Raw genomic sequence first — 41,082 nt, forward strand, 5'->3', positions numbered from 1 at the left:
TTCCTTCACAGGTTCCTCTCTGAGCGGCGCAGTATTCTGCCCATATTTATAAGTGTCTGTCTCTCCATACTGCTGGCCGTCTACCATGTAAGTTACTGTGTGTTCATCTCTTGAATAAAACAGCTTCAGGACGAGCTTTCCGTCTCCTGTGATGGTTCCTGACTCAATTGTTCCCGCTACTTCAGGGTTAAAGGTAAACCCTGTATACGTCTTCCGTGTAGCAGTTGCCGTTGCGCCGGTAGTTCCGGTGAGGTTTTCAGTCTCTGTCTCTGTGTAGTTTCCGTTCAGCTGCTCCTGATAATGTTCTACCGTATACGCCGTGTTGGTATTTGCCGTCCACTGTGCCGTATATTGTGCATTATCTGTCACATTCTCAGCTACTTCGCCCCATCCGGCAAATGTATAGCCCGGGTTCCCTGTCGGCTGCGCTCCAAATGCCGGAGTCTTAACGCCGTAGTCTAAATCGTCATAGACCTTTTCCTGGAATGTTCCCTGCGTTCCCGGTTTATATACTACACTGAACTGCTGCTTAAAGTATACCTTCAATACAAGGGATCCGTCTCCATTTATTGTTCCTTCTGTGACATTGCCCTCATATTCAGAATCGTATACATAACCGGCCCTTGCTGTCAGAGTATCATCGGCTGCCAGCTTCGCTGTGTCTCCTGTTGTTCCGTATGCATCCCTTTTGTTTTCGGTTGTTTCCGGATATGTTCCTTCGTTTTGATAGTAATATTCTACCGTATATTTTGTATTATCCGCAGCTTTCCACTGTGCCACGTACTCCACAGAAGAAGTCACCTTATCGGAATAATCCGGCGCCCAGCCTGCGAATTCATAGCCGGCTTCACCCTCCGCAGTAAATGCCGGTGTGTCCGCATTGTAACTCAGTCCGCTAAATGTCTTGTCGTCAAACGTTCCGTGTGTCCCGGGCTTATATGTGACACTGAACTGCTGCTTAAAGTATACCTTCAGCACAAGACTGCCATCGCCCTGAATGACTCCTGATTCGATAGTTCCGGGGGCGTCCTTATCATACACATACCCTGGTCTGTCTGTACTTCTGTACTCTATTGTGTCTGCGAGCTGTCCTGTTGTGCCTTCACCGGGGAGTATCTCATCCGGCTCTGCTTTGTAGCTTCCGTCCGTCTCATAAAAGCGCTGGACAGTATAGGCGGTATCTGTATTCGCAGCATAATATACTTTTACAGTGGCTCCGTTCTTTACAGTCTCTCCGATTTCTTTCGGGTCTGTCCCTGTAAAGTGATACCCCGGATATTTCCCATCCGATGTGTCGATATCATTCGGAAGTACAGGTATCTCATCATCATTGATCCAGACATTTCTCTTTATCTCTTTCGTATCGCCGGTTACAATGACGCCGTCTTTATAATACTCTACCGTATATTTAAGCTCATGGACACTCAGATCATCTTTTACGCATACGGCCTTAAGCTCAGTATCTTTGTCTCCCATTGTATAGCTTCCGCTTACCGTCTCTCCGGCTGCGTTCTCCCAATGGTCAAACTTATAACCCGTATCTGCCGCAAGACCTGTGTCATTAAAAGACTTGACCGCCGCAGAATCTCCTTTGAAATAGTAAGCGTCAAAGTATGCATCACCGCTGCTGTGATCTCCTGCAACATAAGTCAGCTTATGGGCGGCTTCCGCTGTCACGTGATATCTTATATCATCGCCGTCCTGTATTGCATACGCATCGAGATCATCGATCGTCTCCCATTCCTTGGTTTTACTGTGAAGCACCTGAATCTCATAACTGTCGTACCGGTCTGTTTCTTCCGTTATACCGTATGCCTCATCCGCATATGCCTTGATCTGTTCCGCACTGTAGCCTTCTTTGTTGTCGGAATCGATCTCTTTGGAATACTTGTTTAATGAACCGTCCGTTGACAACTTACCGTCACTCGTAATTACGTATGCGGCGCTGTTTTGCTCTGCTTTGTAAAACCATACGGATACCGTCGCTTTATTTGCAGTCCACTCAGCTGTGTACGTTATGTTGCCGCTTACCTTTTCCTTTACTTCCGGATTCCAGCCTTTGAACGTATACCCATCTTCTGCTGCCGTTTCGCCGTCAAACTTCGGTGTCGCTTCACCATAATATTGTTTGTCATATACCTGGGCTTCAAATGCTCCGTGGGTCCCCGGGTCGTAAGTAACGGTAAACTGCTTCTTATAATATCTTTTCAGAACAAGGCTGCCGTCCGCTTTTACTTCGCCTGTAGAAACATTTAACTTATGCTCTTCATCATATGTGTAGCCATCGATTCCGATCTCACCGGAATTGACGATTGCTCCTGTCGTTCCTTCCCGGATATCTGTTCTGGAAGCGCTGTCCGGATAAGTTCCGTCATCGTTCTGCAGATAATATTCAATCACATATTTCGTATCGCCTTTCGGCAGCCACTGTGCATAGAGTGTCGTATCCTCACTGATAGTAAAGGTTTCACCGCCTGCGTAGGTCGTTCCGCTGCCATCTGCTTTTGTATTCCAGGAATCAAAGTTATATCCTTCACGCACTGGTATTTTTGTGCTTACTGTTGCAGATGAGTCTTTTATATACTGTTTTCCGTCCGGCATATTATCCCACCCTGCCGGTGCGTTGGCATTGTAGGACAGACTTACTTTGCTCTTCTCCAAAAGTACGCCGTCTACATGCCAGTTATCCTGGTGCTTGATCACATACCACAGTACAAACTGGGTAGACGGATCATATTTATTGTAAACCTTCTTTATCTGCGCGTCTGTCGGAGTTTTGCTTAACATATCCGCAACTCCCGGCGGCGTAGTGTTGGCATAGAACGCTCCTACTTTAATCGCATTATTCATAGATATGGCACTGGTATATTCAGCTGCCGCATGACCCTGAGGTTCTGTAGGAATGACCCCGTCTTTACGTATATAAAAATCTGCATTTAAGTTTTGAGCTGCCCATATTGCATACAGTGTAACATTTTTGGCCGGCATAAGATAACTGCTTCCTGCCGGGTAGACCGGAACGGTATAATGGTCGTTTCCTGCAGCGACAGCATTCTTATCGGTACTCCAACCGACAAATAATCTTCCATCCACGCTCCCTTTGTAGTTCGGAAGAGTTATCTGGGAGCCTGCCGTCGTATTTACTTCCTCCGGTGCTGCCTCCCCTTTTCCGCCATTGACATTAAAGGTCAATTTATACGCGTCTGCAACGTTAACTACATAAGGCTCTGAAGACACAGTTCCCGCACTTGCCGTGATCTTCGTAGCACCAGCCTTTAACGCCGTAACCTTTCCATCCTTAGAAACCTTTGCGACTTCCGGGTTGCTTGACGCCCATGTCACTTCATATCCGGCAGGATCTGTGACCGCCGTCAGCTGGAGCGGCTCATCTGCTTTCGTCATCGTCTGTGATTCCCCGGTAACTTTGACAGATGAAACTTGCTGTCTGTCCTTGATCTTAATATAAAAATGTTCCTCTCTCTCACTCAAAGACTGACTTGAATCATAATTGTATTCGTATCTATGGGTTATCTTTATTATCGAGTCACTTGCCTTTAATGCTTTTACATCCGCCGAATAGTCTTTTTTATCTGTTATCTTTATTTTATCAGCATCTGTATCTGAAATTTCCCATTCATGACCTTTCGCCTCGTTATGCCATTCACCGCCACGGGTACTCTTGAGAGTGATCTCATCATTTACATACATTTCATATGCCTGGGAAGGATCATTTGCATAGATCCAATTAGTACCTACTATCGTATAGATCGAAAAATGCTCTGCTTCACATCCTACGGCATAACTGCCGACCGCCTGCCCGACAAGCTCCGCTTTCTTCTTAGAATCATTAACATGATAAACTTCGAGGACTTCGCCCTTCACACCAACGTTGCTGAATGTAACATTGACGCTTCCATCCGGCTGGAGCTCCCGGCCGTCTTTATCAAGGATCGTTATGTCAAATGCCTTGATGCCGGAAATCTCTTTTTCTTCCTCCAAGGCTTTCTCGATGGCAGATTCCACAGATTTCCTGGATACAGATTTTACAGATAACGTCCATCCTTCTTCCAGTACGCCTTCCGGAGCCTCGACAGTTATTACTGTGCCGTCCACAGTTTCACTCAATGTCTTTGCCGGTCTGGCGGCTGTTTCTTCCGCTTTCGGACTTTCATCTGTACTGCCCGCCCCGTCATTGTCTTTTATTTCAGATTCTTTTACTTCCTTATATAATATAGAAACTTCTTCATTCGCAGCGATATTAGAAAGAGAATATGTGTAAACTTTTCCGCCTGTATTCACCGGGGCAATCGCATTCCCGTTCTTATCAGCCACCTTCTCAACTTCATAGCCGTCATTTGCCGTTATCTCTATATTGTATGTAGTACCTTCCGCTACCTCTTCTTTAAATACATTATTGCCGTCATATGTGACCGTGCGTTTATCTCCTGCCGTCCATACTTTTACGACACCGCCGTCTGCTTCCGGCTTGTGGATCACAACATCGTATTTTGTCTCTTCCTGCTCAGTATCCTGAGGCTGCTGCGGCTCACCTGTCTGGGGCTCCGTTACAGATGCCCCCTGTTCCGTGCCCTGTCCGGTCTGCTGCTGTGGTTCGGACTGCTGAGGTTCCTGCGTCTGTCCGGATTTCCCGTCGTTAACTACACTGACGTCGACCCCTTCATTATTACTCTCCGGCACCTGTGGCTCCGGTTCGCTGTCCGCCTGGGCCGATGCCTCCTGTGCGGCATCAATTTCATTTGCTTTCAATGCACTGCTCATCGAATAGATTGCATTGGAGCCGACCAATACAACCGCAAGCATCAATGCCAGCCATCTTTTAAACTTTTTCATATAAGCTTCTCCTTCCCGTTACTGATTCCCAATCTCTCATTCAGATCCATACTTTTATTTTCTATATGTGTAATGTTAAATTAGACAATATTGCTCCTATATTAATTAAGAGCGTTCTGGTATCAAAAAGGGCTCACATTTTGCCGTTTTTTTGAAAAAATAATTATCTGTAACATTTTATATGATTATGATATAATAGATTATAATTATATGTTCTTGCAACATTAAGGGGAAAAGGAGTCTTGCGCTATGCAAATGAAAAAATTAAGCCTTTTAAAAATGGTTCAGTTGACTGTATTGGTCATTCTGAGCCTTGTCAGTATCTGCCTGCTGCTGAACAAGGATATCAAACAGTACATTTTTTCCAATATGGCCGCTACTATTCTATTTGTGGTCGTCTGGATAATCTTAATAACAGGTTTTGTATTTCTTCTGATGGATTTCAATGTTATTTCCGAAATGAAACTGAATTATCACAACCTGTATCAGGTCGCGTATTCCGATCCGCTGTCCGGCATTCCGAACCGGTTCAGCTGTGATGTTCTGATCGAAAAGTATATTGACAAGGATCTGCCGGAAAGTGTTGGCTGTGTCGTTCTGGATCTTACGAATCTGCCGGAAATCAATTCAGAGTACAACCACGCCACCGGTAATAAATTATTATCTGAATTCTCCACACTTCTTTCTTCTGCATCGGCAAATCATGGATTTGTAGGAAGAAACGGAGGAAATAAATTCCTTGCTATTTTTGAAGACTGTGACAGGGAAAAGCTTAATAATTTCCTGAAAAGCGTCGAAAGGAAAGTAGAAAGACACAATGCCGCGCCAAAAGCACTGCCTATCGAATATAAAGCTGGATTTGCTTTAAACAGCGAAGAAGAATTCCTGCAGATTACGAGGCTTATTGCTCTTGCTAATCAACGTGTTTACGAATAAAGAAAAGGAAATTAAGCTTATGGCAGAATTAGATTATGAGTATATTGCCGGACTGGTCAAAAAGGCCCAAAAAGGAAACAGCGATGCTTTTGCGGAAATTTACGCGGCTACTTACCAGAAGCAGTATAAATTCACATATCAGTATGTTAAGGATGCTTACCTTGCTCAGGATATACTGCAGGAGGTATACATACTGGTGCTTAAGAACATCACAAAGATAAAGAATCCCCGGCTTTTTATATCCTGGCTGAACCAGATCAATTTCCGTATATGCCTGAATGCGTGCAAGAAACGCAGCCAACAGGTCCAGGAGCTCGGACAGACGGCGGACGGCAAGTCCCTGGCGGATGTACAGGCCGGTGAATCGTTGAATCCCGAGCAGGAGTTCGCCCGGAAAAATGCCAATGAAGAACTGATGGAAAAGATCCTTTCTCTCCCTCCTCATGAGTCTCAGGTGATCATTATGAAATATTATAATGAGATGAAACTCGAGGAGATCGCAAGTGCCATGGACATCAGCCGCAGCACTGTTAAGCGGTATCTTGCCCACGGCCGCGCGAGCTTGGAAAAAATACTGGGAGAACAGAAAGGAGGAATCAACATTGGATAATACAAACACCAATCCTGAAAGAATACCGGAACTGGATCCTGAAACAGCCAACCAGCTTCTTAACAATATCTTTGCGGAATGTGAAGTTGTACCTAATGCTATTCCTCTTGAAACACTGGAATCATGGGGTAATTATAAAAAGACAGAATTTCGTCTCGGCAGGATCATTTCTTATATCGTACTTGTAGTTCTCGTACTGCTGCCTCTTCTCTTTTTCAGGCCGACGATCATAGCCCAGAGAACGAATGTGGATTCCACGGACAACGCAGTCTATGAGATACAGGTCAAGACGCTGCTTCCCGTAGACGGAGTCTCAGCAACGATCGACGGCATCCCCGTCACTTTGGAAAGGGTAAATTCCAGGAACTATATGGTAGCCATTCCACAGAACGGGACGCTGCAGATCAAAGCCACTTCTGTGAACGGCCAGTATTCCGTGAAAAAATACGAGGTGACTCATCTTGATATGGACAAACCGGAACTGATACGTTCGTATACAGAAAACGGCTATATAAATATTGTAGTGCGCGATACTTATTCCGGTATTGATTACGACGGTATAGCCGGGACAGATTCAGAGGGCAATACAATTGAGCCTGACGCAGTCGATAAAGAAAACGAAACCATTACATTTAAAATACCGAGCCAGCCGGTCAACGTTATTGTTCCTGACAATTCAGGCAATGAGCTGGAAATTCTAATTTCGCCTACGGAATAGTTTAAAGGAGGATACAGCACATGAATAAGAAGACAATATTTAAATCTGTATTGTTGGTCATTCTGTGCTGTATCCTTTTCTGCAGCTGCGCAGGAAAGAAAAGCGCGCCGTCCAAGTCAGGACCGGTACGCGACAATACTCCGAAAGTCTATGTACCTGAGGCAAGCGGCACGGCAACATACGGCAATGACACGGTAACGTTCGATGCGTCCCATACAGACCAGGGCTATATGATGGTACAGTACCGGGGCACAAACGAAAAAGTGAAGCTTCAGTTTGCGGCGCCCGACGGCTCAACCTACACATATCTTCTTTCACTGAGCGGTGAATACGAAACATTTCCTTTCTCTGCCGGCAGCGGAACTTATTCTGCCAGCCTTCTTGAAAATGTACAGGGCGACATGTACAGTATCGCTTTTGCACAGGATATTGAAGTGAATATCGCGGACGAATTTACCCCTTTTCTCTACCCGAACCAGTACGTCAACTTCACACCTGACTCTAATGCCGTCAAAGAGGGCGAGAAACTGGCCAAAGGAGCGCATTCTGATCTGGAAGTTGTGGAGAACATATATCACTATGTGATCAAAAATGTTTCTTATGACGATGATAAAGCTTCTTCCGTAACATATGGATATCTCCCCGTAGTGGATGAGACCTTAAAAACAGGCAAGGGGATCTGTTTTGATTATGCTTCCCTTATGGCCGCCATGCTCCGGTCCCAGGGTATTCCTACCAAGCTTGACATCGGATATGCCGGAGACGCCTACCATTCCTGGATCAGTACGTATGTGGACGACAAAGGATGGATAGACAATATTATAGAATTTGACGGGACTTCCTGGGAACTGATGGACCCTACTTTTGCCGCAAACAGTGACAACAAATCGTTGAAAGAAGCTATTGGAGACGGCTCCAATTATGTATTAAAATATACGTATTAACAGAATAGACTTACAGTTATCATAAGCAAGAAAGGAGTTCTTATGGCACAGCAAACATTTACCCCTCTTTCCAATATGGAAATATCAGCCTTTTGTTCACAGATGGCAATGATCTTACAATCCGGCATCTCTTCGGTAGAGGGGGTCACCCTCATGCTGGAAGAAAGCAAAAGTCCTGATGAACAGGAACTTCTTACAAATATGCAGAAAACGCTTTTTGAAACAGGCAGCTTTTATGAAGCGCTTGTCTCAACCTGCTCTTTTCCGGATTATATGCTCCAGATGGTCAATATCGGGGAACAGACGGGAAAGCTCGACGACGTTATGAAATCACTGTCAGAACATTATGACCGCGAGGCTGCGATCGCACAGTCGGTAAAAAATGCCGTCACATATCCGCTCATCATGATATGTATGATGCTGCTCGTGATCGTGGTACTTATCACAAAAGTGATGCCTATCTTCAATCAGGTATTCCGCCAGCTCGGAAGCGAGATGACAGGATTTTCCAAAGCCATACTGAACCTCGGAACTGCACTGAACCGTTATTCTGTCATATTCATAGCCGCGCTCGTTATTCTCATTATTTTTGTCATTCTTATCACGCGCACAAAGAGCGGACGCGCCGCATTCGGGCGGTTTACCGGAAGGTTCGCGTGGACGCGCTCTGTATCTGAAAAGATGGCTGCCTGCAGATTTGCCAGCGGGATGGCACTGACACTGAGCAGCGGAATGACTCAGTCTGAGTGCCTGGAACTTACGTCAAAACTTACGGATAATGAAAATTTCCGTCAGAAGCTGGAACAATGCCAGATCAAAATGCAGGAAGGTGAGGATCTGTCACAGGTACTGCTTGAAATGGAAGTCTTTTCCGGGATATATGCCCGCATGGCTTCTATCGGCTCAAAGGCCGGTGTCCTGGATGAAGTCATGAGCGACATCGCCGACCGGTATCAGGAGGAGATCGACCAGAGATTTACGAACATTATCGCTACACTTGAACCGACGCTTGTCATTATACTTTCACTGATCGTGGGAATGATCCTGCTGTCTGTAATGCTTCCGTTAATGGGAATCATGTCCAGCATATAAGAGATTGGGGTAATCTGCATGAAACAACGTTTTGTATCCAATAAGACCGGGTCAAACAACAGAAACTTTATTGTTTCCATCATAGTGTTTTTCATCATCTTCGGGTGTTTTTCGTTTGGCATATCAACCTTTTCAGACAAAGCATCTGAGCAGGAAAAGCAGACGCTTGAAACGGCGGTAAACCGCGGTATTGCCCACTGCTATGCCATTGAGGGGGCTTACCCGGAAAGTCTGCGGTATCTGGAGGAACATTATGGACTTATCTATGATGAGGACCGGTTTTTTATAGACTATCAGATACTCGGTTCCAATATTATGCCTGATGTAACGATTATTGATAAGGAGGACCGGCAATGAAATTCCAGACCCGCCAGAGACATGTGATCGACCTTATATTTCCAATAGCGCTTTTCTTTGTCTTCGCGGCATCTTCTCTTGCCGTTCTGCTTCTGGCTGCCAATTTATATGGTTCCACAACAGGACAGATCCAGGCCAATGACCAGAACCGGACGTGCCTTTCCTATATCGCTGAAAAAATAAGACAGAACGACAGCGACAGGGCCGTTTCGATACAGAGTATAGATGACACGGAATGTCTGGCGCTGCGCGGCAATTATAACGGCGTTGCCTGCACTACGTATATATACGAACTGGACGGTTCCTTAAAAGAACTGTTCATAAATGATGGTGTAGATATATCTCTGAAAAACGGAAAAACGATAATGGAGATCGAGCGTCTCCGTATGGATGAGACGGGGGACGGGATCTTTCACTTTGCGTCAACTGACAAGAAAGGGAATGAGGATTCCCTTATCATCTCAGAAAGGAGCGAGTTATGAAAAAACAGGCTTCCAACCGCTCCGGGCTGCTTCTGATGGAAATTATCATAGCGATACTGTTCTTCTCCGTGATCAGCGCCATATGTCTGCAGCTCTTCGTCAAGTCACATACGCTCAGCCGGGATACTGAGGTGCTGGACAGCGCGGTAAATGAGACGAGCTCCGCAGCCGAGCTGCTCCACAGTACAGAAGATGCAGAGTCAGCGCTCCGAGAGTATTATCCGGCCTTGAAGAAAGAAGACAGCAGGTTGTATATTTATTATGACGAGGCATTTAAGGCATGCGCTGAGACAGATGCGGTCTATTATATGGAAATAAAAAAAGAGTCGGCGGAAAACGGGATCTTTGAATATAAACTTACTGTGAACAAATCCGGCTCCTCCTCACATATATATGAAATGGAATATGTAACATACGAGCCGTTAAAACCATAGGAAAGGAGCCGCTATGAAAAAAAAGACATATCCTGTGACAAATATAGGCTCCGTATCTCTGCTTATGGTGTTTATCATACTCTGCCTCGTTACGTTTGCCACCTTGTCCTTATCGAGCGCCGCCGGAGATTACCAGTACAGCAGGGATACTGCCCGGCACAATACAGAATATTATAATGCCTGTAATAAGGCAACGCTGAGACTCAAAGAGATCGACAAGCTTCTTGACGCGGCTTACACAGGACGTCCGGATGATTATTATGCAGAAGCTGCCAAAGCCTTAGACACAATGGACGGGATCACTTCGGATTTTTCTTCGGAGGAACCGTACTTGTCCTTTGAAGAAAAGATAGATGACAAGAAAGCACTCAAAGTCGTGATTATATTGAACGGAACCGACCGCATTTCCGGCGGTTTTTACCGTATCAGATCCTGGCAGGAAATTTCAACTGCCGGCTGGGAAGGAAATGACCGTCTTAAATTAATTGAATAGGAGATCTTTATCATGAATGCAACTGATTTTTTTGAAAATGCCATAGAGAAAAAAGCATCCGACCTTTTTATAATCGCAGGTCTTCCTGCTTCTATGAGAGTCAATAACACGATCGTGCGCATCAACAGTGACAGACTGCTGCCTGGCGACACAGAAGAGCTTCTGTGCCAAATATACAAGCTTGCCGGGGAACGTTCCATGAATAAGCTCCTGGAGACAGGAGACGACGATTTTTCGTTCGCCATTGCGGGGCTGTCGCGTTTTCGTGTCAGCGCGTACAAGCAGAGGGGCGCCCTGTCGGCTGTTATCCGTATTATCACATTTACTCTGCCGGATCCTGCCTCTCTTGGCATTACGGACAGTATCATGAAACTGGACCGTTTTCCAAAAGGTCTCGTGCTCGTAACCGGTCCGGCAGGCAGTGGAAAATCAACCACCCTTGCCTGTATGATCGATGATATCAACCATAATTTTGAAAAACATATCATCACGCTGGAGGATCCTCTGGAATATCTACACCGCCATGATAAAAGCATTGTAAGCCAGAGAGAGATCAATGTGGATACCGACAGCTATGTAGCTGCCTTAAGGGCCGCGCTCCGTCAGAGCCCTGATGTCATACTTCTTGGAGAAATGCGCGATTATGAGACTACACAGGTCGCCATGACGGCGGCGGAGACAGGACACCTTATTTTCTCCACTCTGCATACGATCGGAAGCGCCAATACGATAGACCGTATAATCGACGTATTTCCGCCTAACCAGCAGCGCCAGATAGCCGTCCAGCTTTCCATGGTCCTTCAGGCGGTCGTGTCACAGCAGCTTGTACCTGCCGTGGACGGCAGAATGGTCCCTGCCTTTGAGATCATGACTGTCACACCTGCCATACGGAATATGATACGGGATAACAAGATCCCTCAAATAGACGGTATTATATACTCTTCCGCAAACGATGATATGATAGCGATGGATACAAGCCTTCTCCGCCTCTTTAAGGCCGGTACGATCACAGAGGAGACTGCTCTCACCTTTGCTACAAATCCGGACATGCTCAGCAAGAAATTAAAATAGTTTACAAAGAAAGGCTTGGATGTATCATTGCATCCAAGCCTGTACTTTTAAGTTAATGATTTACTTTGTGCATTGGATAAGAATCTATATTCAGCTTCAGCTCAAACTGATACGATACTACTTTGTTAAAGCCCTGTCTGATACGTTCCCCTATCTTTACCGCATTCTCCCCGGAAGTGCTCAGGACCATGAGCAGATACTGGCTGCTGCTGTACTGTGTAAATGCGTCCCCGCTTCTGAGTTCACTTTTAATAACCTGATATAAAAGTTCCATGAGCTCCTCTTTGTCCTCAGGCAGCACAGGGCTTCCGTTTTCCTGATCATCCAATGTCAGAAGAAGTATATATGCACTGTCCTTCGAGCGCTCCAGCCCTCTTGCGACAAACCGGTAGATCTGTCTGAAGCTCATATAATCCTGGAGATAAGCCCCCTTTATCTCGCCTTCCTCGGCCAGCTCCCGGCTGATGATCTCCATATCACTGCAGACATATGCATCATCTTCACATTCACCTCTGCGCAGTTCAGGTGTCTTTGTGATTCTGTCTTTCTCCATAACGTATACTCCTTTCGGGCTTTCTCTTTTCGTGCCAGTGCGGCAGAATACAATGAAACATTATTTTTATCCTCATACAGATTATACACTATATTTCTCATCCGGTGTGGTATAACCGTGTCGTTTAATGAATTTGATATGTCATTGCGCGTCCTTCCAACTATTCATAGGACTTAATTATTGAATAATAGAGCATTACTAAACTTGTACTCAGTAATACGCCGCCAATAATATCCGTAAACCAATGCACGCCTGATATCGATCTTGCAATCACCATAAGTAAGGTAAATAACAAAATAGTATACTTAACAACTTTTCTTACCTTCTCATTCTTAATACGCCTATTCATTTGCAAAATAGCTGTTGGCATAACACTCATGACTAATAGTGTTGTTGATGAAGGATAAGACGCTTCAAGATAACCATTAATTAAGACTGGTCTGTAATTGATTGCATACACCTCGAACAAAATATACGCAATGAATACTATGATGTAGAAACCTCCAAGAGCCAAAATGTCACAATCCACTTTTAACAAGTTTTTTCTTTTTATCAACTGCACAAGTCCAAGTATTGCAAATCCTAGTACAACAAACACTGGTATTAATCCCAGCCAGTCAGTAATGGTATAAATAAGCATATGCGTTCCCGTAAGATTATGAAAGAATCCATTAAACGTTGCAAACCCTACTTCCGAATCCTTTGGCCCCACTGCTTGTACATCTACATACTGCACTGCCACTGTCCATAACAGAAAAAAGAGAAATAAACCTCCTGCTATAATAAAATTTTTTTTATTACTTTTTTTCATACTTTATCCATCCTTTCATGTTTGGCTTATGTCTAAACACAATATAGTGGATGGTATAAAAAAATGTAAGAATTAATATGTCACATATCTGATACGATTCGTGTCATGCCCATTTTATAAGTAATAAAGCCTTTATACTCATAAAAATTAATATGAACATTCCAGCATACGGTTGAAGGCTAAGCATAAAAGATAACGTCGCCAATACACTCAAGCCTAAAGATAATTTGCTTTTTGTTGCTATCCATAAGGGTGTTGTACAATTTTGAAGTGCCAACGTCAATACCCCACATAATATAATTCCAATCACAATAACCATGTAAGGAATGATTATATAACTTTCAGCTTTTGTAAAAGATAACAACGAAACTGACTCTATTACATTTCCAACATTCTGTCCGAATATTGGAAGGAAAAAAAATGACGCTACAGAACAATCCAGTAATCCAAAAGTCAAATCTATAAAGTGATGAATTTTTCGGTCAGTATCCTCTTGTGCAGCGTTTAGGATTTCTTCACTTGAGAGCAAATCATCAAGTGATATTGTAAAAAACTTAGATATTTCTTTTAATGAATCAATGCTTGGATATCCTCTACCTGATTCCCATTTAGAAATTGCTGTTCTTGATACAGACAAAATTTCAGCAAGTTGTTCTTGTGTCAAATTTTTACTCTTTCGGAGTTTCTGTAACTTTTCATTAAATTCCAATTTTGCCATCCCTTCTTCACCAAATGTTAATTTATCTGCCCCGGGCTCTAATGTTCCAGGGGAGGCTCCTTGCTGTTCATCCGCAGGGTACGGCGGATCCTGTTTAAAGATTCTTTTTTGAAGGCTGTATTCACGGCGCATTTTATAAATAACCGTCTGTTGCAGCATTTCGGTATAAAACATATTGCTGCGCCGGCTGCCTGATTATGGATCTCGGAGGGGCAGATATCCCCTCCGGCACAAATATGGCTTCATATGAAAAAATCTCCATTCAAAGGCTTTTTCCAGTCTAAGAAACTGAAAATCATCGTATCTTACCTATATAGCGGCACACCTTCTTTTTATATTGCACATACTCGTCTCCAAATGTGGTAAGTAAAAACTCTTCCTCCACATTAACGATTTGTAAGTGGTACATGAGAATGGCAAATACGGACACAACAAACAAAACCCAGTTGAAAAACATCAGTAATATGCCTATATACAAAAGGTCGAAGCCTAAAAAAGCGGGATTTCTGCTGAATTGATAGATTCCGCCTGTCACAAGATCTGTTTTGTCAGTTTGAGCCACACCAGCCCGCCAATTATCACGCATAGTCAAAACTGCAGCAATGAATACAGCTGTACCCGCAATACTCACTACAGCGCCAGCGATCCGAAACGGGACTGGGCTATAATTTACATCAAGAAAGATACATACGATCCCTGCCGCAAAGACAAGAAAGGCTGAAATCTTCATGGTGACTTCAACCAACTTTACAAAGCCGGCCTTGCCTTTTCCAATTTGGTCTGTTTGTATGCCCTTCTTTTTCTGACAGATCATTTTTACAATATAACAGCCATAGAAGCTGACCAGGACCACTATGGCAATCAACTGAAACTCCATTATTTTTCTCCCTCCGGCTTTATATTTTTTTCCTAGATAAGCTGAATTTTAGCTATTCAGCAGTTTAGTTAAATCTTCTATAGAAGCATCCATTTTTACAGATACGTCTTCCATAGTCATACCAGAAGCGAGAAAACGGTTTATCACCATTTTCATATCTTCACCAACTTCTATGATATGGCCGTCTAAATCGTAAAATCTAATGACACGCTGTCCCCATTCATGCTCAATGACTTCGCTTAAATACTCGATGTTACTGTACGTTTTTAATTTATTTAAGAAATCGTCAAAGTCTTGTTCTTCAAAGCATATTTCTATATTATTGGATTTCCTTAATATGCATTCTTCCGGTAAATTGACCAGCCAATGAAAATCCTGCTGTAAAGATAAGCCACAAGTAAAAGATATATTGATTCCATAATCCTGATATAATTCCAGTCCAAATAAATCCTCGTAAAACTTTCTGGCAGCCTTGATGTCTGCTACTGATATAACCATACATGTGTGTTTCATACAATTTTCCTTTCAGTTCCAAATTTATTCTTTATTTCCATGTTGATGGATAATCTAAATGACAGGGTAATTTTGTATTACGGTTTCCTTTTGCAGAATTAACTTGTCCTTGCGTTAAAAAGACAGCTTCGCTTAGATCCGCATTATTAAAGTTTGTATCTCTTGTGTCGGCTCCTAAAAAAATCGTTCCATGAAAAAGGCATTTTTCAAAATTTGCGGCTATTAAAAGTTTTGAGCTGAGGTTTGCTCCACTCATGTCGCGTCCTTTAAAATTACCCCCAAGAAAATTAGCCGGGACTTTTTTATCTTCGCTATGAAGACTTTGTTGAAGCAGCTTACACACTTGTTTTAAAATATGATTCGACCTTTGCCTGTATTGCTCTAGATCTAAAGATAAGATACTTTCAGGGCTATAATGGCACATTTTTATATTTTCCTCAATCAGACACTGAATGGATTCTTTTAATGGTTGTGCTGAAATAAGCGATGCTGCTTCTATCAGATAATATCTGATTTGATAAAGCTTAAACACATTTATAAAAACAGCAAAAATTTCTGTTGACCTGTCCGGTATGTCATTCCAGGTCTGGCCTTGATAGATAACCTGTGTCACCTGCTGTCCTGCGCCGAAGCAGTCATAACCAATACAGCCTTTCATTTTCTGCTTTTCAAGCTGCGAATGTATTTTACATCGGTAATCGTTTAATAAATTTGTACATGGCTGCCCTGCTGCTTTATCTTTTGGAAAGCCATCTGTTTTTGAAAAAAACAGAGCAGTACAACACAGTCCTGAACATTTTGAACAATCCGCCTTCATGTGGTCCCATATTTTATCATTTCTTTCATGTATCATCATCTATTTTCAATCCCATCAACTATTCTCTATTTATCTTCCATTATTTTACCTGTCTCAAATCTATTATATAATGGCCCGGTAACAAACTGGGAGTTATCGTTTGCAAAATAAAATATTATTAACTCGTTCGGTTATATATATTTCATTTCCCACTACTTCAAGTTCATAACTCTCAATAATCTCTTTATCGTGTTTCTTTAATAATTCATCAAATCCATAAGCTGTATCTTTTTTCTTCGGAAACCGAATTGTGCTGTCAAAAGATTTCTTGAATCGCAGCCCATACTTTCCGCATATTTGTAACCATTCATCTTTTGTATAAAACTTAATATGACCATCTTTTTTTTGCTGCATGTATCCATCAACAAACCGGCTCGTATCATTGACGTTAGGTGTAGGGTCTGAAATAAACAAGAAGCCATCTGATTTAATAACACGGCTAATCTCAGAAATACTTTTTTGTATATCTGGAAAATGATGCAGCGCATATCTTGAAATAACCATGTCGAACTCATTATCAGCAAATGGAAAATTGACACCATCATAGGTTATAAAACTAATGTTTTGGACATTTTCTTCATTTGCCTTAAAACGATTGACTTCTAATGCCTTTTCAACAATATCTAGTCCAATGATAGATATATTTGGATATTTTTTTGCAATAGGAAAAGACAAATAACCACTTCCCGTACCTAAATCTAAAATTTTCATATCCGCAGAAAATGGCAGAAAATCAAGAATATTTTTCAAATGATGTTCATCTTGTGTCTGCTTATTGTAATAGTCCCCCAAAGAAAAACTATCTTCAAATCCTTGCTTTGTAGCCATAATACTGTTTTCTATATCCATAATATTCAATTCCTCTTTTCGTTTACAAATTCTAATTTATAACCGCCACCATATAGTATCATTTCTGGCATATTCTTTGAAACCGCATCTTATTAGAATTCTTTGTGATGAAGCACCATCAATATCTGTTTCAGCAATAATATGTTTTACGTCGTCCTGCTTAAAAGCCCAATTACAAAACGCCTGAACCGTTTCTGTCATATAACCGTTATGCTCAAAATTCCGCCCTAAGCCATAGCCTATTTCAACTTCTCCATCACTGTTAGGAACATCCTTAAAATCAATTGATCCAACTACGCAACGATCTGACTTTTTAACAATAAACCAAAAAGTGTGCCATAGATAATTGGCAGGGTCTTTTTGAGCCTTTTCTACTTGTCCGCATACAATTTCACGAAACAAGCCCTCCATTGGTTCCGCCTTATATGAACATAGTAGTTCCTTTTCAAGCTCTCTAATGTTATACGTCCATAGTTCAAGCTGTTCTGGAGTAAGTGCAATAATATTAAGTCGCTCTGTTTCGATTCTCATTATTCTATTCCTTCAATAAATTCAATATTCCCCCACTACAAACTGGAAGTTGTCGCAATTTTCTTATTCCAATAATCCTCATTTAGACGATAGCCCACTGCTATTTTCTTTTTAACTTATACAAACTCAGATATTACTATCTCATTACCATCAATATCATTTAGGCGAACCTCATAAGTTCCCCAATCATATCTAATAGCTTCAGACAAGTCGACACCTTTTTTCTTCAGACATTCCATAGTTAAATCTAGATTATCTGTTTGAAAGACAAATGATTGATGTCCCGTAGGCTGTGCGTCAAATACTTTACAATCCCATATACAAAGAGTGGGTGCGTTTTCTATAAAGCCAAGATAAACCCCATTTGATTCGTCCACATCAGTCTTAATAAAGGGTATTTCTAATATTTCCCTGTAGAACCTAATAAGTTCTTTTGCCTGCTTAGAAAAAATATTCGTACAATAGTATCCTGTTATCATCATCTCACCTCATCAAATTTAAGTTTAGCCATTACTTCTTTTTAAGTTCAGCAACAGCGCCATAATGTAAAACATCAAACTCAGCAAACGAATTTTCTGTGAGTAATTTCATATGTTCCTGTTCCCACATGGCGATTTCTTCTTCCGTAAGTGAAGCGCCGATCCCCCGGCAGGCTTTCATTCTTCCATTCCAGCTTTCACGAGTGAAATGTACATATAAAGGATATTCCTCATGATAAACTAATTCAAATTTTTCATCATAACAATCAGGTATGCATATTGGATGAATCGTTTCTCCTGCACCACTCCACATCGGACTATATTTCAGCACAAGTTTCTCACTTGCTCCTGCGATTTTATCCTCATAAGGCAGCCAAGCCATATACAAGACAAGAATACGCCCGTCAGGTTTAAGCATACGATAAAACTTAGACACCGTCTCCTCATGATTAAAATACCAAAAACATTGGCATGCAGTAATTACATCAAATGACTCATCTGGAAAATTCACATCTTCTGCTGATAATGCATAGTAATCAATATCCATACCCTCAGAAAGAATTTTTGCCTGTTCAATTTGATTTACGGATATATCTGTACCTATCCATTTTGCTCCATAGTGGTACATATTTCTGGGCAGAACCCCAGTCCCGGTTCCCATATCAAGTACCTTTTGACCGTTTATACATAATTTACGGCTTATAATTTTATCATAAAATTCCTGCGGATAAATATCTCTAAATTTTGCATAATCTGACGAAGTTTTCCCCCAGTCAAAGGCTTTCCCGCCATCAATATTTTTATCTGTTATTTCCATGACTGCCACACCTCCAAATTAGAAATCGGTTATTGTCTTCCTTGCCTTATACCAAATATAAATACAACTGCCTAAAGCTATCATGTACGACACAGTAAGTACAAGAAAAGTTGTGCCTGCAGGGTTCATCATTTTGTATACAGGATAAAACGACGCAATAATAAATATCGGTATCACAATTCCATAGACTGCTTTTTTCCTTGTAGATAAATATACATGAGAGCCAAGTAATACTATCATCAACAAAAATGACAGTAATTCTGTGATGTTAAAGCCGCCAGTAAATAATCTCATAACATATATAAACACCATAGCAATTGCAAAGCATATAAAAGTTGTCATAAGCAATCTCCTTCTTCTTTAACAAACTTAAATTTGACATTTTAATTATATCACACACCCGCGAAGTTTATATCTTATTTTACTTTCTTCACTGATGCTCTTGTTAGTATAAAAAATAACCCAATCACCCGTCGTATAACCTAAGACCTTCAAATACCCTGAAACCCTTTAATTTTCCTGGGTATTTTAACTTCCGAAACAGGAGGTAATATCATCAAGTTCCATCCCGTTTCCCCTTATATTCTGGTTTGTTACTGAATTAATTTCTATCATTAAGAATATTTTCATTAGGGGGTTTACTTTCGGCAGATATTTTTCTCTCCTCTGAGATCAGTCACATGGCCAATCCGCACCATTTTATGTACATCTAATCCCATCATGCAGCTTCTGTTACATAACTTACAGTCGATTCACCGCTCTTTTTCAACCTTTATTCTGATACCCGGTAATTGGAATATCCTCCGTATTTTCATCCCAATTCCTGTCTCTTTTGGTTTAAGACTGCGTATTTCTCAAACGCTCTACTATGCTTTCCCTGCCAACACGGGTAAACCCTACAACGGGCACTACGCAGGCTATGGTGGTAAAAATTGGAATCATAATCAAAAAGGCCCAAGGATTATACTGGTAATCAAAAAACAATATAAACTGATTCAAAGCACGCAGAACGGCCCATGAAAGCGCACTCCCCAAGACGACGCTGATGCCGGAAGCAATCAGAACATAATACAATCCTTCCACCAGAAGCATTTTTTTCAGTTGCTCCTTAGTCATCCCGATGCTGCATAGAACTGCAAACTCCTGTTTTCTGGAAAAAATCCCCGTAATGGTGGAATTTATAAAATTCAAAATACCAATAAAGGCGATCACTCCGCTCATGACTATTCCCAATACCGATATACCACTCAATAACCCTGAAAATTCTTCTTTCAACTGTCTCTTAGACAAGTATCCCATGTAGGGATTTACATTTTCTGTATAGTTCTTTGCGGCAGCCTCAAAATTGATGATGGCATCTTTTTCGAGCTCATAGGATACAGCAAAGCGGGTAGGATTGAGTGTATTTTCTTTCATATCCTCCATAGGTAGTACAAAATCCACTCCATCGACATTATATATCCGTTTATCCATAGAAGAGGGGACTTCTATCACTGCCATCACTTCATACTGCAGCATTCTCTGATTTTCATAGATAACATCTATTTGTTGGCCATCTTCGTTTTTTATTTCCCTTGGAACAGATTTATCGGTGATGAATCCAAGTGTTACCTTATCTCCGGGTTCATATAGGCTTACAGTTTTATTACCCAGAAAAGAGGTAGCCAAAACATAGCCTCCCTGTCGGAATTTTTCTATATCCAGTTCCCCTTCCATAATCTTCAGATTCATAAGCAAAGCCTCATTATACGCATATCTGTTTCCCGGCATAAGTCCTGAATCCAGACGTTTATTTAAAACAGCTGCATTGATTTCATTCCCCTTTCGCAGAAGTCCTTTGTCATCAAGCTCCTGGTATTTCATCTGTTCTTTTTCGCCCAAATATACGCAGTCTAACCCACTGTTTGTCCACATCTCACTTCTGGAAAGGATTCCGGGCTGGCTGTCGAGCATATCCACGTAATCCGCTTCCACTGTAAAATCAGAGCTTCGGGAAGATGATGTATAATTAATATTTGCTGCAGTCAGATCTCCTAGCAGACGGGATTTCAGATAACTGTCCAGTTGAAAGCTACCCATTGCTGTCAGAACCATGGAGAGAAGAACCACGCTCAGACTCATGGACAAAATGGCAAATACTGTTTTTTTCTTATTTCTCCCTAGATTGGACAATGCCATAGCATGTATTTTAGCGCCACTTTCTGTTTTTTTAGCTTTTTTCCTTTTTTTACCTCTCTCTGTATAACGTACTGCCTCTACAGGAGATACGCTGCCCGCAATCTTCCCCGGCCTTCGGCAGCTTACCGCAACCGTAAACAGACTGAATCCTGCCGCAAAAAGTACAATAGCTGGGTGAAAATGCAGACTTATTTCCATATCCTTGAAGTCCAGCATACTTAAAGCTGCCGGAAACAGCACTTTACTGATTCCATAGCCAACTGCCAGCCCAATGGGAATACCTGCAAGTGACAATAAGAATGCCTGTCTGCGAATCAGGAATTTTATCTGTTTTTTTGTAGTTCCGATGGTCTTCAAAAGTGCATAGAACCGAATGTCCTGCAAAATGGAAATCTGAAAAATATTATAAATAATAAGATACCCAGTCAAGATAATCACTGCCAAGGCCCCTGCCATTAAGAATAAAGTACCCGGTTCCACCTTTTCTGCCCGGTTCTGGATATAAGCCCAGTTTACGCTATCTTTCACTTGTCCGCCCGGTTCATAACCTGCATCCTTTATGATTGATTGCACTGTACTTTCAATATTTTTTGTGCTGTCAAAAAATAATCCCACAGTATAGACGCCTACATTGCTGTCTTCCGGGTGCTTCCTCGCCCATTCCTTAAAATCATTACCTGTTTTGTCCCCCTTTAGCTTCTTCCAGTAGTTCTTTGATATATATAACTGTGAAGCATGGCTCACACCGTCCCCCTCATACCAGCCACAGACTTTAAATGTCTTTTCAATTTTTTCTCCCTGAAAATAAAACGTCAGAGGAACCTTCACTCCCAGTTCATGCGGAAGCTTTAACTCGTCAAGAATAAAGGTGTCTATAATTATGTCATCCTCATTCTTTGGCATCTTACCTTCTTTCAAAGAGATAAATGAATTTTCCAACTCCTTTTTACTGGAAGTATAACGGATCTCACCATTTCGTTTCAGGATATTTTCCACGTGCCCTACATAAATATTCCATGAAAATTCCTTTACTCTGGGATCTTCGGTAATGCTCTCCATCTCTTCCTTTAAAGTGCCTTCGAGACTTGCATGAAATTTGCCACCTACTTCTCTCATAATCTGTTCTTGTGAAACCTGTATCATTCCTACGCCTATAGAAGACAGAACCGTAAAAAGGATACAGGTAAGTGTAATAGCTCCCACTGCAAATATATTTCTCATCCGATTACTCTTAAGATTCCTGTTGGATAATTTTATGACTACTTTCCGATTATTATTTCTCATAGTCTGTCTCCTTACTGGTCTTTTACAATTTTACCGTCTTCGATACGGATAACCCGATCGCATAACTGAGCCAGTGTCTCATTGTGGGTGATCATTACAATGGTCTGTTTAAACTGGTCCCCTGTAAGTTTCAAAAGTCCCGACACTTCTTGAGTGGTCTTTGAATCAAGATTTCCGGTAGGTTCATCTGCAAGAATAATGGCAGGCTTGCTGGAAAGAGCTCTTGCTATAGCCACTCTTTGCTGCTGTCCTCCGGAAAGCTGACTGGGAAGGCTGTTCTTTTTTTCCATCAGCCCCAGCATTCCCATAACATCCAAAATAAACTCCTTGTCCGGCTTTTCTCCATCTAATTCAATAGGCAGAACAATGTTTTCATACACATTGAGGACAGGAACCAGATTATAATTCTGGAATATAAAACCTATATTTCTCCTGCGAAAGATTGTCAGGTCCGTTTCATTAAGTTTGAAAATTTCTTTTCCTGCCACTGTTACACTTCCGGAGGTGGCATACTCCAACCCGCCAAGCATATGCAGAAGTGTACTTTTTCCAGAACCGGAAGTACCTACTACTGCAGTAAATTCTCCTTCTTTAATTGCAATATCTACGCCGTCCAGAGCCTTCACCAGACTGGCACCGGAGCCGTAATATTTCTTTAGACCTGTTGTCTTTAATATTTCCATAATCAGTCTCCTTACTATTCAAATATTCCTTTTGGTGTTTTGATATTTATACTATCGTAAAAATCTGACAGCATGCTGACACATGAAGAAAAAATTATGACACAATTGTCATAACCGGTATTATATTGAAAAAGACAGTGCCCATTTTTTATGGAGCACTGCCAAATTCTAATGATATAACTACCAGATATATGTTACTCAAAAAAATTTCTTACTATTTTCTGCCATACCTCAAATTCTTATTTATTTTTTAACCCGGTAAACGGAGATTTATTATTCTTCAATTTTATATCCGGCATGATTGAGAACATCTAATGCCCTCTCGTAATTTTCTCTTTTCGTCAGCACATAGTCGGTATTAAAAGTTGAAATTGCAAAAATTCCTATTTTATTTTCAGCTAAAATTCCGGAAATCTTAGACAGTATCCCAATCAGCGAAAAATCCAACATTCCCTGAATACGAAACGCCTTCCAACCATCATCTCTTCTAGTTGTATTGGACGGCACGTCTTTTGTTATGCATACCAATGAATTTTCTTCATCCGTCTTGCTGATAAAGCTATATTCTGAATCAAATTTCACAAGTGAATAATCTGTAACTTTACATACTGAAAACTCATAATGAATTTTTTTAATTTCCACAATATTTCCTCCACTGTACAAATTGTTTTTTTAATCATAGTTTTAACCTGCGTATTTCCTTATTTTGATATGAAATTATGCTGAATACCGCCCCTGCCAAACCTGTACACAGAAACATCAGCGCCATACCACTGCCTGCTCCTGTTCCAACTATATGCTGTAACATTTTTACCGGTGCTGTATCTGTCCGCATCAATGGTTCTAACACATAATCGGCCAGGCAGCCGCCCATCAGAATTCCTGCTGGAATTGTGCTAAACTGCAAAGCATTTCTCGCTGCAAAAATCCTTCCCTGCATCTCCTCCGGTACATTCCGATATAGCAGATCCATCTGTCCCGCATTGATGAATGCTATCGGCAGGCTTGCCGCTACTGCTGCAAGAGACCAGACAATTCTAGTCCTGCCTAACCCCATCATAACATCGCCAAATAAAAATGAAAGCATAGCGGAAACATAAATCATTTTTATGCTGTTTCCTTTTACTCTTCCGGACGAAACAATAATACCGCCTGCAATGCCCCCGACTCCCATTGCCGCATTAACAAGACCAAGTATATCGTAGTTATTTCCACTTCTTGCTAATATCATAGGGGACAAAATATTTTCATAAGTTAATCTTGATAAAAAATTCAAAAGCGCCATTGTAAGAATAATCATAAAAATACCGTGATTACTCCTCAAATAAACAAAACCTTCCCTGCTACCAGAAAACATAGTAAATTTATCCTTTTTAGTCTTATTTTCTTCTGGGATGCTTAGCACAAACACTAATACCACAAAGGCGCAACTAAAACTTGCTAAATCAACTATAATTATGAGCGGTAAACCGCCGAATGAGAATAGTGAAGCAGCTAATACAGGGGATATAACTGTCACCAGGTTACCTGAAAATGAGTTCATTCCGCTGACTTGCTTTATTTTGCCCTTGGGCACAATTTTACCAATTACAACCGTTGACGCAGGTCCCTGAAACGCATTCATAAAACCGGTAATAAAATTCACAAGATAAATATTCCATATCTGAAGTTCTCCTCTCATACTAAGCGCAAAAACAATTACAGAGCAAAACGCTGCAATAGTATCCGATACAAGCATAATTTTCTTTTTATTATGGCTATCTACAAAGGATCCCGCAAATAGACTTGCAATAATATACGGAATATAGTTAAAGAATGACATCAGTGAAACTGTCATCGCTGAGCCATTCTTCTCGTATGTCCATAGTATCAACGTAAAGCTGGTCATAGAACTGCCAAGCTGTGAGAGAGCCTGACTAAGCCAAAAGACAATATATTTTTTAAAACTATTATTCATTGTTAGATGGCAACGATTGCATGAGAGCGAAAAAATGTTTTAGTTCACCTGTGCTAAAATTGTTATCTATTATATACATATTTATCCTCCATTTTATATTTTTTGCTTTTATCTCTATATGTTTTTTTAGCTTATGAATCTATTAAATCATGTAAACGGAGTAGTTTGCAGCCTTTGCTTTCATAATAATGCAGCATTTCAACAATCTTTCTTTTATCATAGCTTGTAATACAGTCTGATAAAACATTTACATCGTAATTTGCTTTGCGCAGGTTATAACAGGTTGATTTCACGCAGGCCACTGCATCTGCCCCTGCAATATAGAAATTGGATATTTCATTTATGAAATTCACAAATCCTTCACTGGTTAATGCATTTCCTTTAGATTTTGTGAAAACATTAGCTGAAACAATTTTTAAGTCTGAAGCTAATTCAGCTCCATGTGTATTAGGTTTAAAAGTCCTTGTACCAGCCGATAAATTTTCATGTCTAATGTAAACAATATAAATATTATTACTAACCGCCCAATCAATTAACGCATTTATGTTGTCAATAATCTCCTTATAATTTTTTGTTATATCATTTTGAATATCTATTACCACTAAAGCTTTTTTCATAATCATGACTCCTTCATTTTGTTTGATATTGCAATATCCTCAATACTATCATAAAAAACTGACATTATTCTGACATAAAAGAAAAAAGTTATGACATTATTGTCACAAAAAGACAGTGAACCCATTTATTATGGACTCACTGACGCATAATAGTTTTTTTTGCACTGATTTCATTTAACAGATATACATGAAAGCAGCTTCCCCTTCCCGGACTGGAAGTCACAGTAATATACCCCTTTTCCCGGTTTAATATAAGCTGAGCCAGATAAAGTCCCAATCCGCTTCCTTCCTGTTGCTCTACCTGCTTTCCTCTGTAAAATCTTTTAAAAATATCATTATACTCTTTTTCTTCTATCCCTAATCCCTGATCCTGAATATCAACACGAGCATAAAATTCCATAGGATATAATCCAATGGTGATCACAGAACCTTCAGGTGAATACTTCACCGCATTTTCCAGTATGTTTTCCAAAGCTTCTGCTGTCCATTTAGAGTTGTGATACAGCACATACTCTTTTAATCCGCTGGTTTCTATAGTGATTTTCTTTTCACTTGCCCGGGCATATATGCCTCCCACCGCCATAGCAACTGTTTTCCTGATTCCTGTGCAGTTCACAGGAAATGATATGATTCCCTGCTCCAGTCTGGATGCCTTCATCAGCGTTTTCATCAGCCACTGCATTTTCTCTGTCTGCATACGGGTTTCCCTAAGAAACTCCTGCTTCTCTTGCGGACTCAATCCCTCTTCACCCAACAGTTCCGTATACATAAGAATGTTGGAGAGAGGGGTCTTCAACTGATGCGACAAATCAGAAACCAGACTGGCTACTTGATCTCTTTCCTCTAAAGCCTGTTCTTGATTTCTCGAAACATTCCCCAGTAACCTGTTCAAACGGCTTACCAGCTTAGATTCCCTTGTTTCTTTTGTAATCGTCAGATTCTGTGTTTTATCTTTTTGAAAATTATCAAGAACCTTTTCCATCTTTTTAATAGAACAGATATAATAAATCACCGTTCCTGCCGAAGCCAGCACACTGACAACTGCGATTCCTATGCTTAAAACCACCATCCATTTCTCAGTCATGGCACTCCTCCCATAAATAACCCATGCCATGGATGGTTTTAATATATTCAGTACTGGAGGAATTTGTCTCTAATTTGCGGCGAAGACGGCCAATATTCACAGTTAGAGTATTTTCTTCTACAAAAGTGCCGCCCATATCCCACACATATTCCAGAATCTGTTCCTTCAGCAATACTTGATTTTTATTTTCCAAAAAATATTTCAACAGACGGAATTCAGTTAAACTTAGATCCAGCGCTCTATCCCCTTTGTATGCCTTCATCTCCGCTCCATCTATGCTGATATCTCCAGATACCAGTAGTCTTTTGGAACCCGTCTTTAGGACATAACGTCTGGAAAGAGCTGAAACTCTGGCTTTTAGTACTGCCAAAGAAAACGGCTTGGCAATATAGTCATCAGCTCCACATTCCAGACACATCACTTCATCCATCTCCATATCCCTTGCGGTTATCATTAAAATTGGAACATGGGAAAATTCTCTTATTTTCTTACAAAGATCTAATCCATCTCCATCAGGAAGGTTCCAGTCCAAAAGGATCAGCTCCGGCGGTGTCTTTTGGACTTTTGCAAGCCCCTGCTTATATCCTGAACAGCATTCCACCTTATATCCCTCTCTCTCCATGGTAAAAGTAATGCCTCTGGACAGACCTCCATCATCCTCAATAATAAGAATCCTCAATCGTAACTTACCTCCTTAAGAGTAACAAGATATTTTTCTGAAAAGTATAGCATTATATTATTTGTTCCCCTTCTATAGCATCCAGTTAATCAGTGCACACACTATACAAAGAAGGCAAACACCCCAAAGTCAGCTGATGTCAAATGCAGCTTGTTTTTGTCCCACAGCCGTTAATACAGCGCTTCGGATTGCCCCGCGTTCATGAAAAAGAAAGTGCTGAAAACCCTCGAGTTTTCAGCACTTTCAGCGTCCCTGAGACGATTTGAACGTCCGACCCTTCGCTTAGGAGGCGAATGCTCTATCCCCTGAGCTACAGAGACACTTGTATATTATAGCAGTTTATTCAACTGTTATAAACTATTTATTCTATTTTGGTGAGTGACCCCCTTCCGCTTAAGAGGCGGACGCTCTATCCTGCTGAGCTACAGAAACATATTAAATTGTCAGCTTTTATATTTTAGCATTATATCAGGAAAAAATCAATATCCAATTGGGACAGGGTAAATTCAAAAAGGGACACCATTATTTGAATTGGGGACGGGGTTTTTCTAGAAAAACCCCGTCCCCAACTACGGCTAAAAATTAATTCTTCCCTGCAGCCAGATATCGCCCTTGAAACGCCGGCCTACAGCGGGTTCGCCTGTTACCTTCTTCACGGGCACACAGATATCGAATTGCAGCTCATTTACGTCCAGCTTCATGATATACAGCTGTTCTTTTGTATCCTCATTTTCTATTGTATGTATTTCCAGTATCTCTCCCAATATGGAATAACAGTCGCACTCTATTCCAAACGGCATAAAGCATGTGTCTACAATACTGAATACATCTTCTGTTATGAGCCGTCTTGATACTTTTGAGTAAATATCTATATCATCCAGTGTCAGGCTCTCCATTGCTGCCTGGTCGCCGCTTTTTGCGGCGCTTAGAAGCATCATCCTGTTTCTGGATTCTTCCTGCCTTTTCTTCTCGGATTCGGCATTTTTTAATACGGGAAGGAGTATTGTCCCTTTGTTGCAGAGCCCGGAAAGTGTTACGGAACCGTATTTCACTTTCTTTCCCGCTATCTGCTTTTCCTTGATAAATTCTACTGAATTCTGCAGATAAAATATCAGGCTGATGCCCACTTTGACATCCTCGCAGATTCCGACATAGGCTTCTTCACCCATTCTCCGCTCTACGACCACATCTGCGTAAGATGTCAGCCCGCTGCCGATAAAGTATGGATAATAATACTGCCGTTCAAAATGTTCGTTGATATCCATATCTCCGCAGACGGAGACGCCAATTCCGGCGCCGCATTCCCTCTGGTACTCGCAGAAATCCAGTTCATTTTCTACTTCTACCAGTTCATGATGGGTAAATGTATCCTCTGCTTTTTTCAGGAATTCATTCAATTGTCTCTTTGAAGTTATATTGCCATATCCTATGGCCCGTAAATATTTATGCATGGGTTCTTCCTTACAATTTGAATGTTTTATTTCTTTTCAATCTTTTTCATTCCACCCATGTACGGCTGCAATACTTCCGGTATGCGGACAGAGCCGTCTTCCTGGAGATTGTTCTCCAGAAATGCGATCAGCATTCTAGGTGGCGCTACTACTGTGTTATTTAAGGTATGTGCAAAATACTTGCTGTCTGTTCCTTTTACACGGATACCAAGTCTTCTCGCCTGTGCATCGCCAAGGTTGGAACAGCTTCCTACTTCAAAATATTTCTTCTGTCTCGGTGACCAGGCTTCTACATCACATGATTTTACTTTCAGATCGGCAAGATCTCCGGAGCAGCACTCGAGTGTACGTACCGGTATATCGAGAGAGCGGAATAAATCTACTGTATTCTGCCACAGTTTATCATACCATGTCTTGCTCTCTTCCGGCCTGCAGACAACGATCATCTCCTGTTTCTCAAACTGATGGATTCTGTATACACCACGCTCCTCAATGCCATGCGCGCCTTTTTCCTTACGGAAACATGGTGAGTAGCTCGTCAGTGTCTGCGGAAGCTGGTCTTCTGAAAGCATCGTATCTATGAATTTACCGATCATTGAATGTTCACTTGTTCCTATAAGATAAAGGTCTTCGCCTTCTATCTTGTACATCATGGAATCCATTTCAGCAAAGCTCATAACACCGGTCACTACATTACTGCGGATCATAAATGGCGGAATACAGTAAGTAAATCCGCGGTCGATCATAAAGTCTCTTGCGTATGTGATCACTGCAGAGTGAAGTCTGGCAATATCGCCCATGAGATAATAGAAGCCGTTTCCTGCAACTTTTCCTGCACTCTCAAGATCTATGCCGTTGAAGTTCTCCATGATCTCCGTATGATACGGAATTTCAAAGTCTGGCACCACAGGCTCGCCGTACTTCTGTATTTCTACATTTTCGCTGTCGTCTTTACCGATCGGAACAGAAGGATCAATGATATTTGGAATACTCATCATGATCTTCTTGATCTTTTCTTCTACCTGCTTTTCTTCAGCTGACAAAGTCTCCACCCGGTCAGCATTTTCCTGTACTTTTTTCTTGAGTTCTTCTGCCTCCTCTTTTTTTCCCTGAGCCATGCACGCGCCTATCTGTTTGGAAATTTTATTCCTGTCCGCGCGCAGCGCCTCAACTTCCTGTTTAATATCTCTATTCTTCTGGTCTAATTGTAATACCTCATCTACTAGAGGAAGTTTATCATCCTGAAATTTCTTTTTGATATTTTCTTTCACTATATCCGGATTATTTCTTACAAATTTAATATCTAACATAATTCCACCTCATTATTCTTCTTTATTTTTAATCTTTATCAATAATGTCTTTTATTTCTTTATCGTAGGATTCGCTGAAGATAGCTCTGTCAAGTGCCTCTGCCTCTTCTTCCGCCAATTCTACATAACTTTCGCCCTTGACGATCTCTTTAATATAAGTGTAACAGCCTTCTCTGCTGTGCATTGCGTTTATCACCCAGCCGTTGTTGTTGCCGTCCAGCATGGCCAATGCAAAACTGAGCTTACCTCCCATCTCGTTGAACGCGTCATACTTGATGATACCGAGCTTCTGATAGTCGCCTTCCATCTTTTTGTTGATTTCCCGTATATCCTGACGGTTCTGCTTTGTAACTTTAAGTATTGTATCTATCTCCGCAAACTTGTCTTTAAAGCCTTCTTCTAAAGTTTTGCCATCTTTTCCTCTCATAAACGATGCATAGCTGCTTTTTAACCGGTTATACTTCATGGTGACGTTTACATATAATATAAACAATACGATAAACAATATCAACATAAAGATGAAGATAAAAGCCGGGTCGATTCCTAATGCATTTAGTATCTTACTTTCCATAAATGTCTATTCTCCTTTGTTGACGCTCATCATTAAATCGAACACACGTTCTAGTTCGCTGTCCGAATAATATTCTATCTCTATCTTACCTTTTCCTTTTCCTTTAGATGCTATACTTACTTTAGTACCCATTACTTCTTTTAATTTTTCGGCCAGATCTGTATATACAAACTGATTTTCAATTATTTTCTTTTCCTTTGGTTTTTTAGGATTTTTAAGTTCTTTGATCAGTTTTTCAGTCTCCCGGACACTCAGCTTCTCATCAAATATTTTATTTGCCAGTATATATTGCTGTTCATGGTCATCTATCGCAAGAAGAGCCCTCGCGTGTCCTGTTGAAATCATATCATCTATGATCATCTGCTGTACTTTCTCATCCAATTTGAGAAGGCGCATAGAATTTGTAACAGCTGTTCTGCTCTTTGAAACTCTTTCAGCTACTTCATCCTGCTTTAAGTTAAATTCTTCCAAAAGCTTTTTAAATGCCATGGCTTCTTCAATTGGATTCAGATTTTCCCTCTGTATATTCTCTATAAGGGAAATTTCCACAATTTCCTGTTCTGTATAGTCTTTTACAATAACCGGCACTTCTTTAATGCCTGCCATCTTGGCAGCCCTCCATCTTCGCTCCCCTGCTATTATTTCAAAATAATCTTTTCTTTTTCTTACAAGAAGCGGCTGGAGTACACCAAACTGTTTTATGGAATCAGCCAGCTCTAACAATGCATCCTCTTCAAAATTTTTACGCGGCTGCTCTCTGTTTGGCTCTACCATATTTATCTTCATCGTTCGCTCCCCTGTGTCTGATTTATTATCTTCCAAGGGGGTACTCGTATTGGTCGTAGTTGTTTTCAGGGGTTTGTCTGGGATTAAGCTGTCAAGTCCTTTGCCAAGCCCTTTCTTTTTTACTGCCATATTGTCCTCCATACTAATTATTTTTTATTCATTACCTCTTCAGCCAATTTCATATAGCTTTCCGAACCTGCGGACTTCGGATCATATTGGCTTATCGGCATTCCATAGCTTGGAGCCTCTGCCAGACGTATATTTCGCGGTATGATCGTCTTATATATTGCCTGTTGAAGGTTATCTTTAACGTTTTCCACTACCTGCAATGACAAATTAGTCCTTGCATCATACATTGTGAATACAACTCCCTCTATTTCAAGTCCAGGATTCAGACGTTCTTTCACGAGTTCAACCGTATGTATCAGCTGACTTAGCCCCTCTAACGCATAATATTCGCATTGAATTGGTACTAATACTGTATCTGCAGTCGTCATGGCATTGATCGTAAGCATACTTAGCGACGGCGGACAATCGATAATAATAAAATTATAGTTATCCCTGATATCTTTAATTGCTTCTCTTACAATAAATTCCTTTTCTTCTACCCCGATCAATTCTATTTCAGCCGCAGATAAATCTATACTAGTAGGTAATATATCAAGATTTTCAAGTGCTTCTTTCTGTAAGACCTCTTCTACATCAGCTTCTCCGATAATCAAATCATAAATTGTTTTTTCTACCGTTTCCTTATCTAATCCAAGCCCACTCGTCATATTTCCCTGTGGATCCATGTCCACAGCAAGAACCTTCTGGCCCTTTTCTGCCAGACAGGCGGACAGATTGATAGCTGTTGTAGTCTTTCCAACTCCACCTTTTTGGTTGGCAATGGCTATAACTCTTCCCATTTTAATCACCTTTCTGTTTTTTGCATAGATTTAGTATACCACCTTTTTGTTATTATATCTACTAAATGTTTCACGTGAAACATTTTATTTTTGTTTTTATACATAAACTTTATATGATTGAATATTATATGTCTGTCAAAGTTATATTGTATATGTTTTATTTGGTGACATGCTGTTTTAAAATGTTTCACGTGAAACATTTTCACTTTTAAGCTTTATCTATCAGTCCTCTTGTAGTATAATATTTATATGAGTAAACTAAATCAATTAACTTAAATAAGTTTATTCCTACAAGAAACAAGGGGACGTTATTTCAAAAAAAGAAAGTGGGGTTAATATGAGCTGGAAAAAGAAACTCGCTGCAGGAACAGCTTTAACCGGGGCTGCTGCTGTTACAATACACATGATAAATAAGTTTATTTACTTTTCTGCTACATTAGATGATTTATTAAGTAATCCATCTGGTTCTTATTATGAATGGAGATTCGGTAAAATATATTATACAAAAAAAGGAGAAGGTAAGCCGTTACTCCTAATTCATGATTTAACTACATACAGTTCTGCATACGAGTGGAACAAGACCGTCGATGAATTATCAAAAAAATATACTGTTTTTAGTATTGATCTGCTTGGCTGCGGACGTTCAGATAAACCTAATTTAACATATACCAATTATATGTATGTCCAGTTAATTACTGATTTTATTAAACATGTAATTGGTGATAAGACAGATGTAATAGCGACAGGAGAGTCAGGCTCCTTTGTTTTGGCTGCTTGTCAGAATGATAGTTCAATAATTGATCAGATAGTGCTGGTCAATCCTGCAAGTATAGAGCTTCTTGGTAAAATACCTACAAAAAGAAGTAAATGTTTGAGCTGGTTTATAAATACTCCTATCCTGGGTACATTTGTTTATAATATGCTCACCAAACGTAAGGATATTGAAGCCCTGTTCCAAATGGATTACTTTGATGATTTTGACAACATTGACGATGATATTATACGTACTTACTATGAGTCTGCTCATTCGGGAAATGCATCATCAAAATATTTGTTAGCAAGTATTTTAGGATATTACACTACAATAAATATACCTCATTGCCTGGAGTCTTTATCTAACAGTATATATATAGTTGCAGGAAAATCTAATCAAGATAATATTGATTTTGCAAATGACTATAAAGATATACTTCCTTCTATTGAAATTGTTGAAATGGATAATACTAAATATCTTCCTCAACTGGAGAAACCAGATGAGTTTCTTGAACAGTTAAATATACTGTTATCATCAGGAGAATAAATAAAAAGTATAAAACAAAAAACAGCCCGTGAATAAGTTATTCATATTCACAGGCTGTTTTTTATGACTGATCATTTTAATGGTTCTTTTGACGGAAGTCCCGCTTTTCTCGGATATCTTTTAGCTGTCTGCCTTTCTTTTTCAATAATAACAAATGACCTTCCTATATCTGTTCCGGGCAGTTGAAACTTCACTGTATCTTTAATACGGCCGCCTAATAATGCTGCTGCATTTCTGGAATCTTCCTTTTCGTTTTCTACATCTCCGGACTTATATGATATAAATATACCCCCTATCCGTATATATGGTATACAATATTCAGACAAAGTGGCCAGGTTCGCAACGGCCCGTGATACACATAAATCATACATTTCTCTGTATTCTTTCTGCTTTGCGTAATCTTCAGCCCGGCCATGTATTGTTCTGATATCTTTAAGTCCTGTACGCTCAATTACCGTATCTAAAAACCGGATTCTTTTATTCAGGGAATCCAGTAACGTTATATTCAGATGAGGAAATGCAATCTTCAACGGTATGCCGGGAAATCCGGCTCCGGTTCCTATGTCAATGACACTGTGGATTTTATCTATTTCTATCGCTTTCACAAGAGAAAGACTGTCCACAAAATGTTTTTCTACCACTTCCTCATACTCTGTGATCCCTGTCAGATTCATTACTTTATTCCACTCTATAAGCAGATCATAAAACTGTTCAAATTGTTCTTCCTGCCTGTCATTAATAGAGATATTCAGTTCCTGAAGTTTCGTTTTTAATATTTTACTCATCTATAAACCCCTATGCATTAAGATAAACTAATAATACGGATATATCAGCAGGAGACACACCCGAAATACGAGACGCCTGGCCTATAGATACAGGCCTGTACTCTTTTAACTTTTGAACTGCCTCTATGCGGAGACTTTTTATATCATCGTAGTCAATATTTTCAGGTATCTTTCTTTTTTCCAGTTTTTTAAACTGCTCTACCTGTTTTTCCTGTCGTTTGATATAACCGTCATATTTGATAGAAATATTTACCTGCTCTATAATTTCTTCTTCCAGTCCTTCCGGAAATACAGGACGTTTTTTGTCAATTGGACGCAGCGCTTCATAAGACAGCTCCGGACGGCGTATGAGTTCTGCAAGAGTGGTTCCTGAATTTAAAGGTGTACTGTCATACTCTCTAAGTATATCCTGTACCTGTTCATTTGCCCCGACATTTACATGATTCACACGCTCTATCTCTTCTGTGATCCACTTTTCTTTCATAAGAAAATGTTCATAACGTTCTTTTTCTATAAGTCCGGCCTCATATCCGAGCTTTGTAAGCCGCCTGTCGGCATTATCCTGCCGCAGAAGCAGCCGGTATTCCGCGCGTGATGTCATCATTCTGTATGGCTCCCGGCTTTCCTTTGTCACAAGATCATCAATAAGAACGCCAATGTAAGCCTGTGAACGGTCTATGACCAGCGGTTCTTTTCCCTGCAGCATCCTGGCCGCATTTATGCCGGCTACAAGGCCCTGCGCCGCCGCCTCTTCATAGCCGGAACTTCCATTAAACTGGCCGCCGCTGAACAGACCTTTAATGTTTCTGAACTCTAATGAAGGTTTCAACTGTCTCGCATCTATGCAGTCGTATTCAATTGCATATGCATTTCTGACGATCTTAACATTTTCAAGTCCAGGTACGGTACGATACATTGCATATTGAACATCCTCCGGCAGAGAACTGGACATTCCTCCGATATACATTTCATTTGTCTCAAGCCCTTCCGGTTCTATAAACACCTGATGCCTGTCCTTATCCGCAAACTTGACTACTTTATCCTCAATGGACGGACAATATCTCGGCCCGGTTCCTTCTATCATTCCTGAATAGAGAGGTGACCTGTCAAGATTCGCCCGGATAATATCATGCGTTTTCTTATTTGTATAAGTGAGCCAGCACGATACCTGATCTATCTGTATGTCCTCCGGATCTGTCGTAAATGAAAATGGCACGATCCTTTCATCGCCAAACTGTTCTTCCATTTTACTGAAGTCAACTGTATTTTTGTCAATTCTGGCGGGAGTACCGGTTTTAAACCGATACATCCTGATACCAAGTTCTTTCAGACATTCCGTTAAGTAATTAGCCGCCTGGAGACCATTCGGACCTGTATTCTGACTTATATCGCCATATATACAACGCGACTTCAGATATGTCCCCGTACAGAGAATGACAGCTCTACAGCGATAGACAGCGCCTGAATAGGTCTGCACTCCAATCACTTTATTATCTTCTGTCAATATATTCACAACTTCCGCCTGTTTAATCTCCAGGCGGTCCTGATTTTCCAGTACCTGGCGCATCGTTCTGCTGTAATGAAGCTTATCTGCCTGTGCGCGGAGAGAATGGACGGCAGGACCTTTCGACTTATTCAGCATTTTTGACTGTATAAAGGTTTTGTCGATGACTTTCCCCATCTCACCGCCAAGCGCGTCAATCTCTCTCACTAGATGGCCCTTTGAGCTTCCTCCGATATTTGGATTGCACGGCATCAACGCTATACTGTCTACACTTACCGTAAATACTATAGTGCAAAAGCCAAGTCTGGCGGCAGCAAGAGCCGCCTCACAGCCCGCATGTCCCGCACCGACAACAACTACATCGTATTCATCATTATTTTCCCATACAGAATTTGCTGAATATTTCATTTATCAAATCTTCTCCCATCGTATCTCCGGTAATATCACCAAGCGATTTATATGCATCTAACAAGTCAATTGAATAAAAATCTTCCGGCATTCCCATATCAATACTATCTATCACTTTCTGTAAAGAACCGCCGGCATCCTGTAATGCTGCCTTATGTCTGACATTTGTAATATAGATTTCATCATTAAATGAAAGATTTCCTTCAAAAAACATATTTTTTACAGCTTCTTCAAAGTCTGCAATTCCGTTCTGATTCTTTGCAGACACTTCTATTACTTGTATTTCTTTGCTTTTACTTATATTATTATTTGCAGGATTACTTGCATTATAAACATCTTTTATTTTTTCCTTCGTTATTATCATATCTAAATCCGTCTTATTTAGCAATATAATAGCTGGTTTTCCATATATCATTTTCAAAATCTGTCTGTCATTTTCATCAAGCGGCGCAGACGCATCAATTACATATAAAATCAGATCCGCCTCATCTGCATACATTTTCGCTTTATCTACCCCGATCTTTTCTACAATGTCATCTGTCTCTCTTATGCCCGCTGTATCTATTATATTAAGTGAAATACCTTGAAGGTTGATATGCTCTTCCAGTATATCACGGGTTGTCCCGGCCACCTCCGTTACGATAGCTCTTTCCTCACCGACCAGAACATTTAAAAGAGAAGACTTTCCTGCATTTGGCCTGCCTACAATAACTGTTTTTATGCCTTCCTTAATGATCCTTCCGTTATCACATGTGGAAAGCAGTTTATTAATTTCTAATAATAATTCATTTACAGCAGATCTTAATTCTTCCCCATATCCATCAACGCTGATATGCTCCGGATCATCCAGCGCTGTCTCTATAAATGCAGTGTGGTATATTATTTTATTTCTTATGTCATTTATTTTTGACTTTACATTTCCTTTTAACTGGCTGACTGAACTTTTTAACGCATACTCATTTTGTGAAGCGATCAGATCGCCGACAGCTTCAGCCTGTGATAAGTCAAGCCTGCCATTTAAAAAAGCACGTTTCGTAAATTCTCCGGGCTCTGCCGGCCTGGCCCCATTTTTGATCATAAGCTCAAGAACACGTCTGACAAGATATACGCCTCCGTGGCAGTTTACTTCCACCGTATCTTCCCCGGTATAACTGTGAGGACCTCTCATAAGCATGACAAGCACCTCGTCGATCGTCTCTTCTCCATCCTTAATATAACCGTAATGTATTGTATGAGACTTCTGAGCAGCGAGCTTCTTACCGTTCTTTCCTTCATATATCCTGTCTGCGATCATAAAAGCTTTCCCACCGCTCATGCGTACAATGCCTATCCCCGAATCAGACATAGCTGTAGAAATCGCTGCAATAGTTTGAGTTTTCACAACAATTACCTCCGTTTTCATAGGGGTCAGACCCCTTTGGCGTTAGGGGTCTGACCCCTATGAAAATATACAAAAAATAGGGGCAATTTCAACCCCTATTTTTTCTTTTTATTTATTTACGTACTAATGTCACAACTACTCTTCTGTAAGGTTCTTCACCTTCACTATGTGTGGATACTGCTGGATCTGCTTGTAAAGCTGAGTGGATGATCCTTCTTTCATACGGATTCATCGGCTCAAGAGAAACAGTTCTTCTCGTTCTCTTTACTTTACTTGCTATATTTTTTGCAAGATTTTCAAGTGTTTCTTTTCTTCTGCGTCTGTAGTCTTCTGTATCAAGCTTTACTCTTACATAGCCGTCCTGCATCTTATTGGCAACTCTGTTTGTAAGATATTGAAGGGAATCCAGCGTCTGTCCGCGTTTTCCTATAAGTATACCCATGTTTTTTCCTTCCATATCTATACTCAGCGCGCCTTCTTCATCTACTTCAGATGTTACCTTTACCCCTTCCATGCTCATGGCCTGAAGTACGTCATAAATGAATTTCTCACATGCCGCAATGGTCTCTGGCTCAACATTTGCAAGATCTGTTTCTTTTTTCTCCGCAGCTGTTTTTTCTTCTTTTACTTTTACAGGAGTATTTTCTTTTTTAAATTCTTTCTTTGCTGCCGGTTTTTCTTTCTTTACCGGTTCTGCACGTTTTACTTCTTTAAAAGACTCTTCCTTAGCAGGCTCTTCTTTTACGGGTTGTATTATCTTCTTGCGGGCTTTGATTACTGCCTGTTTCATTCCAATACCGAGGAATCCTGCGCTTCCTTTTTCAATTACCTCATAATCCAACTGATCACTTGTTACGCCTAACTGGATTAAAGCTTCAGTAATTGCATCATCCAGTGTCTTTGCCGATACAGTAATAAATTCCATAACCCTTGCCCCCTAATCGTTTTTATTAAACTTTTTCACCATGTTTGCCTTTGATGCCAGACTTCCTTCCTTAGCATTTCCGGCATTGTCACGTGCCTTCGTTACTTTTTCTTCTCTTTCTTTTTCTGTGAGACCTGAAGTACCGCGGTTTGCAGAATCTTTAAGAGTTCTCGTATTTGTCTGTGCCATCATATTTATTTTTTCAGCTTTCTCGCCTCTTTTCTGGCGTTTTTCAGCTGCTTTTTCTTTGTTCTTTTCAATAATATCTTCTACAGATGTCTTGCTTAAATGCTTATTGATAAGTACCTGCTGTACACAACGTACGACCGCACTTACGATCCAGTAAAGACCGATACCTGAGGATAAGGTAAATACCATGAACACTGAGAATATCGGCATTGTCATATTCATAGTCTTCATTGTTCCGGCCATCGGATTATCCTTGTCCATCTGCTGTCCGGATATATTCTGAGAAAGTTTGATACTCAGATACTGTGTAAGACCTGACAGAACAGGGAGCAGTATTGCTGTTATGATAACAACTGCAGGCGCTATACCGAAAGATCCGCTTTCTTTTATCATCTGGATAGGCGCCATGGTAAGATCCGGTATGGTGATGAACTTATTAACAGAAGTCGCCGCACCTTTTATTGCAGGCACATATCTCTGCATATCATAGATAACCGGGTATAAGGCAAACAGCAGAGGCATCTGTATTAATAAAGGAAGGCATCCGCCTGTCATGGATGTTCCATATTTATCATATACCTGCTGAACTTCTTCCTGCTGCTTCATCATTGAAGCCTGGTCTTTTTTATTTTTATACTTCTTCTGAATCGCCTGAATCTCAGGATTCATTACAGAGGACATCTTTGCCGTCTTCTGCTGCTTGACAGTAAGCGGAAGCATGATTGTATATACGATTATTGTATAAAATATAATTGATAAACCAATAAGGCCATTGTCTGATGGCAATATGTTATCTAACACTGTGTAGATAAAGTTCATTACTTTACCGAGTAACCACGCAATCTGTCCTACGATCGGCCAGTTTGCAGCAGTTAATAAAGTAGCTGCTGTCATTTTTCTTCCTCCATTGTAAATACAATTAATATAAATTATCAGGGTACGGGGTCATATCCACCCTTTGCAAATGGGTTACAACGCAATATTCTCCATATGGCCAGACGACTTCCCTTCCATGCTCCGTACTTTTCTATCGCCTCCACCGCATATTGTGAACATGTGGGGTAATAGATACATGTAGAATATCTTTTAAGACCAGACAGATACTTTCTATAGAATCTAATACATCCTAACAGAATTTTTTTCATAATACGTCACTCCATTAACGGGAATCATTTCCCTCATCTATAATTTCATGAAGATGTCCAAGATGGAGCAATGCGCTTACGATTTCTTTATAATTCTTTCCTTTAGCGCCTATTCTTGCTATCACAATTATATCCAATCCACATCTGAACCTGTCTTCTTGTAGTCGGTAACTTTCTCTGATCAGTCTTGTTAACCGGTGTCGTACTACACTGTTTCCTACCTTTTTACTTACAGAAATCCCCAATCTGTTGCGCTCTGTGTGATTTTCCATTACATACATGACAAGATACTTGTTAGCATAAGAAATACCCTTATTATAGACGGTCTGAAAATCCTTGTTTTTCTTTAAAGATTCGGAAAATTTCATATAGTGAATCTCCTAATTTTTAGAGAAGAAAAGGCCACATATATGCGGCCTACGCTGATAATCTCTTTCTTCCCTTTGCTCTTCTGCTTGCAAGCACTTTTCTTCCACCTGCTGTGCTCATTCTTGATCTAAAACCATGAACTTTAGCTCTCTGTCTCTTTTTTGGCTGGAATGTCATTTTCATTGATATCCACCTCCTTATATTTTACAAGGGATATACTCCCACATATTTCTAAAGACATCAGTTAAGATTATATTAAAAAAAAGCCTGTACGTCAAGCAAAAGCTGGGATTTTGTCATTTTTTTTAATTGGGGACGGGGGAATTTTAAAAAATCCCCGTCCCCAATATTTTTCCAAATTATCCACATTTTGTGGATAACCTGTGGATTTTAAGTGGATATGATGTGGATATGCAGTTTTTTTTCTCTTTTTGTTCACTGTATGCGCTATATTTTGCTTATGATAAAGTTATCCACAGGAATAATCGTTGCTTAAATAGCTATTTTGATGTAAAATGTAAAGAGCGGGTTTATGCTTAAAACCCTTTTAAATGGAAAGATTAGGAGTTTATCGCA

General features: G+C 40.5%; 42 protein-coding genes and 1 tRNA gene (1 of these 43 running past the window's edge). 11 read left to right on the forward strand and 32 right to left on the reverse strand.

From position 1 onward, the window contains the following. Positions 1 to 4,851: the start of an InlB B-repeat-containing protein gene (locus LAJLEIBI_RS17805; protein WP_149301995.1), read on the reverse strand. 5,244 nt of this gene lie to the left of the window's left edge; only the first 4,851 of its 10,095 coding nucleotides appear in the window; the start codon lies at positions 4,849 to 4,851; the stop codon falls past the left edge of the window. 255 nt (positions 4,852 to 5,106) lie between these two features. Here LAJLEIBI_RS17805 and LAJLEIBI_RS17810 point away from each other — a divergent pair, with 255 nt between their 5' ends. Genes LAJLEIBI_RS17810 through LAJLEIBI_RS17855 form a run of 10 tightly spaced genes read left to right on the forward strand, consistent with a single transcriptional unit; the run spans position 5,107 to position 11,988 of the window. After that, on the forward strand, positions 5,107 to 5,787 hold the full coding sequence (locus tag LAJLEIBI_RS17810; protein WP_138264184.1) for a GGDEF domain-containing protein: 681 nt from the start codon (positions 5,107 to 5,109) through the stop codon (positions 5,785 to 5,787). A 19-nt stretch (positions 5,788 to 5,806) separates the two neighbouring features. After that, the gene (locus tag LAJLEIBI_RS17815; protein WP_147570514.1) at positions 5,807 to 6,397 is read left to right on the forward strand and encodes an RNA polymerase sigma factor; all 591 of its coding nucleotides are present in this window, start codon (positions 5,807 to 5,809) and stop codon (positions 6,395 to 6,397) included. Then, entirely contained in the window at positions 6,390 to 7,115 is a 726-nt protein-coding gene (locus tag LAJLEIBI_RS17820; RefSeq protein ID WP_006443740.1) for a hypothetical protein, read from the forward strand. Before LAJLEIBI_RS17815 ends, LAJLEIBI_RS17820 begins: the two co-directional genes overlap by 8 nt. Before the next feature lie 20 nt (positions 7,116 to 7,135). Next, the gene (locus tag LAJLEIBI_RS17825) at positions 7,136 to 8,059 is read left to right on the forward strand and encodes a transglutaminase-like domain-containing protein (protein ID WP_006443741.1); all 924 of its coding nucleotides are present in this window, start codon (positions 7,136 to 7,138) and stop codon (positions 8,057 to 8,059) included. A gap of 42 nt (positions 8,060 to 8,101) precedes the next feature. After that, the gene (locus LAJLEIBI_RS17830) at positions 8,102 to 9,151 is read left to right on the forward strand and encodes a type II secretion system F family protein (RefSeq protein ID WP_006443742.1); all 1,050 of its coding nucleotides are present in this window, start codon (positions 8,102 to 8,104) and stop codon (positions 9,149 to 9,151) included. An 18-nt stretch (positions 9,152 to 9,169) separates the two neighbouring features. Then, complete coding sequence (locus LAJLEIBI_RS17835) at positions 9,170 to 9,508, forward strand: hypothetical protein (protein ID WP_006443743.1); 339 nt, start codon at positions 9,170 to 9,172, stop codon at positions 9,506 to 9,508. Continuing rightward, a complete protein-coding gene (locus LAJLEIBI_RS17840) occupies positions 9,505 to 9,990 on the forward strand; it encodes a DUF4860 domain-containing protein (protein WP_006443744.1) in 486 nt (161 codons plus the stop codon). Before LAJLEIBI_RS17835 ends, LAJLEIBI_RS17840 begins: the two co-directional genes overlap by 4 nt. Then, entirely contained in the window at positions 9,987 to 10,424 is a 438-nt protein-coding gene (locus tag LAJLEIBI_RS17845; RefSeq protein ID WP_006443745.1) for a type IV pilus modification PilV family protein, read from the forward strand. The genes LAJLEIBI_RS17840 and LAJLEIBI_RS17845 overlap by 4 nt, the downstream gene beginning before the upstream one ends. Positions 10,425 to 10,437: 13 nt before the next feature. Beyond that, entirely contained in the window at positions 10,438 to 10,917 is a 480-nt protein-coding gene (locus LAJLEIBI_RS17850) for a hypothetical protein (protein ID WP_006443746.1), read from the forward strand. A 12-nt stretch (positions 10,918 to 10,929) separates the two neighbouring features. Beyond that, complete coding sequence (locus tag LAJLEIBI_RS17855; RefSeq protein WP_006443747.1) at positions 10,930 to 11,988, forward strand: type IV pilus twitching motility protein PilT; 1,059 nt, start codon at positions 10,930 to 10,932, stop codon at positions 11,986 to 11,988. Between the two features lie 52 nt (positions 11,989 to 12,040). Here the strand turns inward: LAJLEIBI_RS17855 and LAJLEIBI_RS17860 are convergent, their stop codons facing one another. From LAJLEIBI_RS17860 to LAJLEIBI_RS17970, 23 genes are all read right to left on the reverse strand, one after another. Then, positions 12,041 to 12,541 carry a hypothetical protein gene (locus tag LAJLEIBI_RS17860; protein ID WP_006443748.1) on the reverse strand — a complete coding sequence of 167 codons (501 nt, stop codon included), beginning with the start codon at positions 12,539 to 12,541 and terminating at the stop codon, positions 12,041 to 12,043. A gap of 160 nt (positions 12,542 to 12,701) precedes the next feature. Beyond that, positions 12,702 to 13,352: a phosphatase PAP2 family protein gene (locus LAJLEIBI_RS17865; RefSeq protein ID WP_006443749.1), complete on the reverse strand. Its 651-nt coding sequence runs from the start codon at positions 13,350 to 13,352 to the stop codon at positions 12,702 to 12,704. Between the two features lie 103 nt (positions 13,353 to 13,455). Then, positions 13,456 to 14,229, reverse strand: a complete 774-nt coding sequence (locus LAJLEIBI_RS17870; protein ID WP_243132958.1) for a helix-turn-helix domain-containing protein — start codon at positions 14,227 to 14,229, stop codon at positions 13,456 to 13,458. Between the two features lie 136 nt (positions 14,230 to 14,365). Then, positions 14,366 to 14,947: a methyltransferase family protein gene (locus LAJLEIBI_RS17875; RefSeq protein WP_006443751.1), complete on the reverse strand. Its 582-nt coding sequence runs from the start codon at positions 14,945 to 14,947 to the stop codon at positions 14,366 to 14,368. A gap of 48 nt (positions 14,948 to 14,995) precedes the next feature. Beyond that, complete coding sequence (locus LAJLEIBI_RS17880; RefSeq protein ID WP_040435156.1) at positions 14,996 to 15,460, reverse strand: VOC family protein; 465 nt, start codon at positions 15,458 to 15,460, stop codon at positions 14,996 to 14,998. Positions 15,461 to 15,491: 31 nt separating this feature from the next. Further along, a complete protein-coding gene (locus LAJLEIBI_RS17885) occupies positions 15,492 to 16,316 on the reverse strand; it encodes a pentapeptide repeat-containing protein (RefSeq protein WP_006443753.1) in 825 nt (274 codons plus the stop codon). Positions 16,317 to 16,409: 93 nt separating this feature from the next. Further along, on the reverse strand, positions 16,410 to 17,165 hold the full coding sequence (locus LAJLEIBI_RS17890; protein WP_006443754.1) for a class I SAM-dependent methyltransferase: 756 nt from the start codon (positions 17,163 to 17,165) through the stop codon (positions 16,410 to 16,412). A 36-nt stretch (positions 17,166 to 17,201) separates the two neighbouring features. After that, positions 17,202 to 17,696: a GNAT family N-acetyltransferase gene (locus tag LAJLEIBI_RS17895; protein WP_006443755.1), complete on the reverse strand. Its 495-nt coding sequence runs from the start codon at positions 17,694 to 17,696 to the stop codon at positions 17,202 to 17,204. A gap of 116 nt (positions 17,697 to 17,812) precedes the next feature. Continuing rightward, positions 17,813 to 18,178 (reverse strand): VOC family protein, encoded by a 366-nt coding sequence (locus LAJLEIBI_RS17900; protein WP_006443756.1) that lies wholly within the window; start codon positions 18,176 to 18,178, stop codon positions 17,813 to 17,815. A 28-nt stretch (positions 18,179 to 18,206) separates the two neighbouring features. After that, positions 18,207 to 18,992: a class I SAM-dependent methyltransferase gene (locus tag LAJLEIBI_RS17905; RefSeq protein WP_006443757.1), complete on the reverse strand. Its 786-nt coding sequence runs from the start codon at positions 18,990 to 18,992 to the stop codon at positions 18,207 to 18,209. An 837-nt stretch (positions 18,993 to 19,829) separates the two neighbouring features. Continuing rightward, positions 19,830 to 22,454 carry an ABC transporter permease gene (locus LAJLEIBI_RS17910; protein ID WP_006443759.1) on the reverse strand — a complete coding sequence of 875 codons (2,625 nt, stop codon included), beginning with the start codon at positions 22,452 to 22,454 and terminating at the stop codon, positions 19,830 to 19,832. Positions 22,455 to 22,465: 11 nt separating this feature from the next. Then, positions 22,466 to 23,137, reverse strand: a complete 672-nt coding sequence (locus LAJLEIBI_RS17915; protein ID WP_006443760.1) for an ABC transporter ATP-binding protein — start codon at positions 23,135 to 23,137, stop codon at positions 22,466 to 22,468. 273 nt (positions 23,138 to 23,410) lie between these two features. Next, positions 23,411 to 23,779 (reverse strand): ACT domain-containing protein, encoded by a 369-nt coding sequence (locus LAJLEIBI_RS17920; RefSeq protein WP_040435158.1) that lies wholly within the window; start codon positions 23,777 to 23,779, stop codon positions 23,411 to 23,413. Between the two features lie 34 nt (positions 23,780 to 23,813). Further along, a complete protein-coding gene (locus tag LAJLEIBI_RS17925) occupies positions 23,814 to 25,094 on the reverse strand; it encodes an MFS transporter (RefSeq protein ID WP_006443763.1) in 1,281 nt (426 codons plus the stop codon). 131 nt (positions 25,095 to 25,225) lie between these two features. Beyond that, positions 25,226 to 25,714, reverse strand: coding sequence for a cysteine hydrolase family protein (locus LAJLEIBI_RS17930; RefSeq protein WP_187120302.1), 489 nt, complete (start codon positions 25,712 to 25,714; stop codon positions 25,226 to 25,228). Positions 25,715 to 25,847: 133 nt separating this feature from the next. Beyond that, positions 25,848 to 26,795, reverse strand: a complete 948-nt coding sequence (locus LAJLEIBI_RS17935) for a sensor histidine kinase (protein ID WP_006443766.1) — start codon at positions 26,793 to 26,795, stop codon at positions 25,848 to 25,850. Then, positions 26,788 to 27,474: a response regulator transcription factor gene (locus LAJLEIBI_RS17940; protein WP_006443767.1), complete on the reverse strand. Its 687-nt coding sequence runs from the start codon at positions 27,472 to 27,474 to the stop codon at positions 26,788 to 26,790. The genes LAJLEIBI_RS17935 and LAJLEIBI_RS17940 overlap by 8 nt, the downstream gene beginning before the upstream one ends. A gap of 247 nt (positions 27,475 to 27,721) precedes the next feature. After that, positions 27,722 to 27,794: transfer RNA gene (locus tag LAJLEIBI_RS17945), tRNA-Arg, on the reverse strand. 255 nt (positions 27,795 to 28,049) lie between these two features. Beyond that, the gene (locus tag LAJLEIBI_RS17950; RefSeq protein WP_006443768.1) at positions 28,050 to 28,925 is read right to left on the reverse strand and encodes a DUF3881 family protein; all 876 of its coding nucleotides are present in this window, start codon (positions 28,923 to 28,925) and stop codon (positions 28,050 to 28,052) included. Between the two features lie 26 nt (positions 28,926 to 28,951). Further along, the gene (gene serS, locus LAJLEIBI_RS17955) at positions 28,952 to 30,235 is read right to left on the reverse strand and encodes a serine--tRNA ligase (protein WP_006443769.1); all 1,284 of its coding nucleotides are present in this window, start codon (positions 30,233 to 30,235) and stop codon (positions 28,952 to 28,954) included. A gap of 28 nt (positions 30,236 to 30,263) precedes the next feature. Beyond that, entirely contained in the window at positions 30,264 to 30,806 is a 543-nt protein-coding gene (locus LAJLEIBI_RS17960; protein ID WP_006443770.1) for a DUF4446 family protein, read from the reverse strand. Positions 30,807 to 30,812: 6 nt separating this feature from the next. Then, on the reverse strand, positions 30,813 to 31,721 hold the full coding sequence (locus LAJLEIBI_RS17965; protein ID WP_040435659.1) for a ParB/RepB/Spo0J family partition protein: 909 nt from the start codon (positions 31,719 to 31,721) through the stop codon (positions 30,813 to 30,815). A 17-nt stretch (positions 31,722 to 31,738) separates the two neighbouring features. Further along, positions 31,739 to 32,500, reverse strand: a complete 762-nt coding sequence (locus LAJLEIBI_RS17970) for a ParA family protein (RefSeq protein WP_040435160.1) — start codon at positions 32,498 to 32,500, stop codon at positions 31,739 to 31,741. Between the two features lie 337 nt (positions 32,501 to 32,837). Between LAJLEIBI_RS17970 and LAJLEIBI_RS17975 the strand changes: the two genes are divergently transcribed. Then, entirely contained in the window at positions 32,838 to 33,800 is a 963-nt protein-coding gene (locus LAJLEIBI_RS17975; protein ID WP_006443774.1) for an alpha/beta fold hydrolase, read from the forward strand. A 71-nt stretch (positions 33,801 to 33,871) separates the two neighbouring features. Here LAJLEIBI_RS17975 and rsmG read toward each other — a convergent pair whose 3' ends face one another. The 8 genes from rsmG to rpmH form a co-directional block, all read right to left on the reverse strand. After that, the gene (gene rsmG / locus LAJLEIBI_RS17980; protein WP_006443775.1) at positions 33,872 to 34,585 is read right to left on the reverse strand and encodes a 16S rRNA (guanine(527)-N(7))-methyltransferase RsmG; all 714 of its coding nucleotides are present in this window, start codon (positions 34,583 to 34,585) and stop codon (positions 33,872 to 33,874) included. 10 nt (positions 34,586 to 34,595) lie between these two features. Beyond that, entirely contained in the window at positions 34,596 to 36,497 is a 1,902-nt protein-coding gene (gene mnmG / locus LAJLEIBI_RS17985; protein WP_006443776.1) for a tRNA uridine-5-carboxymethylaminomethyl(34) synthesis enzyme MnmG, read from the reverse strand. Further along, positions 36,463 to 37,899, reverse strand: a complete 1,437-nt coding sequence (mnmE, locus tag LAJLEIBI_RS17990; RefSeq protein WP_006443777.1) for a tRNA uridine-5-carboxymethylaminomethyl(34) synthesis GTPase MnmE — start codon at positions 37,897 to 37,899, stop codon at positions 36,463 to 36,465. The genes mnmG and mnmE overlap by 35 nt, the downstream gene beginning before the upstream one ends. 91 nt (positions 37,900 to 37,990) lie before the next feature. Further along, the gene (gene jag / locus LAJLEIBI_RS17995) at positions 37,991 to 38,803 is read right to left on the reverse strand and encodes an RNA-binding cell elongation regulator Jag/EloR (RefSeq protein ID WP_006443778.1); all 813 of its coding nucleotides are present in this window, start codon (positions 38,801 to 38,803) and stop codon (positions 37,991 to 37,993) included. Between the two features lie 12 nt (positions 38,804 to 38,815). Beyond that, positions 38,816 to 39,886 (reverse strand): YidC/Oxa1 family membrane protein insertase, encoded by a 1,071-nt coding sequence (locus LAJLEIBI_RS18000; protein WP_006443779.1) that lies wholly within the window; start codon positions 39,884 to 39,886, stop codon positions 38,816 to 38,818. A 38-nt stretch (positions 39,887 to 39,924) separates the two neighbouring features. Next, positions 39,925 to 40,137, reverse strand: a complete 213-nt coding sequence (gene yidD, locus LAJLEIBI_RS18005; RefSeq protein WP_083790619.1) for a membrane protein insertion efficiency factor YidD — start codon at positions 40,135 to 40,137, stop codon at positions 39,925 to 39,927. A 14-nt stretch (positions 40,138 to 40,151) separates the two neighbouring features. Beyond that, positions 40,152 to 40,505: a ribonuclease P protein component gene (gene rnpA / locus LAJLEIBI_RS18010; protein WP_006443780.1), complete on the reverse strand. Its 354-nt coding sequence runs from the start codon at positions 40,503 to 40,505 to the stop codon at positions 40,152 to 40,154. A gap of 49 nt (positions 40,506 to 40,554) precedes the next feature. Continuing rightward, positions 40,555 to 40,689 carry a 50S ribosomal protein L34 gene (rpmH, locus tag LAJLEIBI_RS18015; protein ID WP_004607108.1) on the reverse strand — a complete coding sequence of 45 codons (135 nt, stop codon included), beginning with the start codon at positions 40,687 to 40,689 and terminating at the stop codon, positions 40,555 to 40,557. Positions 40,690 to 41,082: the final 393 nt, after the last annotated feature.

The sequence above is a fragment of the [Clostridium] hylemonae DSM 15053 genome (assembly GCF_008281175.1).
Lineage (GTDB): Bacteria > Bacillota > Clostridia > Lachnospirales > Lachnospiraceae > Extibacter > Extibacter hylemonae.

What these genes read in the sequence shown, in the direction of transcription:
- LAJLEIBI_RS17915 (WP_006443760.1), bottom strand. Translation starts at nt 23,137, where the DNA reads ATGGAAATATTAAAGACAACAGGTCTAAAGAAATATTACGGCTCCGGT.
- LAJLEIBI_RS17960 (WP_006443770.1), bottom strand. Translation starts at nt 30,806, where the DNA reads ATGGAAAGTAAGATACTAAATGCATTAGGAATCGACCCGGCTTTTATC.
- LAJLEIBI_RS17970 (WP_040435160.1), bottom strand. Translation starts at nt 32,500, where the DNA reads ATGGGAAGAGTTATAGCCATTGCCAACCAAAAAGGTGGAGTTGGAAAG.
- LAJLEIBI_RS17890 (WP_006443754.1), bottom strand. Translation starts at nt 17,165, where the DNA reads ATGGATATAGAAAACAGTATTATGGCTACAAAGCAAGGATTTGAAGAT.
- LAJLEIBI_RS17950 (WP_006443768.1), bottom strand. Translation starts at nt 28,925, where the DNA reads ATGCATAAATATTTACGGGCCATAGGATATGGCAATATAACTTCAAAG.
- LAJLEIBI_RS17900 (WP_006443756.1), bottom strand. Translation starts at nt 18,178, where the DNA reads ATGATGATAACAGGATACTATTGTACGAATATTTTTTCTAAGCAGGCA.
- LAJLEIBI_RS17835 (WP_006443743.1), top strand. Translation starts at nt 9,170, where the DNA reads ATGAAACAACGTTTTGTATCCAATAAGACCGGGTCAAACAACAGAAAC.
- LAJLEIBI_RS17880 (WP_040435156.1), bottom strand. Translation starts at nt 15,460, where the DNA reads ATGAAACACACATGTATGGTTATATCAGTAGCAGACATCAAGGCTGCC.
- LAJLEIBI_RS17855 (WP_006443747.1), top strand. Translation starts at nt 10,930, where the DNA reads ATGAATGCAACTGATTTTTTTGAAAATGCCATAGAGAAAAAAGCATCC.
- LAJLEIBI_RS17975 (WP_006443774.1), top strand. Translation starts at nt 32,838, where the DNA reads ATGAGCTGGAAAAAGAAACTCGCTGCAGGAACAGCTTTAACCGGGGCT.
- LAJLEIBI_RS17815 (WP_147570514.1), top strand. Translation starts at nt 5,807, where the DNA reads ATGGCAGAATTAGATTATGAGTATATTGCCGGACTGGTCAAAAAGGCC.
- LAJLEIBI_RS17935 (WP_006443766.1), bottom strand. Translation starts at nt 26,795, where the DNA reads ATGACTGAGAAATGGATGGTGGTTTTAAGCATAGGAATCGCAGTTGTC.
- rsmG (WP_006443775.1), bottom strand. Translation starts at nt 34,585, where the DNA reads ATGAGTAAAATATTAAAAACGAAACTTCAGGAACTGAATATCTCTATT.
- LAJLEIBI_RS17910 (WP_006443759.1), bottom strand. Translation starts at nt 22,454, where the DNA reads ATGAGAAATAATAATCGGAAAGTAGTCATAAAATTATCCAACAGGAAT.
- LAJLEIBI_RS17810 (WP_138264184.1), top strand. Translation starts at nt 5,107, where the DNA reads ATGAAAAAATTAAGCCTTTTAAAAATGGTTCAGTTGACTGTATTGGTC.
- LAJLEIBI_RS17850 (WP_006443746.1), top strand. Translation starts at nt 10,438, where the DNA reads ATGAAAAAAAAGACATATCCTGTGACAAATATAGGCTCCGTATCTCTG.
- rpmH (WP_004607108.1), bottom strand. Translation starts at nt 40,689, where the DNA reads ATGAAAATGACATTCCAGCCAAAAAAGAGACAGAGAGCTAAAGTTCAT.
- LAJLEIBI_RS17865 (WP_006443749.1), bottom strand. Translation starts at nt 13,352, where the DNA reads ATGAAAAAAAGTAATAAAAAAAATTTTATTATAGCAGGAGGTTTATTT.
- LAJLEIBI_RS17965 (WP_040435659.1), bottom strand. Translation starts at nt 31,721, where the DNA reads ATGGCAGTAAAAAAGAAAGGGCTTGGCAAAGGACTTGACAGCTTAATC.
- rnpA (WP_006443780.1), bottom strand. Translation starts at nt 40,505, where the DNA reads ATGAAATTTTCCGAATCTTTAAAGAAAAACAAGGATTTTCAGACCGTC.
- LAJLEIBI_RS17905 (WP_006443757.1), bottom strand. Translation starts at nt 18,992, where the DNA reads ATGGAAATAACAGATAAAAATATTGATGGCGGGAAAGCCTTTGACTGG.
- yidD (WP_083790619.1), bottom strand. Translation starts at nt 40,137, where the DNA reads ATGAAAAAAATTCTGTTAGGATGTATTAGATTCTATAGAAAGTATCTG.
- LAJLEIBI_RS17925 (WP_006443763.1), bottom strand. Translation starts at nt 25,094, where the DNA reads ATGAATAATAGTTTTAAAAAATATATTGTCTTTTGGCTTAGTCAGGCT.
- LAJLEIBI_RS17830 (WP_006443742.1), top strand. Translation starts at nt 8,102, where the DNA reads ATGGCACAGCAAACATTTACCCCTCTTTCCAATATGGAAATATCAGCC.
- LAJLEIBI_RS17840 (WP_006443744.1), top strand. Translation starts at nt 9,505, where the DNA reads ATGAAATTCCAGACCCGCCAGAGACATGTGATCGACCTTATATTTCCA.
- LAJLEIBI_RS17895 (WP_006443755.1), bottom strand. Translation starts at nt 17,696, where the DNA reads ATGAGAATCGAAACAGAGCGACTTAATATTATTGCACTTACTCCAGAA.
- LAJLEIBI_RS17870 (WP_243132958.1), bottom strand. Translation starts at nt 14,229, where the DNA reads ATGCTGCAACAGACGGTTATTTATAAAATGCGCCGTGAATACAGCCTT.
- mnmE (WP_006443777.1), bottom strand. Translation starts at nt 37,899, where the DNA reads ATGAAAACGGAGGTAATTGTTGTGAAAACTCAAACTATTGCAGCGATT.
- LAJLEIBI_RS17860 (WP_006443748.1), bottom strand. Translation starts at nt 12,541, where the DNA reads ATGGAGAAAGACAGAATCACAAAGACACCTGAACTGCGCAGAGGTGAA.
- LAJLEIBI_RS17825 (WP_006443741.1), top strand. Translation starts at nt 7,136, where the DNA reads ATGAATAAGAAGACAATATTTAAATCTGTATTGTTGGTCATTCTGTGC.
- LAJLEIBI_RS17845 (WP_006443745.1), top strand. Translation starts at nt 9,987, where the DNA reads ATGAAAAAACAGGCTTCCAACCGCTCCGGGCTGCTTCTGATGGAAATT.
- mnmG (WP_006443776.1), bottom strand. Translation starts at nt 36,497, where the DNA reads ATGAAATATTCAGCAAATTCTGTATGGGAAAATAATGATGAATACGAT.
- LAJLEIBI_RS18000 (WP_006443779.1), bottom strand. Translation starts at nt 39,886, where the DNA reads ATGACAGCAGCTACTTTATTAACTGCTGCAAACTGGCCGATCGTAGGA.
- serS (WP_006443769.1), bottom strand. Translation starts at nt 30,235, where the DNA reads ATGTTAGATATTAAATTTGTAAGAAATAATCCGGATATAGTGAAAGAA.
- LAJLEIBI_RS17875 (WP_006443751.1), bottom strand. Translation starts at nt 14,947, where the DNA reads ATGGAGTTTCAGTTGATTGCCATAGTGGTCCTGGTCAGCTTCTATGGC.
- LAJLEIBI_RS17885 (WP_006443753.1), bottom strand. Translation starts at nt 16,316, where the DNA reads ATGATGATACATGAAAGAAATGATAAAATATGGGACCACATGAAGGCG.
- jag (WP_006443778.1), bottom strand. Translation starts at nt 38,803, where the DNA reads ATGGAATTTATTACTGTATCGGCAAAGACACTGGATGATGCAATTACT.